Annotated in this window: 53 protein-coding genes and 1 riboswitch (2 of these 54 cut by a window edge); of the genes, 23 read left to right on the top strand and 30 right to left on the bottom strand. The window is 43.6% G+C overall.

The window, feature by feature from the left end:
* A protein-coding gene (locus tag KCX82_RS08000) for a sigma-54 interaction domain-containing protein (protein ID WP_227017935.1) crosses the window boundary here: on the top strand, positions 1 to 828 show its 3' portion. The gene continues 618 nt to the left of window position 1, outside the view; the window shows 828 of its 1446 coding nt (coding positions 619–1446); its start codon lies off the left edge, out of view; the stop codon is at positions 826 to 828.
* Between the two features lie 50 nt (positions 829 to 878).
* Here KCX82_RS08000 and KCX82_RS07995 read toward each other — a convergent pair whose 3' ends face one another.
* The gene (locus KCX82_RS07995) at positions 879 to 2330 is read right to left on the bottom strand and encodes a DEAD/DEAH box helicase (RefSeq protein ID WP_227017934.1); all 1452 of its coding nucleotides are present in this window, start codon (positions 2328 to 2330) and stop codon (positions 879 to 881) included.
* Positions 2331 to 2725: 395 nt separating this feature from the next.
* Between KCX82_RS07995 and KCX82_RS07990 the strand changes: the two genes are divergently transcribed.
* From KCX82_RS07990 to KCX82_RS07955, 8 genes are all read left to right on the top strand, one after another.
* Positions 2726 to 3073, top strand: a complete 348-nt coding sequence (locus KCX82_RS07990) for a TnpV protein (RefSeq protein ID WP_227017933.1) — start codon at positions 2726 to 2728, stop codon at positions 3071 to 3073.
* 308 nt (positions 3074 to 3381) lie between these two features.
* Positions 3382 to 3756, top strand: coding sequence for a BlaI/MecI/CopY family transcriptional regulator (locus tag KCX82_RS07985; protein ID WP_227017932.1), 375 nt, complete (start codon positions 3382 to 3384; stop codon positions 3754 to 3756).
* Between the two features lie 9 nt (positions 3757 to 3765).
* Positions 3766 to 5352, top strand: coding sequence for a M23/M56 family metallopeptidase (locus tag KCX82_RS07980; RefSeq protein ID WP_227017931.1), 1587 nt, complete (start codon positions 3766 to 3768; stop codon positions 5350 to 5352).
* Between the two features lie 129 nt (positions 5353 to 5481).
* On the top strand, positions 5482 to 5667 hold the full coding sequence (locus tag KCX82_RS07975; RefSeq protein WP_227017930.1) for a cysteine-rich KTR domain-containing protein: 186 nt from the start codon (positions 5482 to 5484) through the stop codon (positions 5665 to 5667).
* A gap of 566 nt (positions 5668 to 6233) precedes the next feature.
* Positions 6234 to 6653, top strand: coding sequence for a sigma-70 family RNA polymerase sigma factor (locus KCX82_RS07970; protein ID WP_227017929.1), 420 nt, complete (start codon positions 6234 to 6236; stop codon positions 6651 to 6653).
* 269 nt (positions 6654 to 6922) lie between these two features.
* A complete protein-coding gene (locus KCX82_RS07965) occupies positions 6923 to 7339 on the top strand; it encodes a plasmid mobilization protein (RefSeq protein ID WP_227017928.1) in 417 nt (138 codons plus the stop codon).
* Complete coding sequence (locus KCX82_RS07960; protein WP_227017927.1) at positions 7336 to 7509, top strand: transposon-encoded TnpW family protein; 174 nt, start codon at positions 7336 to 7338, stop codon at positions 7507 to 7509. Before KCX82_RS07965 ends, KCX82_RS07960 begins: the two co-directional genes overlap by 4 nt.
* A gap of 97 nt (positions 7510 to 7606) precedes the next feature.
* Positions 7607 to 9253 (top strand): recombinase family protein, encoded by a 1647-nt coding sequence (locus KCX82_RS07955; protein ID WP_227017926.1) that lies wholly within the window; start codon positions 7607 to 7609, stop codon positions 9251 to 9253.
* A 213-nt stretch (positions 9254 to 9466) separates the two neighbouring features.
* Here KCX82_RS07955 and KCX82_RS07950 read toward each other — a convergent pair whose 3' ends face one another.
* From KCX82_RS07950 to KCX82_RS07915, 8 genes are all read right to left on the bottom strand, one after another.
* A complete protein-coding gene (locus KCX82_RS07950; RefSeq protein ID WP_227017925.1) occupies positions 9467 to 10198 on the bottom strand; it encodes a hypothetical protein in 732 nt (243 codons plus the stop codon).
* The gene (locus KCX82_RS07945) at positions 10188 to 10628 is read right to left on the bottom strand and encodes a lipocalin-like domain-containing protein (RefSeq protein ID WP_227017924.1); all 441 of its coding nucleotides are present in this window, start codon (positions 10626 to 10628) and stop codon (positions 10188 to 10190) included. The genes KCX82_RS07950 and KCX82_RS07945 overlap by 11 nt, the downstream gene beginning before the upstream one ends.
* A 245-nt stretch (positions 10629 to 10873) precedes the next feature.
* The gene (gene xylB, locus KCX82_RS07940; protein WP_227017923.1) at positions 10874 to 12337 is read right to left on the bottom strand and encodes a xylulokinase; all 1464 of its coding nucleotides are present in this window, start codon (positions 12335 to 12337) and stop codon (positions 10874 to 10876) included.
* A 32-nt stretch (positions 12338 to 12369) separates the two neighbouring features.
* Entirely contained in the window at positions 12370 to 13791 is a 1422-nt protein-coding gene (gene xylA / locus KCX82_RS07935; RefSeq protein ID WP_465250633.1) for a xylose isomerase, read from the bottom strand.
* On the bottom strand, positions 13760 to 14929 hold the full coding sequence (mmsB, locus tag KCX82_RS07930) for a multiple monosaccharide ABC transporter permease (protein WP_227017922.1): 1170 nt from the start codon (positions 14927 to 14929) through the stop codon (positions 13760 to 13762). Before mmsB ends, xylA begins: the two co-directional genes overlap by 32 nt.
* Entirely contained in the window at positions 14916 to 16472 is a 1557-nt protein-coding gene (gene mmsA / locus KCX82_RS07925; RefSeq protein ID WP_227017921.1) for a multiple monosaccharide ABC transporter ATP-binding protein, read from the bottom strand. The genes mmsB and mmsA overlap by 14 nt, the downstream gene beginning before the upstream one ends.
* Positions 16473 to 16582: 110 nt before the next feature.
* Positions 16583 to 17677, bottom strand: coding sequence for a multiple monosaccharide ABC transporter substrate-binding protein (gene chvE / locus KCX82_RS07920; RefSeq protein ID WP_227017920.1), 1095 nt, complete (start codon positions 17675 to 17677; stop codon positions 16583 to 16585).
* A gap of 227 nt (positions 17678 to 17904) precedes the next feature.
* The gene (locus KCX82_RS07915; RefSeq protein ID WP_227017919.1) at positions 17905 to 19032 is read right to left on the bottom strand and encodes an ROK family transcriptional regulator; all 1128 of its coding nucleotides are present in this window, start codon (positions 19030 to 19032) and stop codon (positions 17905 to 17907) included.
* 327 nt (positions 19033 to 19359) lie between these two features.
* On the opposite strand from KCX82_RS07915, the gene KCX82_RS07910 reads away from it, so the two are divergent.
* The gene (locus tag KCX82_RS07910; protein WP_227017918.1) at positions 19360 to 20292 is read left to right on the top strand and encodes an AEC family transporter; all 933 of its coding nucleotides are present in this window, start codon (positions 19360 to 19362) and stop codon (positions 20290 to 20292) included.
* Positions 20293 to 20371: 79 nt separating this feature from the next.
* Here the strand turns inward: KCX82_RS07910 and rpsA are convergent, their stop codons facing one another.
* Complete coding sequence (rpsA, locus tag KCX82_RS07905) at positions 20372 to 21538, bottom strand: 30S ribosomal protein S1 (RefSeq protein ID WP_227017917.1); 1167 nt, start codon at positions 21536 to 21538, stop codon at positions 20372 to 20374.
* 162 nt (positions 21539 to 21700) lie between these two features.
* Positions 21701 to 21779, top strand: a riboswitch (cyclic di-GMP riboswitch).
* A gap of 138 nt (positions 21780 to 21917) precedes the next feature.
* On the opposite strand from rpsA, the gene KCX82_RS07900 reads away from it, so the two are divergent.
* Positions 21918 to 22847 (top strand): hypothetical protein, encoded by a 930-nt coding sequence (locus tag KCX82_RS07900; RefSeq protein WP_227017916.1) that lies wholly within the window; start codon positions 21918 to 21920, stop codon positions 22845 to 22847.
* A 155-nt stretch (positions 22848 to 23002) separates the two neighbouring features.
* Here the strand turns inward: KCX82_RS07900 and KCX82_RS07895 are convergent, their stop codons facing one another.
* From KCX82_RS07895 to KCX82_RS07875, 5 genes are all read right to left on the bottom strand, one after another.
* Positions 23003 to 24019 carry a stalk domain-containing protein gene (locus tag KCX82_RS07895; protein WP_227017915.1) on the bottom strand — a complete coding sequence of 339 codons (1017 nt, stop codon included), beginning with the start codon at positions 24017 to 24019 and terminating at the stop codon, positions 23003 to 23005.
* Between the two features lie 241 nt (positions 24020 to 24260).
* A complete protein-coding gene (locus KCX82_RS07890) occupies positions 24261 to 24998 on the bottom strand; it encodes an amino acid ABC transporter ATP-binding protein (RefSeq protein ID WP_227017914.1) in 738 nt (245 codons plus the stop codon).
* A complete protein-coding gene (locus tag KCX82_RS07885; protein ID WP_227017913.1) occupies positions 24995 to 25660 on the bottom strand; it encodes an amino acid ABC transporter permease in 666 nt (221 codons plus the stop codon). The genes KCX82_RS07890 and KCX82_RS07885 overlap by 4 nt, the downstream gene beginning before the upstream one ends.
* Positions 25661 to 25672: 12 nt before the next feature.
* Positions 25673 to 26455, bottom strand: a complete 783-nt coding sequence (locus tag KCX82_RS07880) for a transporter substrate-binding domain-containing protein (protein ID WP_227017912.1) — start codon at positions 26453 to 26455, stop codon at positions 25673 to 25675.
* A 120-nt stretch (positions 26456 to 26575) separates the two neighbouring features.
* A complete protein-coding gene (locus KCX82_RS07875) occupies positions 26576 to 27160 on the bottom strand; it encodes a hypothetical protein (RefSeq protein ID WP_227017911.1) in 585 nt (194 codons plus the stop codon).
* 139 nt (positions 27161 to 27299) lie between these two features.
* Here KCX82_RS07875 and KCX82_RS07870 point away from each other — a divergent pair, with 139 nt between their 5' ends.
* Positions 27300 to 27830, top strand: a complete 531-nt coding sequence (locus KCX82_RS07870) for an N-acetylmuramoyl-L-alanine amidase (protein WP_227017910.1) — start codon at positions 27300 to 27302, stop codon at positions 27828 to 27830.
* A gap of 98 nt (positions 27831 to 27928) precedes the next feature.
* Here KCX82_RS07870 and KCX82_RS07865 read toward each other — a convergent pair whose 3' ends face one another.
* From KCX82_RS07865 to KCX82_RS07835, 7 genes are all read right to left on the bottom strand, one after another.
* Positions 27929 to 29494 (bottom strand): copper amine oxidase N-terminal domain-containing protein, encoded by a 1566-nt coding sequence (locus KCX82_RS07865; protein ID WP_227017909.1) that lies wholly within the window; start codon positions 29492 to 29494, stop codon positions 27929 to 27931.
* A gap of 285 nt (positions 29495 to 29779) precedes the next feature.
* On the bottom strand, positions 29780 to 30442 hold the full coding sequence (locus KCX82_RS07860; RefSeq protein ID WP_227017908.1) for an NAD(P)-dependent oxidoreductase: 663 nt from the start codon (positions 30440 to 30442) through the stop codon (positions 29780 to 29782).
* Complete coding sequence (locus tag KCX82_RS07855) at positions 30442 to 31122, bottom strand: NAD(P)-dependent oxidoreductase (RefSeq protein ID WP_227017907.1); 681 nt, start codon at positions 31120 to 31122, stop codon at positions 30442 to 30444. Before KCX82_RS07855 ends, KCX82_RS07860 begins: the two co-directional genes overlap by 1 nt.
* Before the next feature lie 89 nt (positions 31123 to 31211).
* Entirely contained in the window at positions 31212 to 32507 is a 1296-nt protein-coding gene (locus KCX82_RS07850; protein ID WP_227017906.1) for an MFS transporter, read from the bottom strand.
* A gap of 107 nt (positions 32508 to 32614) precedes the next feature.
* Complete coding sequence (locus KCX82_RS07845; protein WP_227017905.1) at positions 32615 to 34135, bottom strand: FAD-dependent oxidoreductase; 1521 nt, start codon at positions 34133 to 34135, stop codon at positions 32615 to 32617.
* A 70-nt stretch (positions 34136 to 34205) separates the two neighbouring features.
* Positions 34206 to 34868: an NADH-ubiquinone oxidoreductase-F iron-sulfur binding region domain-containing protein gene (locus KCX82_RS07840; protein WP_227017904.1), complete on the bottom strand. Its 663-nt coding sequence runs from the start codon at positions 34866 to 34868 to the stop codon at positions 34206 to 34208.
* The gene (locus KCX82_RS07835; protein WP_227017903.1) at positions 34865 to 36988 is read right to left on the bottom strand and encodes an FAD-dependent oxidoreductase; all 2124 of its coding nucleotides are present in this window, start codon (positions 36986 to 36988) and stop codon (positions 34865 to 34867) included. Before KCX82_RS07835 ends, KCX82_RS07840 begins: the two co-directional genes overlap by 4 nt.
* Before the next feature lie 204 nt (positions 36989 to 37192).
* On the opposite strand from KCX82_RS07835, the gene KCX82_RS07830 reads away from it, so the two are divergent.
* From KCX82_RS07830 to KCX82_RS07805, 6 genes are all read left to right on the top strand, one after another.
* A complete protein-coding gene (locus KCX82_RS07830) occupies positions 37193 to 38125 on the top strand; it encodes a LysR family transcriptional regulator (protein WP_227017902.1) in 933 nt (310 codons plus the stop codon).
* A 272-nt stretch (positions 38126 to 38397) separates the two neighbouring features.
* A complete protein-coding gene (locus KCX82_RS07825) occupies positions 38398 to 39273 on the top strand; it encodes a beta-keto acid cleavage family enzyme (protein ID WP_227017901.1) in 876 nt (291 codons plus the stop codon).
* Entirely contained in the window at positions 39270 to 40496 is a 1227-nt protein-coding gene (locus tag KCX82_RS07820; RefSeq protein WP_227017900.1) for an L-lactate MFS transporter, read from the top strand. The genes KCX82_RS07825 and KCX82_RS07820 overlap by 4 nt, the downstream gene beginning before the upstream one ends.
* A gap of 53 nt (positions 40497 to 40549) precedes the next feature.
* Positions 40550 to 41932, top strand: a complete 1383-nt coding sequence (locus KCX82_RS07815; protein WP_227017899.1) for an MFS transporter — start codon at positions 40550 to 40552, stop codon at positions 41930 to 41932.
* A gap of 129 nt (positions 41933 to 42061) precedes the next feature.
* Complete coding sequence (locus KCX82_RS07810) at positions 42062 to 43396, top strand: hypothetical protein (RefSeq protein ID WP_227017898.1); 1335 nt, start codon at positions 42062 to 42064, stop codon at positions 43394 to 43396.
* 18 nt (positions 43397 to 43414) lie between these two features.
* Positions 43415 to 44329 carry a LysR family transcriptional regulator gene (locus KCX82_RS07805; protein ID WP_227017897.1) on the top strand — a complete coding sequence of 305 codons (915 nt, stop codon included), beginning with the start codon at positions 43415 to 43417 and terminating at the stop codon, positions 44327 to 44329.
* A gap of 93 nt (positions 44330 to 44422) precedes the next feature.
* Here the strand turns inward: KCX82_RS07805 and KCX82_RS07800 are convergent, their stop codons facing one another.
* Genes KCX82_RS07800 through KCX82_RS07790 form a run of 3 tightly spaced genes read right to left on the bottom strand, consistent with a single transcriptional unit; the run spans position 44423 to position 47380 of the window.
* Positions 44423 to 45334 carry a phosphate acyltransferase gene (locus KCX82_RS07800; RefSeq protein ID WP_227017896.1) on the bottom strand — a complete coding sequence of 304 codons (912 nt, stop codon included), beginning with the start codon at positions 45332 to 45334 and terminating at the stop codon, positions 44423 to 44425.
* 14 nt (positions 45335 to 45348) lie between these two features.
* Positions 45349 to 46473: a butyrate kinase gene (gene buk, locus KCX82_RS07795; RefSeq protein WP_227017895.1), complete on the bottom strand. Its 1125-nt coding sequence runs from the start codon at positions 46471 to 46473 to the stop codon at positions 45349 to 45351.
* 19 nt (positions 46474 to 46492) lie between these two features.
* Complete coding sequence (locus KCX82_RS07790; protein WP_227017894.1) at positions 46493 to 47380, bottom strand: enoyl-CoA hydratase/isomerase family protein; 888 nt, start codon at positions 47378 to 47380, stop codon at positions 46493 to 46495.
* A 303-nt stretch (positions 47381 to 47683) separates the two neighbouring features.
* Between KCX82_RS07790 and htpG the strand changes: the two genes are divergently transcribed.
* Together htpG and KCX82_RS07780 are read left to right on the top strand one after the other, a co-directional pair.
* The gene (gene htpG / locus KCX82_RS07785; protein ID WP_227017893.1) at positions 47684 to 49534 is read left to right on the top strand and encodes a molecular chaperone HtpG; all 1851 of its coding nucleotides are present in this window, start codon (positions 47684 to 47686) and stop codon (positions 49532 to 49534) included.
* A 101-nt stretch (positions 49535 to 49635) separates the two neighbouring features.
* Positions 49636 to 50787 (top strand): thiolase family protein, encoded by a 1152-nt coding sequence (locus tag KCX82_RS07780; RefSeq protein WP_227017892.1) that lies wholly within the window; start codon positions 49636 to 49638, stop codon positions 50785 to 50787.
* Between the two features lie 114 nt (positions 50788 to 50901).
* On the opposite strand, the gene KCX82_RS07775 is transcribed toward KCX82_RS07780, so the two are convergent.
* The 5 genes from KCX82_RS07775 to KCX82_RS07755 all read right to left on the bottom strand — a co-directional run bounded on the left by KCX82_RS07775 (position 50902) and on the right by KCX82_RS07755 (position 54709).
* Complete coding sequence (locus KCX82_RS07775) at positions 50902 to 51663, bottom strand: SDR family NAD(P)-dependent oxidoreductase (RefSeq protein ID WP_227017891.1); 762 nt, start codon at positions 51661 to 51663, stop codon at positions 50902 to 50904.
* Between the two features lie 103 nt (positions 51664 to 51766).
* The gene (locus KCX82_RS07770) at positions 51767 to 52654 is read right to left on the bottom strand and encodes an enoyl-CoA hydratase/isomerase family protein (RefSeq protein ID WP_227017890.1); all 888 of its coding nucleotides are present in this window, start codon (positions 52652 to 52654) and stop codon (positions 51767 to 51769) included.
* Between the two features lie 240 nt (positions 52655 to 52894).
* Positions 52895 to 53545 carry a PAQR family membrane homeostasis protein TrhA gene (trhA, locus tag KCX82_RS07765; RefSeq protein WP_227017889.1) on the bottom strand — a complete coding sequence of 217 codons (651 nt, stop codon included), beginning with the start codon at positions 53543 to 53545 and terminating at the stop codon, positions 52895 to 52897.
* Between the two features lie 65 nt (positions 53546 to 53610).
* A complete protein-coding gene (locus tag KCX82_RS07760) occupies positions 53611 to 53823 on the bottom strand; it encodes a cold-shock protein (protein ID WP_227017888.1) in 213 nt (70 codons plus the stop codon).
* A 319-nt stretch (positions 53824 to 54142) separates the two neighbouring features.
* Positions 54143 to 54709: an N-acetylmuramoyl-L-alanine amidase family protein gene (locus tag KCX82_RS07755; RefSeq protein ID WP_227017887.1), complete on the bottom strand. Its 567-nt coding sequence runs from the start codon at positions 54707 to 54709 to the stop codon at positions 54143 to 54145.
* A 146-nt stretch (positions 54710 to 54855) separates the two neighbouring features.
* Between KCX82_RS07755 and KCX82_RS07750 the strand changes: the two genes are divergently transcribed.
* The 3 genes from KCX82_RS07750 to KCX82_RS07740 all read left to right on the top strand — a co-directional run.
* A complete protein-coding gene (locus tag KCX82_RS07750) occupies positions 54856 to 55734 on the top strand; it encodes an AraC family transcriptional regulator (protein WP_227017886.1) in 879 nt (292 codons plus the stop codon).
* Between the two features lie 204 nt (positions 55735 to 55938).
* Positions 55939 to 56976 (top strand): Gfo/Idh/MocA family oxidoreductase, encoded by a 1038-nt coding sequence (locus KCX82_RS07745; RefSeq protein ID WP_227017885.1) that lies wholly within the window; start codon positions 55939 to 55941, stop codon positions 56974 to 56976.
* Between the two features lie 39 nt (positions 56977 to 57015).
* Positions 57016 to 57671, top strand: partial view of a Gfo/Idh/MocA family oxidoreductase gene (locus KCX82_RS07740; RefSeq protein ID WP_227017884.1) — the 5' portion only. Its footprint extends 352 nt past the window's final position; only the first 656 of its 1008 coding nucleotides appear in the window; its start codon is at positions 57016 to 57018; its stop codon lies off the right edge, out of view.

Raw genomic sequence — 57671 nt, 5'->3', positions numbered from 1 at the left:
TATATTTATCAGAAAAGCTCACGTGTCGGCAAACCTTTTATTAAGATTAACTGTGCAGCCATTCCGGAAACTCTTTTAGAATCCGAGCTCTTTGGTTACGAGGCAGGCGCTTTTACCAATGCATGCACCAGTGGTAAAAAAGGCATGTTTGAAATTGCAGACGGAGGCACCGTCCTTCTTGATGAGATTGGGGAACTTCCTCTGCATTTGCAGTCTAAGCTCCTGAGAGTTTTGCAAGAAGGTGAATTTTATCACGTAGGCGGAACCAAACCCATCAGTACTGATGTCCGTATTATTGCATCAACCAACTGTGATCTTGAAAATATGACTGAACAAGGTTCTTTCAGAAAAGATCTTTATTATAGACTATCCGTAATTCAAATCACAGTTCCTTCATTAGATGAAAGAATCGAGGATATTCCTCCCCTAATACGGCATTTCCTGGTAAGGTTTAATGCGAAATATAATCTGCATAAAGATTTCACCTTCGAAGCCATAGAATATCTGAAAAACCTGCCTTACGAAGGGAACATACGCGATCTTCAAAATGTAATTGAACGGGTTGTATTGCTGTCGCAAAACAACACCATTGGCGTTCAGGATGTTGAATTGGCCTTGAATCGTGATTACAGCTATTATGGAGCAGATATCGCTGTCTCTGATAATAATTCAAATATTTCATTAAAAGCTCTGGTCTCACAATATGAAAAAGCTCTGCTTAAAAAATACTGGGATGAATATAAGTCTGCATCAAAAATAGCTGAAATTCTTCAGACAAACCAGCCTACAATATCAAGAAAGCTTCATGCTTATGGCCTTCTAAAATAATTACATCGAGAACATCATCGGAAGGATGTCAAAACAGGACTAAATTTCTATTAGCCTCTCTTTACCCGTAGAAGTTTGCCTTTTACTTTCTTTGTTTTGAAGGCGTTAATCACCGCTCTTTCTTTTCCGTCAAAAATCTCAACATTGGTTACGGTATCTCTGATATCTATTCTTCCGATGTCTTCGTTAGAAATGCCTTCCACGCTTCGAATTGCAGACACAAAATCACTTGCCTTCAGCGTGCTGTTGCTTCTGCCTGCACTGAACTGCACCAAAGCTTTCTGCCCTTTACGGTTTTCTAATTTAAACCGTTCCTTGCCGGCAGGACGTCCGGTTTCTGCCTTTGGTTTTCTGTTCACATGGCCACCCTTGCATGGTATCTTATAGCCAAGGAACTTTTCAAGTTCACGAAATCGGTCCATTTCGCTTGGGATAACCATCGTGATGGCGATTCCGTGTTGATCAACACGACCTGTTCTGCCGATTCGATGCACATACTGCTCCTGTTCAAACGGGACTCCGTAATTGATAACATGAGTGATACCATGCACATGCAAACCTCTTGCGGCCACATCAGTAGCGATCAGTAACTTGCACTCACCGCGCTTAAAGAGGGTCAGCTTCTCTGTACGTATCTGCTGATCCATTCCGCCATGGACTGCACAGATAGAGCCGCTCCATTTCCTAAGGATTTCAAGTAAGTTGTCCACCTGCTCTTGTGTATTGCAGAAGATAATGGCTTTTCTAGGCTGCTCTCTTTCGAGGACTTTCTTCATAAAATCAACTTTTTTGAGACCATCTACTGCATAGTAGATTTGCTCGATTTTATCAATGTTTGATACGCCTGATTCAATTTCAATATTTTCAGGATGAATCATATATTGTTCGCTTAGAGAAATCACATCTTCCGGCATTGTTGCTGAGAACAGAAGCGTTACCCTATCTTTTGGCAGTTTCTCAATAATTGTTTCGATCTGCATCTTAAAGCCCATCATCAGCATTTCGTCCGCTTCGTCGATCACCAGATATTTGATATCCTGAAGTTTAACGTTTTTGTTCAATATGTGGTCCATCATTCTGCCTGGCGTAGCCACGATAACATGGGGTGTATTTTTCTTTAATTCTTTTCTTTGGTCTGCCATAGGCTGCTTTCCATAAAGGGCACAGCATTTTATTTCCTTATACTTGCTAATGTCCGCAAAATCATTTTTAACCTGTTCCGTCAATTCACGTGTCGGTGCCAGAACCAAAACCTGAGGACTTTCAAGTGCCACATCGATTTTTTGACAGATTGGAATGGCGAAGGCTGCTGTCTTGCCGCTGCCTGTCTGTGATTTAACGATTAAATCTTTGCCCTCCAAAATCATCGGAATTGTTTTCGCCTGAACCTCTAAAGGCTGTTTGAAGCCCAGCTCACTCAGTGCTTTTTTGATCTCATTATCAAGGGGATAATCCTTAAACCTTTCAGGTTTATTTATTTGTAACTTTTTTGTTTCGTTCATATTTATATCCATTCCTTTCGCTTGGCTCAAGGCACAAACGTTATGAAAAACGTTGGCTTCGAGCATCTTTAACCTTTTCCTAAAATGCAACTCATAAGATTTTTATATTAATCGATTCTATTTCTTTAATTTTCAGATTAAACTGGGCGTGTCTTATTATAATACATTATTTTATTGTAAAAATACTGTTTTCAATTAAAGATTTTGACAAACCTTCCCCATAACCCCTTCCGTCCGCGGTTCGAACCACCGACTTGAATGCAAATAAAAAAATACCGCACCTTACGGGGCATGTGATAAGGAAGTAATCGCAAATAAACATTGGGGTAGTCGGCAAACGGTATTGTAAATAAGCTGGAAACAGCAACTACAAACGTATTGGAGGCTAACACATAATGAAAGAGATTACTTATTCACAGTCTGGAGACTACCTGTTGCCTGATTTGGCTTTGCCCGAAACGGAACACATCGCAATCGGCAAATATGGTATGCTACGACGCTTCTATCTGAAAACCTACAGGCGCGGATTATATGCAAAGCTATTGTTGTCAGGAGAATTGTACGCCCATCTCGCCAAAGTGGATTTACTGGCAAGGGAAATGGTTCAGGATATTGTAGGCCAAACCAGCCGAAAAATAAGTCTGCCAGATAAGGCAAACCAGCAGATGGAGTGGGTGGGTACGACGAACGAACTAAAGCATGAGGCCGAGGAAATCGCCCTCTGTCAAATCGTTTACAAGTAAAGATAGTTTCGAAAGTACCTGTTGGATACTTAACCGACAGGTACTTTTTCTGTCTTAAGCGAAGCGACCCATCTTCGGGCCAACATGGCCCGAAGTGGCACGTGTTTGGGGCTGGCCCCAACAAGCAGGTTTTTTGTGTTTTGGCCGCAGGGCAAAATGCAAAAAATCTGCAAGTGTATTGACACTTGCCCTGTTTGCCGTTTACCGTTCTATTTGTAAAAAACTTTCAATTTGTCCTTGACATATTAAACTACAAGTCGTAGAATAATAATCACTACATCATGTAGTTTGTCATGGAGGTATGTCTTATGAGTAAAATTCAAAGAATGTCGGAAGCTGAAAAAGAAGTCATGCAGATCATTTGGGCCGTAGGCGGCTCCATTTCGTCCGCTTGGTTGCTGGATGAACTTAAAAATCGGAACAAGGATTGGAAGCCCAATACCGTACTGACCTTCCTTGCCAGATTGATTGAAAAAGGGATTTTGACAGCTAAAAAGCATGGTCGGGCAAACGAGTATATTCCTCTTGTGTCTGCAAACGAGTATAAACGCTTTGAAACCCGATCTTTTCTTGATTCGGTATATGACGGGTCGATCAAGAAATTTATATCCGCGTTATACGAGGGGGATGACCTGACCAAGGACGAGATCGAGGATCTCAAAAAGTGGTTTTCGCAGAGGTAGGTGACGAAATTGCTACAAACAATTTTCAGAATAGTGTTGACCCTGTCCGTTGCGGGTAGCCTTATTACTGTATTGCTTTTCCTGCTGCGGCCGATTACACAAAGAGTTTTTAATCAAACTTGGCGTTACCGCATGTGCATCTTGGCGGTGATGTTCTTCCTTCTTCCTGTGGGCGTGGCCGGAAACAGTCTCTATGATGCCCTGCTGCATCAAAGCGCACAACCGGATAGACCGCAGGCAGCCGTAACCGCTGTGCTGGACACGATTGCCCCTCTTCCGATTACAGGCAACGTCGTGATTGATACGCCCGCACAGACTTCAACATTAACTCCGGGGATGGATAAGGATATTTCCTTAAACATTGTTTTGCCATTCCTTCCGTATATCTGGCTTATCGGTGCGGTGCTTTCCGTTTGTACCAACGGATTCCGGTATATCCGTTTCAGGAGAAGGCTCATAAGAACCGGCCTGCCAGTTGAGGATAAAAAGATATATTCCCTGCTTGAAGCCGGAAAAACTACGCAGGGCGTTTCCGGAAAGATTCGGCTTCTTACGAGCGACACCGTGAAAACCCCGATGCTCACCGGGATTTTTCGTACGCTTCTGGTCTTGCCCGAAGTGGAGGTGAATGAGCGGGAACTTTCCACCATTTTCAAGCATGAACTGATCCATTATCAGCGCCGCGATCTGTGGGTAAAAACCTTAATGCTGCTGATCGGAGCAATACACTGGTTTAACCCTGTTATTTATCTGCTTACGAAGGAAGTTGAAACGAGTTGCGAACTTTCTTGCGATGAACAGGTTGTAAGGGATATGTCCGTGGAGGATCGGCACTTTTATGGAGAAACGATTTTGAATATGTTGGGCAGGGTAGCGGAAAAGCAAGCCGGTGTTTACGCCACACTTGCCGAGACAAAAAAAGGGATTGAAAGGAGACTTACTCTCATGTTGAGATTCAAAAAAATGAGTAAAAAAACGGCGGTCTTTTCTGTTGTGATAGCCATGCTGTGTACTCTTGCCGGGTGCATCGGTGCTGCATCCGTTTCGGATGCAGCGGGAGGCGCTTTCTCTGAAATAGAGGACATTCCTTCTGCTACAAAGACTTCATTACTGACGCAGTCTGATATATCGGATTTGGATGCGGCAGGGACATCACCTACTGTCGGCGCTGATGTCATTAATGAGACAGCTTCGGACACTGAATGGGTATGGCCCGTGGAGGGATGCGACGTCATTTTTGCGACGTTCGGCACGCGCTATCATCCCATTGAGAAAGTTAAAATATTTAACGACAATATACAAATCACCGGAAAAGGAATAGAAGGCGCGGCCGTATATGCGGCCCTTGCCGGAACCGTTTCCGAAGTCAGCTTCGACGACGAACGGGGCAATTACATCATGATCGATCACGGTAACGGCATTGAAACCTTCTATCTGCACCTTGATGAGTCGCTTGTTTCGGCAGGAGATCCTGTTGTTGCCGGCGACACGATAGGAACGGTCGGTTCGACCGGCAAAGCTACCGCCCCTTTCCTTGCGTTCGGTGTCTATTTAAACGGGATTGCGGTAAATCCGCTGGATTATTTGAAATCCTGAACATTTATGTTCAGGATTGGATAAGGAGCGCCCAATGCCGAAAGACAAAAACACATCGAGTTTCCTGAAATTGAAGGCAAATATACCGGCTGTTCTCTGTTTGCTTTTTAAGGGAGAAGTGGATAGTAGATGAAAGTGGAGTGGATATTATGTCCTGTCTGCAAAAACAAAACTCGTATTAGGATACGCGGAGACACAATCCTTGAAAACTTCCCGCTATTCTGTCCGAAGTGCAAACAGGAAACACTAATCAATGTACGACAACTGAATATGTCAGTTATTAGAGAGCCAGACGCTAAGACGCAGAGCCGATAACTTGTGAAATAAAAATGTTCACAGTTATCGGCTCTTTCTTTATGATGACTATATTGTGTGCTACACGATTGCTGACATTATGCAACGAGTACAAAACCGTTGCTTTGACGGCAATGCAGCACACTGTCCGTTCAATGGCGGCTTTGTAATCAAAAATCTAAGCCGCCGTTTTTCTTAAAAAAGAGATTTCCGAGGACGTGATAAGTACGTCCTTTTTTGCCCCATATGTATTAGCGGCGGCTTTGGGATAGGAGGCTTTCATGTATCCAAACCCGCTGTTTTCTGTCCGTGAGGGGCCGCTACCTGACCGTAGCGGCCAAATATAGCAGAAGTTTTCCTCCTACATAATTTCAAAAGATCACAAGAATTAATAGGCGGCTATTGCGCTCATTTTTTATTCGATACCTTTCGGGGATATTCCCGTAAAGGTGTTTTTTTGCGCCCTCTTCTGACCGCTTGTGTTCTTTTTCGAATGGTCATCTCGGACAAGCCGGTAAGAAACTGCCGCTCCCCGCCCCTTCCGTTTCGATTGTCCATACCTAAAAAATCGAAACGGAGGATTAGCCATGAAAACAATCAATCTGCGGGATTATTACCCGGCATATACGTCGGACACCTTTCTGGAAGTACAAGACGAGATTATAGAGGCGCTTACCCAATTCAAGCGCGACGACCACGCGTATTACGAGCGCAGGCGCGTTCATAAGGCGTACTACTCCCTCGACCTGGACGACGGCATTGAAAACGCCGTCCTGTTCCGCGAGCCATCTCCACAGGAAATTTATGAGAAAAAAATTGCCGATCAAGAGTTATACACAGCCATCAGAAGTTTACCGGAAAGGCAGGCAAGACGTATCCATGCCTGCTTCTTTCACGGTATGAGTAAGGCCGCGATTGCCAGAGCGGAGGGCGTCTGCGCAAGCACCGTCTGCAAATCCATCGCCTGTGGCCTGCACCGGATGGAAAAAGCTTTGACCAATTTATAAAGTTTACTTAAAAAGCCCCCAACAAACCGCTCAAAAATCTGCTGATTATAAGTGGAGATATTTGCGCCGAAACTTTACTTCTATCTTTGCAATGGACAACCAGCCGAAAAGAAGATGATTTCGTGCTGTGCTGACCGTCCTTTTTTCGGCTTGTCCGTTGCCGAAGGCAAGGCGTCTTATGTTGCAGCAAGCACTGAATTTGTGTGCCCAAAATTCGCTTGTCAGGGGAAATCCCCTGAAACCCCAATCACAGCGCAAGGAGGATTCATATGCGCAAACACAACAAGACCTTTCACATCCGATTCACGGATAAGGAGTATGAAAAGCTGTGCGCGATGTCGGAGCGGACAGGCCTGCCCAAATCCACCTGCATCCGCTTTCTGATTGCCGGACTGGTTCCCAAAGACCGACCGTCGGCGGATTACTATGCCATGACAAAACAACTTTACCGAATCGGCAATCTCTTAAATCAAATCGCCGCCCGCGCCCATGCCACCGGGCATATCGATTCCAAACGTCTGAAAGAGGCGCTTGCGTTATTTCGGAAAGGTCTGCTGGAACTTCAGGACACAGCCGTTATGCCTGAACCTATGGACACCAAAGAGATTATCCGGCAGGCAACGGCAGTAGAAGAACAGGATTTCACCGTATGGGAAGTCAGCAATAGCAAGGAGGGTAATCCATGAGTAACAACAGCGAAAAAACGCCATTGAGCAGCAAAGCGCCTAATCTGGATTTTGAGCGAAAAATCGGCGGCACGACCTATGAGGTGGTATCACGATTTGAAAAGGACGCCAGGGAGGATATGACCATCAAAGTCAAACGCCTTATCCTCAGGGGAAAGCCTAATGAGTAAATTTAGTTTAACGCTTTAAAGCGTGACTTCGGAAAACGGGTGTGGTATTATCTTCTCATACAATATCCGTTTGTCCGACTGTCCGGAAGGAGGCATTATGCAAAGACAGTCAGACACAATTACCGCCCTGTATTGCCGCCTGTCGCGTGACGACGAGCTTCAGGGCGACAGCAACAGCATTGTAAATCAGAAAAAGATGCTCGGCAAATACGCGAAGGACAACGGCTTCCTTAATCCGGTATTCTTCGTGGACGACGGCATATCGGGAACAACTTTCGACCGCCCGGATTTTCAGCGGATGATTGAACTGGTGGAGGACGGAAAGGTATCCGCGGTCATCATCAAGGATATGTCCCGCTTCGGGCGCGATTACCTGAAGGTTGGCCTTTATACCGAGGTCATGTTCCCCGAAAAGAACGTCCGGTTCATCGCCGTCAACGATGGTGTGGACAGCGCCTACGGGGATAACGAGTTCACCCCGTTCCGCAATATCATCAACGAGTGGTATTGCCGCGACACCAGCAAGAAGATCCGCGCCGTATTCAAGGCAAAGGGACAAGCCGGTGAGCATTTATCTACCCATCCTCCCTACGGATACCGGAAAGACCCCGCAAATCCCAAACAGTGGCTCGTGGACGAAGAAGCCGCTCAAGTGGTACAAAGGATTTTCGACCTGTGCGTCGCGGGCTTAGGTCCCACACAGATCGCCCGTCGGCTGACAAAGGACGGCATCCTTACCCCCACCGCTTATTTGCAGCAGCAGGGGCAGAAAACAACCAATCCTGTTCCCGCCAATCCCTGCCGCTGGGTCACGGAAACCGTCAAGCGAATTCTGGAGCGGATGGAATATCTGGGGCATACGGTGAATTTCAAAACCTGCCGGAAGTCCTACAAGAGCAAAAAGAAGCTGGAAAATCCACCGGAAGACCGCTGCGTGTTTGAAAACACTCATCTCGCCATCATTGAGCAGGTGCAATGGGATAGAGTACAGGAGCTGCGGAAGAACAAGCGCAGACCGACCAAAACAGGTAGGACGAGCATGTTCTCAGGCCTGCTCTACTGCGCGGACTGCGGAGCAAAGCTCTACTACTGCACCGCCAACGGCTTTGAGGAACGGCAGAACCATTTTGTCTGCTCCAACTACAAAAGCAACACAGGCACCTGCTCCGTCCACTTCATCCGTGAGGTTGTGCTGTACACTCTGGTGCTGGAGCATGTGCGGGGCATCATCCGGTATGTGCGGCAGTTTGAAAAGGTGTTTGTCAAACAGGTGAGCCGGAAATCCGCCGAGGAACAGAAAACAGCGCTTGCCGGAAAACGGAAGGCACTGCAAAGGGCGCAGGAACGCACAGAAGAAATCGACCGGCTTTTCAAGCGTATTTACGAGGACAGCGCATCCGGAAGATTATCTGAAGAACGCTATGAAAAGCTGTCGGCGGATTACGAGGCCGAGCAAAAAGATTTACAGAGCAAGATTTCTGATTTACAAGCGGAACTGACCGAGGAGGAACAGCAGGCCGAGGATACGGGACAATTCCTTGCGACGGTCAGGAAATACACGGACATATGGGAGCTTACGCCGACGATTCTCAACGAGTTCACCTCAAAGATCATCATTCATGCGCCCGACAAAAGCAGCGGGAAGCGGAAGCAAAAGGTGGAAATCGTCTACAACGGCGTGGGCATCCTGGACATCCCCGAACTAACCGATGAAATGTTACGCAGAAACAGAGAAACGGCATAGCCTTCCGGCTACACCGTTCCCTGTTAATATACTTCCTTATTGACGCCCGCCTTTCGGTACGGTATTTTTTTATTGGTACTCCATCGCGGGCTCGAACCGCGGACACCCTGACTAAGAGTCAGGTGCTGTTACTTAATTTCTCTTCCGGGCTTTTCGTGTCATCACAACCGCAAATAGACAAACTGAAAGAACAAAGAATGAGGATTAACGCTGCTATTCCTCAATACGTCGTGGAAATATTTTGTCTCCCTTTCGCCATCCCGAATAGAATTTTACCGGTTTTCTGTACCGGTTTAGAAACGTTCCTAATACGAGAATAAATAGAAAGGTTAGGATAAACTTAACCAGTTCTGTCTTCCACGGCTCGTGAACCAGCTCTATCCACATAAAATAATTTGAAGGATGAACCTGGTCTACTCTGAAATGATTTAATTTGTAGTTTTTTAAAACGGTTGTCTCAGATGCATATCCTGCCGTTAGCAAATATCCGCCAAAAATGCCGTCTTCGACATAGGCCCGATAAAAGTCGTCCTCATCAGCGGAATTGGGTATGATATAAGATTGGGATAGCGGGTATTTGGGTTTCATGTTTCCGAAGATATTCTTTTCAAAATGAAAGATACGTACTTCTTGCGTCCCGTTAATTCGATAGGAGCATAAGAACAGGTGATTAAAACTCATACCATGGCTGTCAAGGATTTCAAAACTTCCCTTATCATATCGAATACCAGACTTTTGGGCCTCTTCTTCTAAAATTCTATTGAGACTGGGTCTGCTGCCTGGTTCATAATCATATGCTCCCATATAATCTTGATGTTTGATATAATACTGTGGCATCGGCAGAATAATTGCAAAGATCATCATAGATAAAAAAATTACGATTATCAGAAGGCGGAATAATTCGCAGCCAAAGACTCGAATTACGGTTCTATGATTATTTAGCATGATCTTCTGCACGTTTCCACACCAACACTGCATGATTACCTGCAGTTGAAATCGTGATGGTATTTCCTTCTAATTTTACAAAACGTTCCTGTGCCTGGCCCAGCCACGTAGGGTTCATACTGACTTCCATATGGTGTGTCAAAGTATTCGTTTCTTCATCTACTTCATATTGACCGGAATACGCCATGTAGCCCTTTGCGGCTTTCGCCATTTCTTCTGTCGTACCCGTATGGATATGTCCGTTGGCATAGGATGGGCGGCCGGATGCCATCATCTGAGCCGATACGTATCCGTCCGGCGTGTACATCAGAAACCCTGCAGCATCTTTTCCCAATGGATAAAATTTTTCTCCCTGCTTATTTTTATCTTCTATGCTATATTCAACTAATTTCCATGCTCCGACTAATGCTTCACGTAAGCTTTTTGACATATCAAGAACCTCCATAATTTTTATTTACAGATATTATATCACCAAAATCCAGATATTGTCTTATTCTTGTTAAATATTACTAATCATTATAAAGTAGATTAGGCCATGGAAAGGTTTGAAAAAATAACAATCCTACGGCTTCGAACTGCACCAGAATTAGTTAGAGTCTAGCCTTCTGGGCAGTTCGCTTAGCCGGAGGATCGTTATAGTGAGAAGAGTGTATGAAAAAGATTTTCAAATTTCTATTACAAGATTCCCTTTATGGCGGGATATAAACTGTGAAATACAAGGTATTTTTTTTGATAGGCTTCTGCCAGCTCCGGTTTTGGAGTAATGGTTTCCTTTATCTTGACAATGGATTTTACCGCATCCTCTACCGTAGAGAACTCACCGCAGGCTACGGCTGCAAGGATGGCACCGCCAATGGCCGGGCCCTCTTCCGCCTCCAGAATCTCCACCTCAAGGTTCAGGATGTTAGTCAGAATCTCCCGCCAGGCCGGGCTTTTTGCTCCGCCTCCGCAGAGCTTTGTTTTTCGGATCTCAATGCCAAGTGACCTGGCTATTTCCAAGGAATCCTTCAGTGCAAAAGAGACGCCTTCAAAGACTGCCTCCAGCATCTGCTCCCTGGTGGTATTCATCCCAAGTCCCAGGAAAGCCCCTCTCACATTGGGATCATTGTGAGGCGAACGCTCCCCCATCAAATAGGGAAGAAAATAGACCGGATTATCCCCCATCCCTTTAACGTCCTGCTGCTCTCCTTGATAATCTCCGGTTTTCAGTATATCTTCCAGCCACCATTTCAGACAGGAAGCCGCACTGAGTATACAGCCCATCAGGTGAAAACCACCGTTAGCATGGCCGAAGGAGTGAAGGGCATTATTTTCGTCAACCTGGAAGGCGTCAGATGCAATAAACAGGGTGCCTGAGGTTCCGATGGATATATTACAGCTGCCGTTTTCCACGGTTCCGGTTCCAATGGCTGCCGCTGCATTGTCTCCTGCTCCTGCTGCCACTGTAACACTCCCCGACAAACCCAGGGATTCCATAATCTCTTTTTTTACACAGCCCGAGACTTCATAACTTTCTCGCACTTCCGGAAGCATTTCTTCCCGAATTCCACAAATTTCAAGCATTTCTTCCGACCACTTGCGGTTCTTAACGTCAAGGAGAAGCATCCCGGAGGCATCCGATACATCGGTAGTAAAGGCTCCTGTGAGCCTATAAACAAGATAATCTTTCGGCAGCATGATTTTCTGGACGGCCTCAAAATTTTCCGGCTCATGGTTCTTCAGCCAAAGGATTTTCGGTGCGGTAAAACCGGCAAACGCTATGTTCCCCGTATATTCGGACAGTTGCTTCTTTCCGATGGTTGTGTTCAGAAATTCCGTTTCCTGTTCTGTTCTTCCGTCATTCCAAAGGATAGCCGGTCGAATTACCCGATCCTGCTGATCCAGTACTACCAGCCCATGCATCTGACCGCCGATGCCGATTCCTCGAATCTGACTCTTTTCAGCGTGCTCCGTCTCGAGCAATTCTCCAAGACCCGCCAGGGTCTGGCGGAGCCAATCCGCAGGATCCTGCTCCGACCAGCCGGATTTCGGGTAGCTGACAGGGTACTCTTTTGATACGGAGGAAAGTATCGTCCCGTCATTCTTCATCAGAAGAAGTTTCACAGAGGAGGTACCAAGGTCGATTCCTATATACTGCATATGTGCTCTTCCTTTCTATGCCGCCCAACTGCCTATCCAAACAGAATGGTATTGAGGATGGATTCCAGCATTTCCTGGCGTCCGCTTCCCGGAAGAGCCGGAGCGCCCAGGTTTTCGGCGTAAGCGGACAGGGCCTCCAACTTTACTTTTTTAGCAACGATTTCCGCCCCGATTCCATTCTCATAACTCTTGTATTTTTCTTTGATAAAGTTGTCGATTCTGCCGTCTTCTATAATTTTCGCAGCCTTCAAAAGGCCGAGGGCAAAGGTGTCCATAGCCAGAATAAAGGCTAGGAACATATCTTCTTTGGTGTTGCTCTGACGCCTTTGCTTGGCGTCAAAGTTCAATCCCCCCGTCAGGCCTCCGGCTTTCAGTACTTCATACATACACAGAGTGGTCTCGTAGACGTCGGAGGAAAAATGATCCGTATCCCAGCCAAGGAATAAATCTCCCTGATTGGCGTCGATGGAGCCGAGCATTCCGTTGATTGCGGAAATGCGCAGGTCATGCTGGAAGGTGTGCCCCGCAAGGGTTGCATGATTTGCCTCAATGTTGAGTTTAAAATCTTTATCCAACCCATACTGTCTTAAGAATCCGATCGCCGTAGCCGCATCAAAGTCGTATTGATGCTTCATGGGTTCTTTCGGTTTTGGTTCTATGTAAAAGTCTCCGGTGAAGCCGATTTTTCTTCCGTATTCTACCGCCATTCTCATCAGATTTGCGATGTTTTCCTGCTCGAATTTCACGTCGGTGTTCAGAAGGGTTTCATAACCTTCCCGGCCGCCCCAGAATACATAGCCTTTTCCTCCGAGCTTCACGGTGAGATCCAGTGTTTTTTTCACCTGGGCCGCAGCAAAACAGAACACATCTGCCGAGTTTGAGCTGGCTGCACCGCTCATATATCTTGGATTGTTGGTGAGATTGGCAGTACCCCACATGCACTTGATCCCTGTTTCCTTCATTTTTTCAAGGATATAGTCTGTAATTTCATCCAGCCTTCTGTTAGTTTCCTTGATATCTGCGGCTTCGGGTACGAGATCCGCATCATGGAAGCAGAAGTACTCAATTCCCAGCTTTTCCATCATTTCAAAGCCCACATCCACCTTGGCCCTGGCGTGCTCCATGGTTCCCGGCACTGCCCCGAAGGTTTTATCCGCAGTTCCTGTACCGAATATGTCGGTGCCGCAATTGCATAGATTGTGCCACCATGCCATGGCAAAGGGCAGGTGCTCCTTCATGGTTTTGCCGAGGACGATCTGCTCCGGATTGTAGAATTTAAATGAAAAATCATCTTTGCTGTCAGATCCTTCATATTGGATTTTTTTAATCTCATTAAAATACTCTGTCATGGTTTTCCCTTTCTCATGTTCTTTATATAGAGTCGGCACAGCCTCACGATTCGTTCGCTTGTCGTTCGTATTGCTATGCTTTCGCTTTTTTCTTAGATATAACATCAAAGGCTACTGCAGCTACCAGTACGAATCCTTTTACGGCTTTCTGCCAGTTGGCGTCGATTCCCAAAATGGACATTCCATTGTTCAGCACTCCCATAAAGATAGCTCCTATCACAGTTCCTCCTACGGTACCTGTTCCGCCGTAAGCGGATGCACCGCCGATGAAGCAGGCGCCGATGGCATCCAGTTCATACCCGTCTCCGAGACTGGGCGCGGAGGAATTGAATCTGGCTACGCAAATCAGAGCCGCTACCGCTGCCAGAAACCCCATATTGGTATAGGCAAAGAACATCATCTTTTTGGTATTAACACCGGAAAGTCTAGTTGCTTTTGCATTTCCGCCAAGGGCATAAAGATATCTGCCGGGTACGGTATTATTGGTGAAGTAAGCATACACCAGCACCACTGCGGCAACCAGTATCAGCACCACAGGGTAGCCCTTGTAATTTCCAAGCAGATAGGCAAAGGTAAGGATGACCGCACAAATGGCTGCAAGCTTTGTTAAAAGGACAGGCATACTTTCTACTGTGTATTCTTTTTTGATTTTTTTGGCTCTTCCCGTAAGCTCCGACGCCGCAAAGACGGCACAAACAACCACTGCAATAATCAGCGTTGAGGTAAGCAGAAACCCGGAATCATCCGTGGCAGGAAGAAAACTTGTGAAGTATTTCAGATATGTACCTGGATATGGCGCCAGCGTCATTCCGTTAAGAATAACCTGGGCTATGCCCCGCCACAGCAGCATGCCTCCCAGGGTGGCTATAAATGGCGGTATTTCCACGTAGGCAATACAGTATGCCTGTAAAGCCCCAATGAAGGTCCCTACCAGGAGGCATACTACAATAGCTGCATACACATTCATATGCATCTCTATGATAAGCGTTCCAGCCACGGCTCCAACAAGAGCCACAATAGAGCCTACGGAAAGGTCGATGTTGCCGCCGGTCAGAATGCAAAGAAGCATTCCTGTAGCGAGAATCACGACATAGCTGTTCTGAGCAATAATATTTGATACATTTTGTGGTTTTAACAGAGAACCCTTTCCGGCTGCAATAATCAGAACCTGAAATAGGATTATTACCACGATTAATGCAATCAGCATGGTGTTCTTCTTTAGGAAGCTCTTAATTCTTTGCATTTTCATTCTCCATTTTATTATTTTCGCACATTATACATGACATGATCGCTTCCTGGTCAGCCTCGTCTTTATTGAATTCGGCAATCATGCGGCCTTCATGCATGACAAAGATACGGTCACTCATTCCCAGAATCTCCGAAAGCTCAGAGCTAATGAGTACTACGGATTTTCCTTCTGCAACCAGCCGATTAATAATACAGTAAATTTCATATTTTGCTCCCACATCGATACCTCTTGTGGGCTCGTCAAGAATCATGATGTCCGGGTCCGCAAACATCCACTTGCTGAGAAGCACCTTCTGCTGGTTCCCGCCGGATAGATTTTCCACATTCTGCAACACACTCGGACACTTTGTATTGAGTTTCTCCTTGTATTCATTTGCCACCAGAAGTTCTTTATCTTTGTCGATGATCAAATGACTGCTGACTTTATCCATTTTAGCCAGCGAATTATTGGAGTAAATAGGATTGGAAAGAATTAATCCGTCTCCTTTTCGGTCCTCCGTAACGTAAGCAAGTTTTGTTTGAATGGCCTGCCGGACACTGTTCAGGGTCACTTCCTGTCCGTTGATAAACAGTTTTCCGCTGATTTTGGTTCCGTAGCTTTTTCCGAATATGCTCATGGCAAGTTCGGTTCTGCCTGAACCCATGAGGCCGCTGATTCCGACAACTTCGCCTTTTCGAACGTTAAAATTTACGTTGTCACAAACCTTGCGCTCTGAATAAAGCGGATGATACACCGTCCAGTCTATGGCTTCCATGGTGATCTCCCCGATCCTGGAATCTCTTTTGGGATAACGATCCGAGAGTTCCCGCCCCACCATACCTTTCACGATACGGTTTTCATCGATGTTGTCCTCACCTTTCACCAGAGTTTCTATAGTTGCGCCATCCCGAAGAATGGTGATTTTATCTGCAACGTAAGAAATTTCGTTGAGCTTATGAGAAATCATAATAGAAGTGAGGCCTTTCTTTTTAAATTCGAGCAGCAGGTTCAGCAAATTTTTGCTGTCATTTTCGTTTAATGATGCGGTAGGTTCGTCTAATATTAGAAGTTTTACATTTTTACCGAGAGCCTTGGCAATTTCAACCAGCTGCTGCTTCCCGACTCCAATGTCTTTAATTTTGGTGTGACTGCTCTCCTGCAATCCCACCGTCCGAAGTAGTTCATCGGCCTTTGCATAAGTCCCGTCCCAGTCTATGGCAAATTTTTTACCTCGTTCGTTTCCAAGGAACATGTTTTCTCCTATGGTTAGATAGGGGACCAATGCCAATTCCTGGTGGATGATTACGATGCCCAGCCGTTCACTGTCTCTAATATTTTTAAATTTGCAAACTTCGCCATTGTAAATAATGTCACCATCATAGCTTCCATGAGGATAGATTCCACTCAGTATGTTCATGAGGGTTGACTTTCCTGCTCCGTTTTCTCCAACAAGTGCGTGAATCTCACCCTCTTCTACTGCCAAGTTTACATTGTCCAGTGCTTTGACCCCGGGAAAGGTCTTTGTAATATTCTTCATTTCCAGCAATATGTTCGCCACGAAAAATCCTCCCTTTTATTAGCTCGCCCAATTTGCAAAGCAAATTGCAGGCGGACAAAACTGGCAGGCGGTTTCGGCAGCCGCCCGCCAAAGCCTGATGGTAGTTTCGTTTACTGGATATCTGCTTCTTTATAATAACCGCTGTCGATGAGGATTTCTTTGTAATTGTCAACGGTACAGATAACGGGTGCACAAAGATAGGAAGGAATCACGCCGGTGCCGTTGTCATAGGTTTTGGTGTCATTGATTTCAGGCTCGCTGCCTTTTACAATAGAATCTACCATTCCAACAACTTTATCAGCCAAAGTACGGGTATCCTTGAATACGGACATGCTCTGGAGTCCGGCTACCATGCTCTTTACATTTGGTTTGTCGCAGTCCTGGCCGGTGATGATCGGCATATTGTCTTTTGTGTAGCCTACGGAAGTTAATGCGTTGACTACGCCCATAGCCGTTGAGTCATTGGAGCAGCATACGGCGTCAAGCTTCTTTCCCTTCGGGCTGTAGCTGTTGGAAGTGACAAGGTTTTCCATACGGGACTGAGCATTTTCTGTTTTCCAGTCCTGAGTGGAAACCTGCGCCTGGGTGGTCTGTCCGGAAGGCACTACCACTACGCCGCTGTCAATGTAAGGTTTCAGAATGCTCATTGCTCCGCCGAAGAAGAACGTTGCATTGTTATCTGCCGGGTCTCCGGTAAACAGTTCAACATTGAACGGTCCTTTTGCATTCTTGAGATCCAGTGCTGTTTCTATGTACTGACCCTGCATGACGCCTACCTGGAAGTTGTCAAAGGTTGCATAGTAGGAAACAGCGTCGCTATTCATAATCAGTCTGTCATAAGCGATAACCGGAATGTCCTGCTCTTTTGCCTGCTTCAGGACTTCCGTCAGAGAGGATCCGTCAATGGCTGCGATTACAAGAACCTTGCAGCCTTCCGTAATCATGTTTTCGATCTGGGATACCTGTGTCGGGATATCGTTGTCTCCAGCATACTGAAGGTCAACCTTATAGCCGGCTTCTTCCAGTTTGGCTTTCATGTTGGATCCATCCTGGTTCCAGCGCTGAAGACTTTGTGTCGGCATACTTACACCAATCATAACAGCTTCATCAGAAGAGTCTGATGATGCATTGTCAGAGGAACCGCCGCAAGCTGCCATGGATAGTAGAAGGGCAAAGACCATCAATAAGGCAATCAGTTTTCTCATTTTTTCTCTCCTTTTCATTCTTTTTTGCAGTTTGATAAATAACTTTTGAAAAACAGTTTTCTAAAAGTTGGCTTAATAATATCATTACAAATAATTACTTGTCAACTGTGTTTTTTTAACTTTTTCCTTCACTTTTTTAATCTCTTTCTAATTTCGGCATCCCGTCTCAATCGAACAAAGCCGAGGCTGTTATGCTCCGGCTTTGTTGAATCAATATAGAAATTGCTTTATACAGTCTTTATGAACTGGTCTGTAAAATGCAGCGCGGTCCCGATTGCACTTGCATTGGAAGTGTAATTGCTCAGGTGCAGATAGTCTGCATTCTCCTCGAAAACAGCGATTTTGCTGAGCCGTTGTTTCATGTCTTCAAAATAATCTCCGATGTACCTGGCCAGGGTTCCTCCAAGGATGATATCACAGTCAAATATCGTTCTGATATTATTGATCCCCATGCATAAAAAGGTCAGATATTCTTCCCATATTTCTTTACAGGAAGAATCTCCTTCTTTAAGCTTTTTAAAGAAAGTATCTACCCGTCGGTCTTTCCCATATGCAAGAACAGAGGTAGAGATATAAGCCTCCAAACATCCTGATTTTCCGCAGGCACACTGCTTTCCTCCGTTTACAACTGTCATATGTCCAAACTCGGCGCCTCGGTTATTCCTGCCGGTGTACGATACCCCATTGTAGGTAAAGGCACCTCCGACCCCCTCTGACGCGCTGAGAAATGCCAGAGTTTCCATTTCCTTTCTGCTGTGCAGCTCTGCAAAGGCACTGGCATTTGCATCGTTTTCAATAAATGTTTCATGGGCGATATATTTAGTTAGTGCATCAATGGAAACATGCCTGGCTTTAAGCGTAGGTGCGTTGATCAGATGCTTTTTATCCTCGCTCAGCACTCCGGGAATGGAGATTCCCACACCCAGAATAGTTTCTGGATTCATTGCTTTTGATTGAATGTAATTTTCGATTTCATCGGCAAGGAATCTTCCGTAGTGTTCGCTTGGCTCAAAAGTGAGTTCCAGACGCTCGCTGGGATAAGTATTCCCCTTCAGATCAATAGACAGAATATTGATGTGCCCCATTTTTATTTCCACGCCAATCACCATTCTGGCATCGGGAATGATAGAGATCTTTTTCGGTTTTCTCCCTCCGCTTGACTCAAATTTACCTGCATAGCACAGGAGTCCCAGGTCAAATAATTCCGTTAGATTCTGGCTGACTGTAGGCAGACTGAGACCAAGTGCCAGAACAATGTCCTGCTTTGACACGTTATCATTCTCATAGATATATCGGTACACCTTGTTCCGGTTAATTAACTTTAAATCTGTTGTTGTCGCGGTGGTTCTTTTCATCTCTGTTTGACTCTCTCTCAAAAAATAATTTCAAACTGAGTTTTATAAAATACTTTTATAAAACGTACCCCTATTATAATTTAATATTTTATAAATTACAAGCAATATTTCTCTTTCAGCGTTCAACAGAAATGCAATAGGCTAAATACCCTCTATATGAGGTTTCTATTGACCGAGATGTCAGAGGATGATATAAATGATAAGAATAAATGATAAGGGAACAATTGACAAAAATAAATGGTAAGAATAACTGCTTCAGATAAGTGTATATATGAAATAGACGAATAACGCCTCAATTGATTCAATTGAAAAGAAAGGGTTGTGGAAATGATTGCACTGTTGGAAAAACTGCTCCCCGTGCTTTTGACCATTATGATTGGATGGGCACTCAGAAAAAGAAGAGTAATATCTGTTCAAGCAATGAATGAGCTGAAAAACATCATCGTTAATGTTGCACTGCCTTGTATCTTGTTTCTATCTTTTGGAAAGACAATCTTAGAGGCGAAATACATCATCATAGTTGTCCTGGTGTTTGCGATGTGTACAGCATTCTATTCGGCAGGTTTCTTTTTAAGGCGTAGGGTGGCCGGTGTCTTTGGATCTATCTTTACCCCTTGGTTCATGGGGGGATTTGAGTTTGGAATGATTGGCATTGGACTTTTCGCCGCCCTTTGGGGTTCCGAAAACTTACCGATGATCATGCTCATCGGACTCGGTCATGAATTTTTTGCGTGGTTTGTATGCGTACCTTATATTCAATATAAAAATAGCGGGGCATTCAATTTGGTCGATACAATGAAAAATTTTATGAAAACGCCGGTGATATTGGCGATCTTTGGAGGACTTTTCGTAAACATAACCGGCCTTTATCAGCTGATTCAAACCTTCTTCTGGGGAAGGGCTTTATTCAGTGCAATGACGTCTATTTCCAACATTACGGTACCTCTTATTTTGATGGTTATCGGCTATTCCCTCGTTATAGAAGGATCCTCTGCCATCAAAATGGCTCTGTATATAATGGCCAAAATAGCTGTGGTTCTTTCCGTAGGAACGGTCACATTGGTTCTGATCCAACTGTTGGCAGGACCAATGGATCCTTTTTTCAGGATCGCCTTTTATGCGTTCTTAATCCTTCCGCCATCTTACCTTTTACCGGTACTTGTTAAGGACAATGAAGAAGAACGGCATTTTTTCAGTCAGACAGTTGTATATTATACCATCGTTTCTTTTGCGGGATATATTGTCCTTATGCTGTTGTAAAAAAGCCCGGTTTTGCATCACCAGGCTTTATTGCTCCAAGAGTTACGGTATGTTAATTTTTTTATTTTAGTAATTTATTTTATTTGAAAAAGTCTTTAAATTTATCCCCGAACAGATCCCCCAAGGTCGTTCCCTGCTCTTCCTGAACAAGTTCGAATTCCTCTGAGGCTTGGCCCACTGCATCCTTTATGCTTAAGCTCATTTTTTTATTTGCCTCGTCCACTTTCAGAATGACAGCCTGTATCTGATCACCGACCTTTAAAGCATCCGAAGGCTTTCGAACCCTTTCAGATGAAATTTCCGACAGATGAACCAGCCCCTCTACTCCGGCTTCTATTTCAACAAAAGCTCCGAAATCCATGAGTCTGACAACAGTTCCTTCTACCAGATCGCCTACTGCGTAATAATCGGAAACGCCTTGCCATGGATCTTCATCGACTTTTTTAAGTATCAAGCCAATTTTTCCTGTCTTTTTATCAATATTGGCAACATAAACGGTGACCGAATCCCCTTCGGATACCACTTCCGACGGATGGTTCACCCGGTGCCAGGCGAGATCGTCCAGATGGATAAGCCCTTCTACTCCGCCAAGATCCACAAACGCACCAAATTTCATCAGCTTGGTTACCATGCCCTGACGCATTTCCCCGGTCTGCAGCTGTTCCATGAGTTTTACCTTTTTATCCTGCCTCTCCACAACCTCAATGGCCTTTCTGGAAAGCACCACACGTTTCTTTTCTCTGTCAAAATCCTCAACAATTACGTCCAAATTCTTACCCAAATAGGAAGACAGATCCTCTACGTAACGGTAGGATAAAAGAGAAGCAGGAATAAAGCAGCTGACATTTCGGTAAACTGCAGCAACTCCGCCTTTGACAACTTCCGTCACCTTAACAGGAGTTACCTTTTTTTCTTCAAAAGCATCCTCCAAATCATCCCAGCCCACAATAGCTTCTGCTTTTTTATGCGAAAGCACCACATTACCTTCTTGATCATGGGGATCAAGTACATAGGCGGAAATCTCGTCTCCCTCCTTGTATTCCCATCCTTCCACCAGCTCTTCCTTTCCAATGATCCCATCGGAGATATAGCCAATGTTAACGATGATTTCTTCGTCATTGACAGATATGATGGTGCCGGTCAAGATGTCATCCTTACCGATCCTTTTCATAGATTTTTCAATTTCGTCCATGTATTCCAGCATCGTATTTTGCTCTTCCATTTTATTGATTACCTTTCTAAACATTTTGATAAGATTTAGGTTTGTTCATTTTTCTGAAATTATTATAACAAATCCGGCGTTACTTTGTAATTTTATTTAGGAATTCCAATGCTTTATAAATATTTTTTATGACAATTTTTTCTCTTGACTCTCCATTTTTATTATGCTAATATCACATTACTAAATTGATGAAAAAGGCAAGCTATTGATATAGCGCGCAAAGCTAAGAGTTAATTCATTAATAATTAACAGTCGGGCTGCCATCAAAAAATAGAGTGAGGTCTATTTTCTGTTGGCGGCTTTTTTATTGCTCAGGGAAAACACCTCGGAATAAAAAGGTGGAATCACAGCCCCTTTTTATAAAAAAATACTGTGAAATTTATTAATCGAAGGGAGAATTTACATGAAAAAGAAAGTATTTAGTTTAGTAATGGTTCTGATTCTAGCATTAGCTATATCCGTAATAAATGTATCAGCAGCAGATACCGCAAGTTTTGACCCTGCCACTCATCAATGCAGTCTTATCAGCCAGTCAAGCATTAATTATGAATTTATACTGCAGGGAAACACGACAGAATTAAAAAAGGAGCCTGGTTATGAAGGATTCTTGTCGTCAGATAAGACTTATCCGTATGTTCTAAATCAGGCTGCTAAATTGCCGCTTTACTCATTCAATGATTATGTTACCGTCACCCAACAGACAAAATACGAAGCAGTGGTTCACTACATTGCCCCGTATACGGTTGAGGGTATTGACCAGGAATTGAAAACTATCTACATAAAAGCAGGAAACGGCGTTTATCTTGTTACCTTTAAGGAGCCTCTGAAAGCAGGGGAATGTGCGGCATTTGCGATACAGAATTTTACCAATAATTATCCGGCGTTAAGTCATTTTATGACTTGCAACGCAAACTTCGTTCCTCCTGCAGAACCGCCCGTATATTATACGGATGAAACCGCCTGGGCTCAGGGTACCGGCAGTCTGAACACTATGATGGGCACAAATAAATGGGGCTGGTATATTCCTGTAGAGGGCGCGACGGCTGACGGAAGCGAGTATAACGTCTACGCCGGTGCGGGACAGAACGATATCAGCAAAGGCACTTTAATCGGTTCTGTAAAATTAACCATCGTTGACGGGAAATATACTGCCACATTTACACCTTCGGGACTGCATACGGTAACCCATATGCACTTTGGCGTATATGACAGTGAAGAAACCTTTAAGGCTACGAACGGGGCTCCAGGTGAATTTACCAATTCCGTTTCGGCAGATAAAGCACAATACATCGTCATTCACTTTGATGCACAGGTTGCACATTTATTGGATTAAACGATTAAACAAACAGAAGACCGCCCTTAACGTTATCTAAACTGTCACAAAGGCAAGCCTATAAATTTTAGGCTTGCCTCTTTGCTTACCTATATATTGTGTAAAATTACCACCCTATTTCTTTGGAGTGAAACTTTATCGCACATTATGGTTTTTTATTCAGTATAATTGTTTGACGTATCAATTCCAATCGTACTTGTAGCTCCATCCCAAGTTACTCCAATGTCAAACAATTTTGCAATATCACGTAACTTGAAATAATTATTGTTATTAATTGTGTATGCAGTTAATGCCGTTTCCTTACCGTCCACATATATCTTTGATGTAGAAAGAACTGCATTTTCTTTCTTTGAGCTTGCACTTATTTGCATCTCGCCACCAACCGTTGTATATTTTTTATTCGGCATAAGATTAATTGCATTTTTCAATCCATCCCAAGAAACTTCAAACTGTTTATTTGTTCCATCTACTACCGTTGCCAAATCGCGAAGTTTAAAATAATTGTTCCCATTTATTGTGTATGCATCAAAGGTTTTCTCTTCATTGTTCACAAGCACTTTTGAACTTGTAGGGATGGCTGTAATTAGAGGTTTCTCTTTTATAGTTAAAATCACTTTGTAATCTTCAAATGACTGTCCACCACCAATGCCAGCACTTGGATCATAGTTAGAAACAATATATACACCTTCGCCTAAAGTTACGTAATTGCCCTCAGCTCCTGCATTCCTAGGGCTATCATTAGAGACTTCATCTACTGTATTTCCAACAATTATATTACCCTTTTCATCGGTAGTAAAAAAAGAATACTTTTTTAAGTCAAAATTAATTTGTTTTGAATAATCAGATTCAAACGAACCATCTTCCATTTTTTTTGCATAATTAATATATTGTTTACCAAAACCGTACGTAACCTTGCAAGGTGCTGTTGCTTCTATATATAAATCTTTGACAATTTCCAATTTACGTGTTTCCCCACTATCTAATTTGATATCCATAGTGGTGATGTAGTCATTGCCATTATCTTTCACAACATTTGAAACTTTGATATACGTACCATAATACGGAAGTTCATACCTCTTTTCGCTTGATGTATCCGTACCGAATACAGTTGCCGAGAAAATACCCAATACTAAAGTTAGGGTTAAAATAAAGGTTAAAAGAAAATTTTTCAAATCATTACCTCCTTTTACTTTTTATACATTTATGAAAAGATTACCATATAAATAAAATTTTTTCAATCATCACCCCAAATTTACTACGTTATGTCAGACAAACAAGAAAAGCCAGCCTCAACGGTCACAACCCGTATCAGCTGGCTCAGCTTCTTCTTGGTGAATTTTCTGTTGGATACTGTATAGAAAACGGAAGTTATGTTTTCAATCAACCTACAGAAATTAAAAACAGAAATAAATTCTAAACAGAAAGTACCTTTTTCAGGAACTCTATCGTTCTCGGATTTTTCGGATTTGCAAACATTTCTGCCGGAGGCGCCTCCTCCATGATAATCCCTTCATCCATAAAGATCACCCTGTCGGCGACATCTCTCGCAAATCCCATCTCGTGAGTCACCACCACCATGGTCATTCCCATAGCAGCCAGTTCCTTCATGACCGCCAACACTTCACCCACCATTTCAGGATCCAATGCGGAAGTCGGTTCATCGAAAAGCATGATGTCGGGCTCCATGGCAAGGGCTCTGGCAATGGCTACACGCTGCTGCTGTCCGCCGGAAAGCTGTCTTGGTCTTGCATCAGCCTTTTCAGCAAGGCCGACTCTCTCTAATAGTTCGAGCGCCTTTTGCTCAGCTTCCTTTTTGGTCTTCAGCTTCAGTTCAAGAGGTGCCATCATGATGTTCTCTTTTACGCTGAGATGCGGAAATAGGTTGAACTGCTGAAATACCATTCCGATATGTCTTCTCACTTTATTGATGTCCACTTTGGGATCGGTAATCATGATATCATCTACAGTAATGTCTCCGTGGGTAGGTTCCTCCAGTCGGTTGATGCATCTTAATAAGGTTGATTTTCCCGAACCGCTTGGTCCTATAACACAGACAACCTGTCCTTTTTCAATCTCCAGATTGATTCCTTTCAGCACTTCCAGCGCGCCAAAGTGCTTATGAAGATTATTGATTACGATCTGCGATGTCATATATTCACTCTCCTCTCAACAATCTTTGCGAGGTAACTAAGTATGGCAATCAAAATGAAATAATATAAAGCGACCAAAGTATAGGTTGCAAAAGCCTCCATGGAGCGCCCTACATATATTTTTGCCTGATACATGATATCCGCAAAAGCTATGACTGAAATGAGAGATGAATCCTTTAATGTGATGATAAACTGATTGACCAGAGACGGCAGACAGATACGCAATGCCTGAGGCAGGATAACCTTTTTCATAGCCTGTCCGTTGGAAAGGCCAAGGCTTCTAGCCGCCTCCATCTGCCCCGTATTTACCGCATTGATAGCTCCCCGGAAAATTTCCGACATATACGCTCCGGCATTCAGTGTCAACGTAATCAGTCCGGCAATAAAAGGCGTAAACCGTACTTCAAATCCTATAAACTGAAGCAGCTGCGGTATTGCAAAATAAATATAGAACACCTGTACCAGCAGCGGAGTTCCTCGTATAAGCCCAACATATATTTTCGATATCCAGCGAAGCGGCGCTTTTTTCGAAAGAGCAAAAAAGCAGGAGCACAGTCCCAAAACAAACGCCAATAGCAGTGACAAAACTGTCACCGCTATGGTCATCTTTAAGCCTTCTAATAAAAGCGGATTTACTTCGCCGAAAACTTTAACTAAGTTCATTATTGTTCCTCATTATTCAGCAGCAATATATTTGTCTAAAATCTCCTGATACTTTCCGTTATCTCTGATATTTTTCAGTCCCGCGTCAAACATTTCCAGAAGCTCTGTATTTTTACCCTTCAAAACAGCAAAGCCATAGGAAGAGCCCTTTTCCATGTCCGTTACCATCTTCAGGCCATTTCCCTGAGTGATTCCGTAACCCATGACAGGATAATCCTCGAAGCATGCTACGGAGTTTCCCGTTTTTACATCTTCATACATGAATGGGGATTCATCGAAATAAACGACCTGGAATCCGTATTGATCTTTGATGGACTCTGCAAAAGTCGCACCTTCTGTACCTGTCTTAACGGCAACTTTCTTACCTTTCAGATCATCATAGGACGTGATGGTGTCATTGGTAGCGCTGATTGCCATTACAACGCCGGAATCATAATAAGCCTCGGAGAAATCATATTTCTTCTGGCGCTCTTCGGTAATGCTCATCCCCGCAATTACCGCATCCGTCTGATTCGATTCCAGAGCTGCTACTGCTGCACTGAATCCCAATGGATTGAGCTTATACTCAAAACCCTGATCCTCTGCGATGGCTGCAAGAATCTCAATGTCGATTCCAACATATTCGCCGGCATCATTCTGGAATTCAAATGGAGCAAAAGTGGTATCTGTTGCAATATTATATACTTTTGCTTTAGGTGTACCCTCATCTGTATCCTCTTTGGCGCCTCCGCCGCAGCCTGCCAGCATACTGACCAACAGCAACAGAACTAGTCCTAAACTTACATACTTTTTCATTGGATATTCCTCCCTAGATTATTTAATAAATACATAATCTATATTATACAATAATATCTGCAAAACGAAAAGCCTACAGTTTTAAAAACCGCAGGCGTACATTATCCGGTTATCCCGCTATTACGTTTCCTGTCTTCGTGTGGCCGTCAAATATTCTATAAATCCATCTGCAAGATAGTCTCCCATTGCCAAAGCATTTAACATGAGCCGGTCAAAAATTTCCAAGCTTCTTACATAATCACCGCTCATTACCGCAATCGCTTCATCGATCACAGTCCTGTCATAAGTATAAAATAAATTCCTCCACTGCGCTTCTTCCCAGAATGGATTAATTCTAGAAAAATATGCAGCCAATAGATCTGCATTGGAATATAATCGCTGTACAGCGGCATCCACACTGGCCTGATCTCCGATTTTCAGTCCGTTAACCAAGGTCTGCAAGGAAATAATGTGAGTTGATAACAGATTTACAAGCTCTTCCCCTAATGGGGTCCCAAATATTAATTCTGCTTTTGCTAGAAACTTCATAGGCAAGTTATAAAGCCTTTGCGCCAAAGCCTCAGAGTCACCAAAATCCGACGCCACCGAAACGATATAGAACCTTGTTAAATAAGCCAATTCGGTTAACAGCAGCCTGAAATCCTTTATTAAATTCAAATGTCCATATGAAATGAACGGTACTTCTTGTTGAGCCTTTGATATCATCCGGAATAACTCCTTATAACACAGTGCAATATTTTATAGTATGAAATAATGCGTTTTATGTGACAGGAAATCAGCCCTGAATCACAATCCCTATCAGGTCAACATACTATATAGCATCCTAAAAAAGGAGGCATACGCATTGTTAGTTTATCTTAACCCTTCCACAAACGAAAAGAACGAATTCTACGGAGGGGGCAACGAAGAAAGGTATATGAATGAAATTGCAGATGCTATGGTTGCATACCTTGGCATCGCCGGAATCCGTTTTGAAAGAAACGATCCAAAGGATACATTAGATACGATCATTCGAAAAGTAAATGAAAAAAATTTTGATTTGATCATTTCCTTATATGCAACAGACGGCGGAAATGATGTACAGAGAGGTCCTGATATTTCTTACTATGCCTTTAGTGAACAGGGAAGTAATTTGACCTATAATATCTCCACCGAATTATATGTTATACACCCGCTCCCCATGTCTATCAGCATTTTACCATCGGTAGAAAGACCCATTTTAACCAGAACCAGAGCCGTATCTGTCATTGTAGATCTGGGGAACAGTAAAAGTATAGAGGATGCCGAATGGATTCGAAACAACATATACAGCATTGGAAGGAGATTGGTATTTGCCATAGAGCACTACTTCGGTCTTCCTGAGAAATTAATATAGTAAAATAAATCTGATTTGGCGCCTTCGGCAAAAAAACCTGTAACTGCTCGTTACAGGTTTTCGTATTAATCAGGTTTTCGTATTTAATATCAAAGTATTTACAGCCCTTTAATGGATTTGACGATATCCAGGAACTCGCTTTCAGACTCCTTATACTTGGATTTTAAAGTCCAGCAATAGATCTGTCCATAGTAATTTTGTCCGTTAATAAACGTAACCAGGTGGGTATAGTTGACGCCTTCAGATGTGCCTGTCAGAACATATTGTACTGCTGGATTTCCGTTTACTTTTATTTTTGAAGGCTCACTCTTTTCCACTACAACATTATCAAAGTTGGCATCAATCATCTCCATGGCATTATTTTTCCAGATCTCAAAGTCATAGGCGAAATCCTCCTTCGCCTGAGCCAGTGCTATCATGTACTGATACTTTTTTGAACAGGAGGCTTGTAAATCTGCCACATCATTTAAATCATACTCGTCTGTCCATGAGCCGGGCACGGAAATAGAAAACTTGCCATCCAGCGATGTTATCGTATAGGATGCAGGAACCTCCGTCACATTTTTGGGTATTGTCAAAGAAAAATTTCCGTTCAGATCATAATATCGGAACTTAAATTCATTTTCCGAATATAAGTCAAGCGCCTTCGACAGGTCGGTTTTATCTATGGTTTGAATCTCTTTCACATAGCCGGTCTTGCCATCGATTACAATTGACAGGAAATCATCAGATACGATGCTGCTCCCGCTGTCCGCAGAATCCTCAGAGAACTTATGAAGCGGATACACATTTCCTTTCAAATAGATTAAGTTATTTTTTTCATCCTTTTCCATTGTCAAGGCCGCATAAACCGCTTCCCGTGGATTTATGATGTTCCGCGGATTGTTATATTCTACAAAATAGGCGTAGTCTTCTTTTTCAAGAATCTCCTTTTCCCATACGGGATCGTCATCGTATCTTGTGTAATCAATAAGATTGTTATAGTAGGATTCATATTTCAATTGATAGTCACCGTAATCCGACAGGCAGGAATAGTATTGTATATCTTTCTCTTTATCATATTGTTCAAAGCTTTTCTCCGTACAGATCCACGGATCTTCTTCATCTTCTCCTGAATATGTGATTTTGGCATCATAGTCCAATTTATAGCGTTTTACGCTGTCCATTGAAGCTAATGCTTTATCAAGGGTAGTCTTCACTTCATCGTATTGTGCCTGATCCCGAATATAAACACAGGAGGTAACCTTATCCCAGACAACCACCTTGTCAAAAGCCTGTGCTACGGAACGTGCCGGAATATAGACTCTGCCATGATAGTTCACCGGAGCCGCATCAATTTTCGTTAATTTTCCATTAATGGTTGCATCTAGATTTCCAACCTTTAGAACGATCGTTACCGAATCTTTTATCGCCGTTACAGAACGATCCTTTCCGTTCCATATAATATGCTGATCGTCATTTGAAACGCCAAGATTGGTGAATAACTCTCTTAAAGGCAGCAGCGTCCTTCCATTGACTATAATCGGGGTGTCGGAATAAGCGCCAACCTTACCGTCAATCATGATCTGAATGTCCGGTCGCTCCGTCACTGCCTGTGCTGCCATGGAAACGGCAAAAAATCCGGATACAAGAAAAATGGTTAATACCAGCAAAAACTTCTTCATTGGGTCCTCCTTAAAATATCATTCGGGCCTTCCTCAGCTTATTATTTAAGCTGATTTGATATCTCATATATCGAGTCCTATGATACCATCTTTGGCAACTCTTGTATAGAAAAATTTTCCTTCAATTTTAAATCCAATACTTTTGATAATTTTATTTTCAATATATAACTCTAACCACTCCGGGATGATTTTATAAGCGTTTTCGATTGAAAGAATAGAATTGTCATAAAGACGAAAGGAGTCCATTCGAAAGACAGCAAGAATCCTTCACCCCTGTACAAGGGGTTAATACCCTACGCAGCAGCGTCTTTGATGGATTCTGTCGTTTTCCAATTCGTCAACACAGGCATAAGCAAAATCGGTCAGCGATATTTTACTGATATCAAAATACGCTTCACTGTTCTTATCGATGCCAGGTTCATCCATAATCACCAGGTAGTCGTCCCCCATTCTGTATTTCTTCAATATGGGTTCCGGTAATTCCATAAAAGCTGCCGGTGTAATGCAGCCCCAGTTCAGTTCCTTTTCATGCTCGTATACTTCTTCCGATTTGCAGATATTTTCGTAGAAGATTCGATTAGCCTCTTCAAAATAATCGGACTCTATGAGCTTGGTTCCGTTGGGGCACAAAGCAGAAGAGGATCCTATAATGGAAAGGAGTTTGGGTACCCTGGCAGCCTTGCACTCGTCGATGATGAATTGAATACTTTTCCCATATCTTTCAGGGTGCTCCATATTGGCGGCAATGGCATTCAGAACGGCATCTGCGCCTGCCATGAGTCCGACCATCTTATCAAATTCTTCAATGGCGCACTGATGGATCTCTACGCCCTCTATCTCGCCCTTAGCAAAAGCATCGATACCGATAACCTGATGGCCTCTGCTGACTGCTTCTTTTGCCGCCCGAGAGCCAATTCGTCCGCTCACACCTACAATTACAAATTTCATTATTTTTCTCCTCCTTCCTCTATGGGATTGCAAATCGCAACCCGTTGCCTGATATGTCTTGGATTTTCAATCTCATTGACAAAAAAGTTCGCAAAGTCTTCCATGGATATTTGGGATGAGGCCAAGCCCAGTTCAGGTTTCGGGAGGAAAAATTCATCATCGATTGATTCGCAATATTTACCCGTAATGTTTCCGTAAGGAAGCATTTTTGCGGCAGGTGTTACGATCGTCCAATCAAGATCATATTCATTCTTGCGGATGTTATTGAACGCTTCAATATGCATCGGAATGAATTTAGCAAAAGCAATGGGTTGGGCATATAAAAATTCCAAAGGCTTTCCTTCGTAGGTTAAAGTACAATGATTACCGACAAATAAAACCCTTTTAATGCCGTTCTCGTGACAGGCCTTTAACACGTTGGCACGTCCCGGTACCAGCCATTCGGGATTGGTTCTCACATGAATGGTCGAATCCACCACTACGTCCGCATCCTTTACGAACTCCGCAAGTGCTTCGTAATCTATGTAGTTTCCGCTCACTGCAGTTTCAATGCCGGGATTCATCATTTTTGAACGATCTCCGCGCCTGTTGAAGGTTCTGACCTCATGACCCCGCTCCAGGGCATATCTGACTATTCTTTTGCCTACGCGGCCGGAACCGCCGATTATTGCTATTTTCATAAGTGCTCCTTTCATTCTATAAAGTTTGAAACGATCAGAAAAGTAATTTCCCTGATCGTTTCTGAATGTTTCATTGATGACTGTTTCTATTAAGCGGTATGCTCTTTCTTGCCGTATTCTCTATCCGCAGCGTTGGCATCAGGAATATTTCTCATGGTCAATACCGTGATAAAGGCAATTACCAGCAGCACCATTAAAATATAATAGGCGTTGGTCAACTGACCCATCTGGTTGAAGGCTCCCATAAAGGCGATAGCAAATGCCATAGGAATCGCCTGGATCGTCATGATCCACTTGTTTGCTGCCATATATTGCTTACGTCCGTACACATAGGAGGTTACGCATGGATGCATGGTGGGCATACCTCCGGTCATACAAGCTACGCCGAATGCCCATATTGCCATAAGCGGAACACTTCCGCCTACCGGCATAACGGCAAGAGGGACCACTGCAAAGAAGTACAATACGATGAGAACGAGGGAAGCCTTGATGGAACCCAGTTTATCATCAATATATCCGAGAACATAGCTCATTGGAATACCGGCGGCCGCCCCGATGGAAAGCCAGAACAATGCTTTGGATACAAACAGATTTGGAACATCTTCCGGTGTGCTTAAGGTGATATATCGAACTGCCATATATGCCATCATCGCAACGATAACGAACTGCAGGATGCCGTATGAAATGATCAGCTTCCATGCCCGACTGTCTGTCAATATGCTTTTTAATGTAACAGGCTCAGCATCCTGATCGGCTTCGGAGTAAGGCGCCTGATCTGCACCATCCGGGAATAGTCCGGCATCTTCAGGTGTATCTTTAATACAAAGTGCAACCAAAGCGCCTATCAGAATCAAGGAAGCGGCAATGGCCATGTAAGCTGCCTTTAATCCAATGCTGTTAGCTACTGCTGTCAATGCACTGATTCCAACGATAGAGAACAAAGGACTTCCAATGGTTACAATACCAAGAACTCGTCCTCGATATTTGATGAACCAGTTGGCGGCGAGCATGAATCCGCCCATCTGAAGAGGAACTACCATAATACGAACAATAAACAGACTGACAAAGTACAGGCTGTAATTTTCTCCTGCTAACGCGATGCCAAAGCAACCCAGAGCCAGAAGAACGATACTGGGCAATAAAATCTTTTTTACGCCGTATTTTACAAAAGCAGCACCGATAATGAGATAGAGTATGATTACCACAAGTGCGCCGTATGTAACGGGGTTCGTTATTTTCAGGTCATCCCAGCCATAGGTTTGTGCAAGGTACGGAGTCAGAATGTTGATATGGTCGTTCTGAAGTCCGGAATAAAAAAACATGAAGCAGACTCCAAGAAGCATAAGCATGATCGAATAGCGTGCAAATTTTGCATTTTTGAACATTTCGATTTCCTCCTTAATAAGAAATAATTAGAGATAAGTTCTTGCAATATCTAACGGCCTTGATCCTCAACAGATCAGGTCCGATTCGATCTGTTTTTGGATGATGCTTACATAAACTCGTCGGAATCCATATACTCAACTGCATTGTACCCTGCCATTCTTCCGCTGTTTACCGCAAAGCCCATGGTGTTTCCCGGAAGCAGGAAGCAATAGCTGTCACCGAATATATTGCAGGCATCTGTTCCGCATGCATAGAGGCCGTGGATTTTAAATCCGTCGGGAGTCTGTACTTCCATTTTGTCGCTGACCTTAACTCCGCCCAAACTTCCATATCCTGCAGGGAAATGCCTTGCCGCATAGTATTTCTTCCCATTCAGAGGTTTCATATATTTATGTTTCTTGAAGAAAAAGCTGTCTGAGGATGTGCATCCTTCGTTATATTCTTCAATAGTTTTCTTCAGATTCTCCAGATTGATTCCGGTTTTTTCAGCTAGTTCCTCCAAAGAATCCGCTTCAAATAAATTTACTTGCGATTTTTGATCCGCATTGTGAAGCAGACTTAATCCGGAAGCTTCCGCACCTTCACCGCTGACATAGGTTTTTAATTCTTTATCCCACTTATCAACATTTTTTATATTATGATGGAAGGTAATATAATCTAATCCCGTTTTTTTATAGGTTTCCAGAATGCTGTCATCAATGATGGTGAAAGCCATTCTTTCTCTTTGCCTTGCAATAGCATTTCCGGTGAATACGGTATTGTTCATAATTTCTTCATTGATAAATCGCAAGCCATCCAGATTTACCATTAGATTTGGCTGGCGCATGGTTTCACTAAGGGTTTTAAAGACATCCGTTACCCCTGGGGTTGTGTAGGTTAGTTCCATAACCGGTTCCGTTTTTCCGGCTCCGGCTTCCCACATCATTTTTAGTCCTTCCCCCTCCACACCGGGGATACGGAAGGAATGTAGATCCCTGCCCCATTCAAAGCCCATGTATTCGCTGATCATTTTGGGATTATCTCCGAAGCCTCCGGTTGCAACAATGACTGCATTGCATTCCGCTTCTTCTTTTTCGCCGTCCGCGTTGATCAGTTCAACCCCGGCCACATGGCCATCCTCTATAAGAATTTTTGTAGCTTTGGTCTGATAGCAGATTTGAACTCCCAACTCTTCCGCTCTTTCGGTTAGTGCACGATAGAGATTAGAGGCAGCCCTCTCAGCAGGCGTATTACTGCCCTGGGTTTTGACAACATGCCAGGTTTGTTCTGATTTCTCAAAATACTTATAGGCGCCCAGAAATTCCACGCCCATGCCTTCAGCCCATTCAATGGTGTCAGAAGACTGCTCTATGTACTTTCGTACCAACCGTGCATCCACACGCCAGTGCGTATAGTTCATGAACAGGTTAAAGGCATCTTCCTTTGAAAAATTAACCATTTGGGCTTTTTGATACTTAGATTCCACAGCAAAAAATCCCATTCCCATATTTGCGGCTCCCCCTGTGGTGCTGCCCTTTTCCAGAACGATAACGCTGGAGTCTTTTTCCGCAGCCGCAACAGCGGCCGTTATGCCTGATGCGCCTCCGCCAATGACAATGACATCTGCTTCCATTTTCTTAGTGCTCATGCTAACCTCCTTAATATTTTAACAGCATTAGCAAACTTTTATCTAAATTAAGATTGCTGTTCCTAACGACTTACTCTCCCCGACGCCGGCGTCTCATAGAAGTGCCTGCTTCATTGCTTCCTGCGGAGCCTCCGAAGCTTCCCACCAGAATGGGTTCCGCCGGTACTTTCGGTTTTACTGCACCGGCTTTTTTAATCGCCTCTTTCGGGCAGCACCCGATACATTGCATGCATTTTGTACAGATCTCCGGATGAATCACATGAATCATGCCCTTGCCCCCCGAGATCGCACCCTCAGGACAGACTTCCTGACATTTTCCGCATCCATCGCAGGTATCCGGTGCTATATATAAAGTAAAGGCCTGTTTGCAGATTAAATTTGTGCATCGTTTCCTGCGGATATGCAGATCCCACTCTTCTTGATAAGAATTTAACAATTCGAGGCACCGAGAGGCCGCGGTTGCGGACATCTCACAGCCTGCATTTTGGCTGATCATTTCCAGCAACTCTTTTAAAAGTTCGTAATCTTCGCTTCCTCCCCGGCCTTCGGTTATATCTGCAATAATTTTATATACCTGCCAGGAACCTTCTCTGCAAAGAACACATTTGCCGCAGGATTCCTTCCGGACAAAATCCATAAGTTCCTTTGAAAAATCTACAACGCAGCAGGTTCCTCCGGAAAGGGCACCTTCATTTGTCGCCGGAAGGATTGAACTATTGGTTTCACAAATCATTCGCTCACCACCTTATTTACTTGCTTATAGTGCGGATCTCCCCAGAATTTCACTTTGTCAATATCCAATCTCAGATCGCATTGCAAGCATCGGCATGCTTCCGCTTTTGCGTCACATTCCCCTTGTAACGGCTCAACTCTTTGCATCTTGGCAAAGCCCTCAATCACTCCTATTTCCGGGTCCACAGGCTCTCTGTCATAAAGAAGCTCATCAATCATGCCGTCTCCGCCTAAATACTTGTCAATACTGCTGGCAGCCTGGCGGCCGGAAGCGATAGCATCAACAACAGACCTGGTCCCCGTTACTGCATCTCCCGCAGCATAGATTCCTTCAAGATTTGTCTGGAGGTCTTCCTTTGTTTTCACAAAGCTTCCGCGAAAGAGTTCTATACCAAAGGAATCATCCAGATCAGGCTGCTGACCCGTTGCAAAGATCAAAGAGTCTGTCTTGATCAATTCTTCAGAGCCTTGTTCTGTCTGCAATTCAAGTCCCTTTTCACCAAATCGGAAGGAGGTTACATGAATCAGTCTGACTGCACTTACATGATCATCCTTTTCTTCAAGGTCCAGCATAGATTTGCTGTTTAGTATTTCAATGCCTTCTTCCAGAGCACAAAGGATTTCTTCCTGATCTGCCATCATTTTTTCCCTGGGTTCCAGACAGACTACTTTTACATTGGAGACCCCGCTTTTTTTAGCTGTTCTGGCACAGTCAAAAGCGACATTTCCACCGCCGTAAACCACAAGAGTTTCTCCCATCTCCGGCAGCTGTCCCAGATTGGAAAGTCTGCAGAAGGTAACCGCATCGTATGTATTCTTCCAGGAACGGTCGCAAACCGGAGGCCGCTTGCCCTTTTGTGCGCCTACCGAAATTAATACTGCGTCGAAGCCGGCACCATTTATCTCTTCCAATGATGTAATATCTGTATTGGTTTTCAAGTCGATTCCCGTTTCTTTCAAGGTTGCCACTTCCCCATTCACAATTTCCTGCGGAAGCCGATATTTGGGAATTCCATATGAAAGCATCCCCCCCGCCAAAGGCTGTCTCTCGAAAACCGTCACTTTGTGGCCCTTTTTTGAGAGGTAAAATGCTGCTGTCATGCCAGCAGGCCCTCCTCCGATGACCGCAACTTTTTTTCCGGTAGCAGGGTTTTGAAAGGTTCGGCTTTTCCAGAGTTCCTGCTTATCGTTCTCCACAGCATACCGCTTAAGGCCCCGAATGGAGAGAGCTTCATTCAGGTGTCCTCTTTTGCATCCTGTTTCACAAAGATGATTGCAAATATATCCCAGTGAAAGCGGAAAGGTAAGCTTTTCACGGATTACGGATACTGCGGCACTATACTTTGCCTCTTCTACAAGGCGAATATAGGTTGGAATATCCGTGTGAGCAGGACATTTCTCCTTACAGGGGATCAGTGCCAGATTTCTAGGTGCATCCTTTGCAAAGACTCCCTTGATATCTTGAATGGCTCCTGTAGGACAGACCTCCACGCAAGTGCTGCAAAAGCGGCAGTCTGTTTCGGAAAGGGGTTTATCCTCTTTTGTCCCTACGTAGGTTTCTCCGTTTTTCTTGTTGTATTGCAGGACACCGACACCACGAAGCTCCGAACAGGCACGAACACAACGTCCGCATTGGATGCACCGCTGCATTTCCTTCTGAATGAGATGATCGGAATATCCGATTCTGGTGTTCTCTTTTTCAATGCGGCGTAAACGGGAGTGGGCTACCCCCATGTTCTGCATGATTGCCTGCAGCTCGCAATTTAAATAAGCGGCACAGGAGGTACAATCTGCAGGATGACTAGCCAGCAGAAGCTCCAATGCAACCCGGCGAAGATGTTCCGCCTTGGGTGATTTGGTTTTTACAACCATGCCCTCCTGTACCGTTGTTTCACAGGATTGTACCAGCTTGTCTTTTCCCTCCAGCTCTACCGAGCAAAGCTTGCAGCCCCCTTGCGGTTTCAGGTTTGGGTGGTAGCATAGATGAGGAATGTAGATTCCTGCATCCAGTGCCGCCTGCAAAAGGTTCTGCCCCTTAATGGCCTCAATTGTATTTCCGTCAATATTAAGAAGTATTTTCTTCATTTTATTTTCCTTATCTCTTCCAAACTTACCCGACATAATGTCTTTTTTTAAGTTGTTAACTGCTTAACATTTGCTTTCATTATATCTACTTAAAACAATGAAATCTAACGCAAAAAAGGCATTACAGGATGCCGTTTTAGCATAACAAAAAAGAGCACGTCCTTGAATTTGACGAATAATTGGAAAAATGTTAACATAAAATATTGGTTAGACTTCTCCATGAAAGAAAGAGGGATGTGTATGGATATTAAGAATTTAGAAGCCTTTTTAACGCTGGCGGGAAGTCTTAATTTTACGAAATCAGCGGAGCAGATGTTTTTATCCCAATCCGCCTTCAGCAGGCAGATCACACGGCTGGAAAAAGAACTTGGCTGTCAGTTGTTTCATAGAGACAGGCGGAATGTGAAGCTAACGGGTTTTGGGCAGGATTTCCTGGAGTATGCAGAAAAAATAGTCTCTGAATATAATCGCTGTGTATTTAAATTCAAGCAGGTAAAAGAAAGTGACATTTCCCGTCTAAGACTAGGTATTCAAAACGATTTGATCGATGAATTATTCCCGGACATTATTCAAGCATTCAGGGAAGAGCATCCGGATGTTGCGATTTACTATAGCGATAAGAGCATGTCTAATTTAATCAACGCATTATTGCAGGATGAAATAGATTGCGCTTACACTTTGTGTCATGACAGCGGAAACATACTGGACATATCCTCTTTCGCCGTGGCACACTGCCCGGTTTATGCCGCCCTATCTGAGAAACATCCCTATGCCAATAGAGAATCGTTGAAAATGGAAGACCTTGTACAAGATGAGTTTATCTTTATTCTTCCGGACACGTACAATTTAGGAGTCATTCATGTTAATTATTTATGCCGGGTAGCCGGCTTTACTCCTAAAATTGCTGCCGTTGTTACCAGTATTAACAGCCTGCTTATGCTGGTGAACAGCAATATCGGCGTTGCGGTGATTGCCGACACGGCAAAAATGATTGCCCCGCCCGGAGTAAAATTCATACGAATTGAAACGGAGGAAAGACCGCCCATTGTAGCGGAGAAGGCGATCTTATGGAAAACTGAGAATACCAATCCGGTAATTGAAAGGTTTCTATTATCTGCGAAAAAAATATTGGATCAAAAAATAAATCTTAGCAATGAATTTATAAATTTATAATCATTTTGGTATTTTGATATTTATAATTTTACAAAACACCTACAGGATATTGACTGTAGGTGTTTTTGCATTTTATCAGGTAAAGGAATGTGCTCTTTATGCAGAATACGGGTTACGTCATGATTATTTTGCGTTGGATTTCAAGATACATTATTGTTAATATAAAATATAAAAAGAAATTTCCTATTGTTATGTGATAAACAAAGATGTGAGATACGATATCGCAGAAACATTACGATTTCAACTATTATTATAAAAGGAGTGTATGAAATATGGCAAAAACTATCATTACAGCGGCTCTGACAGGGGCGGTTACACCTGCCGGTTATAATATCCCGGAGACTCCGGAGCAGATTGCCCAAGACGCATATGAAGCTTGGAAACTGGGTGCGGCAGTTGTTCATTTACATATGAGGGACGATCAAGGTATGGGAGTTATGGATAAAGAGAAGTTTCGAGAGACAATCCGTCTGATTCGTGAGCATAAGGACTGTGACGTTATCATCAACTGTACTTCTTCCGGAGATCATCGCGTATCCGGAGGAGATCCCGCCGGCAATGCAAAACGCATGGAGCACCATAAAGAGCTGGAAGGAATCGAAATGGGGTCTTACGATGCGGGGTCCTTTAATTGGATGCCGGGCGGAGTTTTTATGAACACCCCTCAGTTTCTTCAGGAGCTCGGAGATTTGTATATGGAGCGTGGAATCAAGCCTGAAATTGAAATATTCGACGCCGGCATGCTGGGCGTTGCAGAGTATTTTGTGAAAAAAGGACATCTCCCGGCCAAGAACCATTATCAGTTTTGTTTGGGCGTACTTGGGGCAATGCCTGCTACCGTTGAAAACCTCATGTATTTGAAGGATCACCTTCCTGAAGGATCAACCTGGTCAGCCTTTGGTGTCGGCGCCGGCCATCTTCCGATTATGTTTGCATCCCTCGCTTTAGGAGGACATCTCCGAGTTGGTTTGGAAGACAATGTGATTTTCGGCAAGGATGAAAACGGCAACAAGATTATGGCGACAAACCGGATGCTGGTGGAACGAGCTGTTGCTGCAGTAAAAGCATACGGAAATCAACCGGCAACTCCTGCTGAAGCCCGTGAAATATTAGGCATTCCAGCCTTTGATGGAGGAAGTATTAAATGAGTTTTGAACAAAAAAGATGGCAGCATATGATTGCTGCAATGGTGCTGGCGCTGTGCGCCGGTATCGGATATACCTGGAGTGTATTTCAAAAACCACTCATGGAACATTTCGAATGGGGAATCCAAACAATTTCGCTGACGTTCACCATTCAGGTACTGGTCTCAACCATGGCGCCGGTATTTCTCGGAAAATATCAGAAAACTCTGGGTGTCAAAAAATATTTAAGGATTGGAATTGCCATCTACGTAATCGGCCTTACGGCTACCATGTTCACGAGTTCCATCGGCTATTTGTATCTTATTTATGGAGTTGTTGTGGGAACCGGAATCAGTATGCTGTATCCTTGTCTTATGGCGTACAGCGGCAGACTGTTTCCTGACAAAACAGGCATGGCGGCAGGACTGCTGGCCTGCGCCTATGGAGGCGGATCTATTATCTGGGCTCCTCTGGCCGCAAACTTTATCGGCAAGCAAGGCGTCCTTCCGGTGTTTGGGCTGTTTGCCGCAATTTTTGTCATCGTTATGATTCCGTTCTCTTTTCTGATCAAAGATGTCCCGGAAGATTTCAGGCCGGAGCCGAAGAAAAAGGTGAAGGAAGGAAAGACTATAACAGCCTCGAAGGATTACACCTGGAGAGAAATGCTGAAAACTTCCCGGTATTACGTGATTGTTATCGCCTTGACCTTAGGAGCTACCGCCGGCTTGATGATCATGGGCCATGCATCAACAATTCTGCAGGAGGTTCAGAATTTTACTCCGGAAAGAGCAGCTTTTCTGATCGGAATCATATCCATTTTTAACGCTTTCGGACGGCTGACCTTTGGATTCGTTTCAGACCGCCTAGGAAGATATACCGTCATGATGCTTTTGTTTGCTATGATCGTAGCATCCATGATCCTGCTTACAATTTCCGGCGGAATCGTATTCGTAGTGGCTCTCTTCGCCATCAGTGCCTGCTACGGGGGCTTCACTTCGATGTTCTCTCCCATTTGTGCGGATAATTTCGGCATTAAAAACTTGGCAGTCAACTACAGCTTCCTCTATGTGGCCTACGGATTCGCCGGTGTCATCGGACCCCAGCTGGCGGCCAGAACCAAAGCGCTGGGCAACGGCTATAATATAGCATTTATGACGGTTGCCGTGCTGAGCCTTGTTGGATTCGGACTCACGCTGTACCTCAAAATAAGCTCGGATAGAGGAAAAGAAATCAGAACAGTACGGTAAAGGGGTATGATTGACGAAAAGATGTGAAAGCAAATCCGGCCTTGATACGTTTCATGCAAATTAAGCATTGTACAATCCCTCCCAAAATTGGTATTTTATTGGTAATCAATATATTCATCGTTTCGCGAAACACCATTAAAAAAGATATGGAGTTTAAGATGAAATCAACTAAAGTAAAGTACAATTTCGGCAACCAAGGCACATTCATGATTGTTTATTCGGCCGTACTTGTTTACTTCATGACCGGCTTAACAGTGGATGGTTTGAACATTATCGTTCCCGGTTTTGCGGCGTTAAAAGGCTGGGACGCGAATCAGTTGCTTTCTATTGCAACCCCGGCATCTGTTGCCGCTCTGATTTTGACCTCCTTTTGGAGTATTGTAATCCGGAAGTGGGGATTGAAGCTTTCAACAACGATTGCACTGTTTGCCGCCGCTGTTTCAATCATTCTTTTTGCACAAAGTGTAAACATCCTGATGTACGGTATTACGGAAACATTAATGATTACTTTCATTAACTGTTTTTCTGTCATCGGCGGCTATGCGATGATTGCAAACTGGTTCCCAAAGAAAAAGGGGATCGTACTTGGTTTTACAACCATGGGTATGAACGTTGCTTCTGCAACGATTCCTGCACTCCTGACAGCTTTCAGTAAAATCTTTGATCCAAACGGCAATATCACTCACGCTTTATACATATTCGCCAGTATACTATTCCTCGTGGGGATCTTCAATCAGCTGTTAATCAAGGCGAGCCCGGAAGATGCGGGGTGTTTTCCGGATAATGAGCGTGAAGAGCTCGGTCATGTTGATTTGCCGGAAGGTACACCTGGCAGTAAAGAGAGAATGAATTATCTGCAGGCTCTGTTAAATCCCCGTATCTGGCTCCTGGGACTGGCTTACGGACTTACCGGAATGGGCACTGTGGGAATCATGTCCCAAATGATTCCGTATCTTTCCAGTAACCGTGGATTTACAATTCAAGCGGCACTCATGACCATGTCCGTCGCGGCACTCATAGGTGTACTGGGTTCTTATCTATGGGGAATCGTCGATCAGAAGTGGGGAACAAAATTTGCAACCCAGATATACGGTATCTGGTATGCTGCTGCCATTGCCATGCTCATCGCTCCCGGCGGTCAAATGACCCTTTACCTGGGAATTGTAATGATTGGCCTTGGCATCGGCGGTAATGCGAACTTCGCTCCATCGATGACAACACTGTGTTATGGACGCAGCGACTTCGCAACTGCTTTTAGCCTTGTTAACATGATCCATGGAGTAATCCGATCGGCAGCCTTCCTCGTATTGGGACTGGTTCGCGGCGCAACCGGAAGTACTGAGACAGCGTATCTGATTTTCATAGTCATGTCTGTTCTAGGTACAGTGGTTATTTCCTTTGTGAATGTCAAGCATGTTAAGAATGTTGAAGCGTAATACAATATAGTATATTGGTAAGAATAAAACAAACAGAGAGCCTTCTTTATGTTCATCATAGAAGAAGGTTCTTTTTAGATGCTAAAATTTTTGATAAAATAATAAATACGATGAATACGGAGGTTGAGCATGGATTATCGTGAACGAACTGAAGCCAAGGTGGGTGTGGCATTTCAAATAGCCGATCAGTATCTTTCGGATAAGATACCATTGGAGGAGGCCAAAAATCAGCTCGCTGGAGAAATGGCCAACATTAGGCCCGCCCAGTTTGAGTCTATCAAGATGAAGCTTGGTGAAAAGCTCAGGGTAGCCGACAGTCAGGTGATAACCGAAAAATTATTGAACCTTTTTCAGAATTATTTACCTTTTCCTTATTCCAGATTGGAACTCGGCCACCCGATAAGAAATTATTACGAAGAAAACCGTATCGTGAGATCTTTTTTGGTGAGAGTCGATGAAATGGAGGGCGAGGAAGCAACCGTAGATACCTGGAAAGAAATCTATGAACGATTGAGTCAATTTCAAATTCATATTAAAAGGCAGGAAAAAAACTTCTATCCCCTCCTGCTTCCTGCCGGCATGCGTCTTCAGATAGAAAAAGTCAAGGAATTAGGCGATGCTATTATTCATGAGATCTCGAATAATCAGGAGATTCTGAAATCCGGAGATCTTTTCCGCTTTATCTTCCATCAAAGAAGCCTGACCCAGATTTTCATGAATTATCTTGATTTGGAAGAAAGGGTGATTTTGCCCAAAGCGCTTAGGAGCCTGACCGAAGAGACTTTTACGGAGCTGAAAAGATCCGATGATATGGATGGATATGTTTATATCGACAAACCTGCAGACTTCATACCAAAAGATACTCTCAAAATCGGGGTGGATCATGGAATGCTCCTTCCGGCTGTATTAGCAAGCAGGGAGATGGGTCTTGTTTATTATACACTCACAGGGGAGATCGTTTCAGTTCTGGGGGAACAGATCACCAAAGAGGACCTGCCTATTACAGAAGGGACCAGGCAAGCGATATTAAATGATAGTGAAAAAAAATTAAAATATTGGTATAATAAAGGTAATAAAAGATTTCTGATCACTTACAGTTTGGTTATGGATCATCAGAAGAATCATCTGGGAATCTTGAAGACAAAGGAAGATATCAGTGAAATTCTAGCATTGTCCCGAGAACGCTTGGAAGGGAACCAGTCTGATCAGACAGTAAAAACAGATCAGGATATCATAAGAGCGGCTAAAATTATAGACACCAATCAAAAAATATCCGAGCTGTTTGCCAGGTATCCCAAATTTCAGATTGACTTCTATCATTTGGATGAAGAACTGATGGGTTTGAAAGGACTTATGGGAGCGGAAATCCTAAAGGAAGCTACAGTTGGCATGGTGGCCAAAAGCCTGCGAGTAGATCCCGCTGTTCTCGCAGCGAAAATCAACAAATTGCTGGATACCTACTAATGAGAAAGGATTCTGTGTATGGATATCGAAACTCTGCTTCATTTTCAGTATATTGCAAAGTATAAGAACATAACGAAGGCAGCCAAACATTTTTACATCAATCAATCTACTCTAAGCCGCCAATTAATAGCCCTTGAGCAAGAATTGGGGGTCCAGCTATTTATCCGGGATAACAAAAGACTGGAGTTGACGGAAGCCGGAGTTGTCTTTAGCAGGGGATGTGACTTGTTCATCAAGCATATGGAAGTCATTATTCGTGATACCAAATCCGCAGGAAAAGGGGAATCAGGCGTTCTAAGAGTCGTGACGCCCGGTAATTTCGGAAACATCCTGCATCAGTCACTTGACTCATTTAAAAAGAATTTCCCGGATACCCAGCTTTTAATCGAATTATATAATTTCAGTGAAATTACCAGTGCCATACTATATGATATCTATGATGTGGGATTTACTTATGATTTTGCTACTTCGGACAACGATGAAATCGAGCAGATCCCTGTGGCCGAGGATGATTTTTCCATTATCGTATCTTCAAAGATAGCCAAAGAGCCGTCAGAAGAGCATATCGCCGAGATTGTAAAATCATTGCCTTTAATTCTCCCTACTTATGTGGAGCCCCCTTTTATTAAATTAGTGATGTATGAGCTTCGAACCTTAGGCGGAATGAAAAATATAGATACGATATATTTAAATACCAGTGATTCTGTTATGCTGCAGATATCATTAGGCTTAGGTTATGGCATTGTTCCAACATCGTTAACCCACACCAAGATGAGTGACGATATGTTGACATTCTTCCCTATCAGCGGCTTTTCTACGAAATCTAAAATTATGATGCTTTATAAAAAATCAAATCCTTCGAAACTGGTCACCAGTTTTGTAGATATCGTAAAAAATATCAGTAAATTTGATACAGGCAGTTTTCCGTATTAGAGAAGGACAATGTAAAAAAGGCATCCTATCAGATAGAAAGAAATGCTACCGAAAAAAAGATGGCAGAGGAGTTCTCCCTCTGCCATAAAGCGATTATTTCGTTTCGCTTAATAAGCTGCACAATAAGATGGAGTATAATTTTTCATTCATACTTGCACTTCTGGAAGTTAATGCGATAGGAACATTGGCACCTACCAAACACCCGGCCAGGATATTGTCTTCATCTGCATTCCAAATCTTGCTCATAACATTACCTGTTACCATTTGCGGGACAAGCAGCATGTCCACATTACCGGCATAAGGAGATTGATATCCTTTTATGGCAGCCGCCTCCCTCCTCGTAGCCAAGTCGTAAGAGATGGGACCAACCACAGCACCATTCCCAAACTCACCATTTTCAGACATGTTTTGAAGTGCTTCCGCATCTGCAGTTTCCGGCATCTTTGGGTTTACAGTCTCAACAGCACATAGCGCCCCCACCACAGGTTTCTCGTAACCAAGCTTTCGCAGCATATCCATACAAATTTTAACGATCTTTACCTTATCCTCTAGAGTAGGATAGGGAATCACGGCACTGTCGCTCATCGCCAATAGCTTATGGTATCCCTTGATCTGCATTAGGCCGAAATGGGTGATGAAACCATTGTCATTTAATCCGGTTTTCTTATCCAAGACAGGTTTCAAAAGATCCTTTGTTTCCAGCTTCCCTTTTAAAATAAAATCTCCCCTGCCTTCATGTACCAACTGCACCGCGAGGGAAGACGGATTCGTGTCCGGTTCACAATGAACGATTTCATAAACCTCATTCTCAAAGCCGAATTTATTTATCAGCTCTAGGATGCTATCTTTGCTGCCTACCAGCACCGGAGTAACATAACCTTTCTTTTGTGCTTCGAAAGCTGCTTCTAAAGCATGCTCGTCTACAGCACCGGCTACAATGATTCTTTTTTTAGGTGCATTTGGATCAAGGCGTGCTTCTTTCAGAGCTTCATAATTCTTATACATCTTACCACCTTCCGTTACGCCAGGAAATTAGGATTATTGATGATTTCCTCAATAGAATGATATCCTTTTGGATATACATTGTAAGGATGAATCTCTTCCTCTCCCTTTAGAACCCGCAGCCCGCCGGCTGCTAAGGCTTCCATTTCCTTCTCACCGGGGATGACACTGACCGGCGCAATAAATTCAACCAGTTCTTTGATCCAACCTGTAATTCTTTTGGAATATGCAATACCGCCTGTCAGGACGATTTGATCTACCTTTCCTTTTCGAATCACAGAAAGCTCTCCAATGCTCTTAGCCACTCCGTAAGCCATGGCATGAAGAACCAATTCGGCTTTTTCATCCCCTTCATCGATGAGCTTTTCGATGTCTCTGACATCCTGAGTGCCGAAATAGGCAACCAGACCTGCCTGTCCGCACAGATACATTCTCATTTCCTGCAGCGTCATTTTGCTGTTGTAGCATAAATTAGCCAAGTATCTCGTTGGAATGCGGCCTGCTCTTTGGGGAGACATAGGACCTTCGTCATCATAGACCCAATCAGCAATACGTCCGTGATCGTGGAAACCGAGCGTGATACCTCCACCCAATTGAACAATGATTAAGTTTAAATCTTTATATTTCTTTCCTATCGATTCGGCATAGGTGATTCCAGCCATCTTCGTGTTTAATAAATGGGCGATGGGCATGTTGGTGATTTCCGGGATTCCCGTAATCTTCGCAATGGGATCTGCTGAGTCAACGCAGGTAGGATCGTAAATGATGACAGGAACATCCAGACCTTTCACCAATTCGTTGGCAATCAAACAGGAAAGAGTTGACGCGTGCTGGGCCTCCGGTGCATAAGTCACGGAAGCAAGCATCAATTCATTTACTTCAAAGGCGCCGTCATAGGGAACAGCTGGAATCGTTCCGGCTCGTGCCACGATAATGTCAAAATCTTTTGGGTCTAATTGGTTGTCTTTCAAGAAGGTCTTTACCTGATTCGCACGGAGTTCAAGCTGTTGAAGTGTTTTTGGCATTTGTTTCAGCTGCTCCGCCGTAACATCTAACGATACTTTATTAACCATCTTATCGTCTTCAAAATACGCGACTTTCGTGGAAGTGGAACCACAGTTTATTGTAAATATTTTTTTCATAAATCCCTCCGGATACTAATTATCTTACCTTTCCTGCAAAGGGTGGATCGACCTTTCCATTCATTCCCAGATACTCTATCATGGATCTCAAGTCAGAGTGCAATTCGTCAGCACAGAACATGCCGAACATTTCCGTACCAAACGCGCAGTCAAGGTCATCTACGATTCTCTGTTTCCAAGGACGGCGAATCACTTGTGTTGTAAGACGTCTTGCGATACGGTTCTGCGCCATCAGTATATCCGCAATCTCATAAGCACGATCCATTAATTTTTCTCTTGGTACAATTTCTGACACCATTCCAAACTGGAGCAGCTGCTCTGCTGTCATCTTGTCACCTGTCATCAGATACCAAACGGCCTGTCTTGTAGGCATTAATTCCATAAAGCAGCTCTGAATACCATCTCCAGGCACGTTGTTTATGCCCGGCAGCATATGAGGGTCAAGAACTGTAATATCATCAGCAGCAATACATAAGTCGCACATGCATGCCAGCTCGATATGACCGCCTGAGCCGCTTAACACGCCAAGCGTAGGAACTTCGGTATCCTGAATCATGGTGATAATCATGCGACGTCCGTCGACAAACATATGGCTGTATCTTGTTTCACCGGCGTTGTCCCCCTCCGGAGCCCAGCTGGCTGCTTCAAAGTCTGTTACCCAGATGTTCCCTGTTCCTGTGAAAATAATCATTTCTGTTTCACGGTCTGTGCCAAGCAGCCTCCACATTTTCCCGATGGCATCATGTAATTCCATGGACCAGATCAGCGGGCCGCCATTGCAGTGCATGCGTACGGTTACGACGCCATCCTCACGTCTGTCCATGATAAAATGCTCCTTGAACATCTCTTTAATCTCTTCGAAAGTGGGCCATTTTACGTAACTGGCGTTTGTTATTCTGTCAGCCATTTGTTTTCCTCCTAATAAAAAAATAAATAACCATTCCCTCGCTCATAACAGTTTCTTCCAACGTCTTTTTTACTTTTTATACGCCTATCATATCTGAATTTTTTCGCATCGTAAAATTCATATTATGCATAAAGAATGGCTGTATTCCTTGTTTCATTAGCGATGAATGCTTGTTATAATTAGGGTGTACTGAACAATTCGAAAAAAGCTGATTGATAAACTTTCACCGCCTTTTCCGAATTGGTTGAGCGCTAAGATTGTGTAGAAATACTGAAATCCATATAGAGAAAGGCGGATGGAATATTGAATAAGCAAAGTGGTTATCTTTCCATAGAAAGTAAGAATATTTTTTCTATCTTAAAAAAATGGTTGTATACAGAGCAGGATATCGTTTTTCGAGAATTGATTTCAAATGCATCAGATGCCATTGAAAAACTTGTTACATTACAGGAAAAAGGTGAAGCTGTAAAGGAATCTTCAGCAGCCAGGATCGTCGTTACTTTGGATACGGAAGCAAACTGTATCATCATATCGGATAACGGTATCGGCATGACGGAGGCGGAGGTAGATCAGTATATCAATCAAATCGCATTCTCCGGTGCCGCCGATTTTATCAATCAACATAGCCAGGAGCAAACAGATTCTATCATTGGTCATTTCGGTGTGGGTTTTTATTCAGCCTTTATGCTGGCAGATCATGTTGCAATAGAAACAAAGTCGTATCAAGAGAACGCCTCCGCTGTGCGATGGGACTGCAAATCGGATATGTCTTATGAGATGAAACCGGGTACCCGAACCCAACATGGAACAGACGTGATCCTTTATATGAACGACCCTAATCCTTATATGTCAAAACCTGAAACAGTTTACAATATTATTAAAAAATACTTCATGTTTTTACAAACAGAGGTTTATTTTGAGGCTCCCGAATTTGACAAAGTATTCGTAAACGATACCAACCCTATTTGGAAGCAGCCGGATTCTGCCATCGTTCCCGAGGAGATGAACAATTTTTATAAGGAATTTTACAATGATATCGCAGATCCGCTTTTTTGGATCAAATTTGAAAGTATTGATATCGGTATCAGCGGAATTATTTTCTTCAGGAATACCAAGAACGGAACCGAGGAATTAGACGGTTCTTTTAAGATTTATAACAGAGGGGTCTATGTAGGAGAAAATATCAAAGAATTAGTACCAAAATTTGTGAATCTTCAAAGCGGAATCATTGATTGCAAGAATCTTCCGCTGGTAGTATCACGTTCCACCATCCGGGAAGACGAACAAAAGGATGATATGGCAAGTCTGATATACGAGTGCCTCTCACAGGAAGTAACGATAGCCCTGAACAGCTTTTTTGAAAAAAACAGAAAACAGTATGAAACCTTCTGGCCGCACCTGAATGCGTTCGTTAAATATGGAATCATGCAGGATAAGATCTTCGCCTCTGTCATGACTCGAAAGGTTATTTTTGAAGATATCTATGGCAGATACAGGACAATTCAGGAATATATCGATGATGAGACGAATGCGGATAAGGGAATCGTTTACTATGCTTCTGAGGCGATAGAGCAGTCCCATTATATAGAGATATTCAAGAGATGCAAACTGAACGCTTTATTGTTTGATCATGTGATCGACCAGCCCTTCCTGCGCAGACAAGAAGTTGTTCATTCGAATATACAATTCGTTCGTATCGATTCCAACATTGAATCCCTGTTTCAGGGTTCCCTCAATGGGGATGATGCGGCAAAGGTTGAATTACTCACTCAGAAAATCCATCATGGGTTAGGGGAACGATTAGGCAAGATGGAACTGAAAATTACAAACCTGGCAGAAGACAGTATCACTACTTTGATCGTCAATGATGAAAAATCCCGCCGTATGGCAGATATGATGGAGATGTACGGATTAATCAAGGGAACAGACCATTCCATAAAGGAAATGCAATCCAAAAGAACGTTATTGGTTAATTTAAATAATGATATTGTTCGATTTATTTTAAAATCCGAGGATAAAAGCCAAGCAGACCTGATCATCAACCAGTTATTTGATCTTGCATTGATGAGTCAAGGAACATTGAATTTGAATGATGTGGAATCCTTTATCCTAAGAAGTGAAACCATGATCCATAAGTTAATCCGAAGCTGTTAATCGAGGTAAATGGAGTTCATAACTGGAGTGTTTCAGAAATCCATGCTTTTGCTTTGCAACACACAGTTAAAAGATATTTGTTTGCTTAAGGAGGTTATATTTTGAAAAAATGTTATATTGTGGCTTATGGCCGATCTGCCATTGCAAAAGCAGGAAAGGGTTCGTTAGCAGCAGTAAACCCTGTAGATTTTGGAGCGGAAGTTCTAAAGGGGGTTGTCAAGAAAGTCCCGCAATTAGACCCAAAAGAAATTGACGATGTAATCGTGGGGTGTGCCATACCGGAAGGAATGATGGGATTGAATCCTGCAAGAAATATCGTTATAAGGGCTGGCCTGCCGGATGAAGTTCCTGCCCAGACCGTTAACCGGTTCTGCTCTTCAGGACTTCAATCCATTGCAATTGGTGCTTCTATGATCATGAGCGGAATGCAGGAAGTAGTGGTCGCCGGAGGAGTAGAATCAATGACTTGTCCGGTTTTATCCGACAGCCCGGAATATCTGGACAAATGGCTGCTGGACCATACAGAAGCCTACATACCCATGGGGCTTACAGCCGAAAATGTGGCCGAACGCTATCATGTCAGCCGTGAACGCATGGAGCAGCTGGCAGTTGAAAGTAACGCCAAGGCTGCGCAGGCAGTTGAAAGCGGAGCATTTGATGAGGAGATTATTCCTGTTACGGGGATTGGCAAAAACGGAGAAAAAGCTGAATTCAAGCGGGATGAATGCTATCGCAAAGGAACAAATGCGGAAGCACTGGCTGCCCTAAAGCCTTGCTTTAAAGCGGATGGTCTGGTAACGGCTGCCACCTCGTCGCAAAGAAGTGACGGAGCGAGTTTTGTTGTATTGATGTCGGAAGCAAAGCTGAAAGAATTGGGAATTGAACCGATAGCAAGCTTTCTATCCTTTGCCGTATCCGGATTAGACCCCGCCTATATGGGGCTGGGACCTATTTACGCTGTAAAGAAAGTAATGGCGAATACCGGCTTGACAATTGATCAAATGGATGTAATAGAAATTAATGAGGCATTCGCGTCACAAGCTCTGGTTTCCATCGATGAATTAGGATTTGATATGAAGAAGGTAAATCCAAGAGGCGGTGCTCTCGCTCTGGGGCACCCTCTCGGTGCGACAGGAGCAATTCTCTCTTGTAAAGCAATGAACTATCTGAAATCAACCGGTGGTCGATATGGGCTGATCACAATGTGCATCGGCGGCGGAATGGGAGCTGCAGGGATTATTGAAATGTGCTGAATGATTCAGTAAGCCATAAACATAGTTAAAAACGTGTTGCAGAGAATACCGGGCTTATGTATTCCTGCAGCACGTTTTTAATTGTTCGTATGATTCTGAGTCAGTCCTGAACGCCTAGTATAAAGAGGTTCCATGATCCACATAAAGAATCTGTCCTGTTACAGCTTTGGATACATCGCTTGCAAAGAAAAGAATTGCTTCTGCCTGATCTTCCACCTGCGCCTCAGGTACGCCCAGGTCAAGATGCCGGGCAGTTGCTGCAGCGAATTCCATGTCAAAGCCCTTCATTGCCTCCGGAGTATTTAAAGCCGTTGGCGTAGGTCCTGGGGCAACTGCATTACAGCGGATTGCAGTTGTCGAAAACTGAATAGCAATATTTTTCGTCATAGCATTCACCGCCGCTTTCGCCGCACTGTATGAGATGCCTGCAACACCTTGGCTTCCAATGGAAGAAACGTTTATGATGGAACCTTGACCCGCTTTCTCCATATGCTCTAACGCATATTTGCTCATGTAGTAAACTGCATACTGGTCGATCTTGCAAACAGTATCGTACCACTCCTCAGTACAGCGGGTAATGGGCATATGTTTATCGGCTATTCCGGCATTGTTGACCAATACATCGATTCTGCCGTATTTTTTGATCGTTTCGTCTACAACCTTCCTGCAGTCCTCCATCTTTGATAAGTCTGCCTGAACCGCCATGATTTCACCGCCTCGGGCAGTGATTTCATCGACGATCTTTTTATTTTCATCTTCTCGTCTTGAGGCAATCACAACCTTAGCGCCCTCTTTGCAGAAAAGTTCCGCAGTTGCACTGCCAATACCTGAATTCCCTCCGGTCACGATTGCGATTTTATGCTCCAGTCTTCCCATAAAAATCACTCCTTTCACCCATATAAAAAAGATAAAATATGCGGAGAAACCGATCATCCCTCCGCATCTTTAAACTGCTTATGTATTCAAAGTGTCAGAAAAATTATCTGATCTTCCCTGCTAACGGTGGATTAATTTTTCCTTCCAATCCAAGGTACTCGATCATGGATAATAATTCAGAGTGTAATTCTTCTGCACAGAACATACCGAACATTTCTGTACCAAAAGCACAGTCAAGATCGTCTACGATTCTCTTTTTCCATGGACGGCGAACCACTTGGGTAGCAAGACGTCTTGCAATACGGTTCTGAGCCATTAAAATATCGGCGATCTCATAAGCACGATCCATTAATTTTTCTCGAGGAACGATCTCTGATACCATTCCAAACTGGAGCAGCTGCTCAGCTGTCATTTTGTCTCCTGTCATCAGATACCAAACGGCCTGTCTTGTTGGCATTAATTCCATAAAGCAGCTCTGAATACCATCTCCTGGTACGTTGTTTGTTCCTGGCAGCATATGCGGGTCAAGAACAGTAATGTCATCAGCAGCGATACAGAAGTCGCACATACAGGCAAGCTCGATGTGTCCGCCTGAACCGCTTAACACGCCAAGAGTAGGAACTTCCGTATCCTGGATCATGGTGATGATCATACGACGTCCATCTACAAACATATGGTTGTATCTTGTTTCGCCGGCGTTGTCTCCCTCTGGAGCCCAGCTTGCTGCTTCAAAGTCTGTTACCCAGATGTTTCCTGTTCCCGTGAAGATGATCATTTCTGTTTCACGGTCTGTTCCAAGCAGTCTCCACATTTTGCCGATGGCATCATGTAATTCCATGGACCAGATCAGCGGACCGCCTTTGCAGTGCATGCGTACGGTTACAACACCGTCCTCACGTCTGTCCATAATAAAATGCTCTTTGAACATCTCTTTGATTTCTTCGAAAGTGGGCCATTTTACATAGCTTGCGTTTGTTACTCTGTCTGCCATTTGTTTTCCTCCTAATTGAACTCAATAATGAGCGTCTAACGTTGCATTATTACATCTGGTTAACAAGTCAATCTTGATTTTCAGATGTATTTCTGCTTTTTATTTTTATAATATCTGATATTATAAGCATCGTAAAATTCGTTTTGTGCATTGATCCTCAGCACAAAAATATTTACTTCAACGTCGGAAGCTAACAGAGTAACGGTAAATTAGCCGGGATAAAAGGATTGTATTGAAATTTTATAAGATGATATAGAACAAAACAAAGAAGTAATGTAAGACACTTCCGCATAAAACCAGCAAATGCCATATAGAGTGCATGAAATGTGGTCTTGTTGCGTTGTAAAACAGGACCCCGATGGAATAGCTCAATCCCCCTCCCAAAAGAAGTCCGAATCCGGAAAGAGGTACAAGATTCAGCAATGGCCGAATGGCAATGATAACAGACCACCCCATAAGCAGATATAAAAGCAGGGATAAGTTATGCCATTTCTTGACACTAATTGCATTGGCGGTAATGCCTAATACAGTGAAAAATGCGTTGATGCCGAAAAGAGTCCACCCAATACTTCCTCCCAGCAAAGAAAGGCATATTGGAACATAACTTCCCAGAATCAAGATGAAAACAGAACAGTGATCAAAAACCTGGAAAACGCGCTTAACCGCGATATTGGTGAACGAGTGATACAAGGTTGACATCAAGTATAGGAATACCAGACTGAATCCGTAAAGGGAGGCGCTGACAAGACCTAAGGTATCGCTGTACAGCCATGCGCAAAAAATCAAAATCACCGTACCGGCAATTGCCAGGACGGCACCAATTCCATGGGAAACCGCATTTGCAATCTCTTCACCCAAGCTTTGGTCGTTAAAGTTTTCAACATTTGTCATGAAATAATCACCTCACAAATCGAAAAAGCGCCCCCTCAAATATGAGGAGGCGTAGATTCTTTCAGCTATACAATTCGGACGTTGACTGCCCGTGTTTTTCTACTGTCCCTGGAATCTTTTTCGGTATCAAATGTAACTCTTTGTCCTTCTACAAGAGATTTGTATCCTTCAGAAACAATCCCGGAGAAGTGGACGAATACATCATCACCACCATTATCATTGGAAATAAATCCAAATCCTTTATCCGCATTAAACCATTTTACAGTACCACTATTCATGAAGGTACCTCCTAATTCATTATTATATTCCTTAATAAACTAAAAATCACATATTTCTGTAATCCATCAAACTGTCAAATGAATTACAAAAATATGTGATTTCAATTGTTAAATCTAGAATACCGAATTAGCATATCATACTTATTTTGTTTTGTCAACAGGTAATTTAATACACAGGTAATTTAATCCGCTATTTTGCAAGAAATCAAACTGTTATTATCTATTATCCGAAATAAAAGAAATCTCAAAAACATTAACAATTGAGATTTCTTTTTATTTATCATGTACAAATGTAAGCCTGTCTTCTGAACCTGCTTTCTTAAAGCAACCCGTAATACATGAGAATTCCGTTATAAATACCTCGGGCAAAACTTTCCGGATCAGTGGACATTAAATTCGCGTCCGTCCAATTGGTGAGATATCCCATTTCTACCAATACTGCCGGCATAGAAGTCGCTCTCAATACATAAAGCCTTGGATTCGTTAATACACCGCGGTTTGGAAGCCCTGTCATATAATTTAATCCTTCTAAAATTCTGGTTGCCATATAATAGGCGGGGGTGTCCACACGATAAACATATGCCTCACTGCCGCTTGCCGTAGGTATCGTGCTTGCGTTGGCATGAATACTGATAAAAAAGTCGGCAGGCCAATTATTTGCACCCATGACTCTTGTCTGAAGACTTGTCGTTGTGCTGGTTCCCAGCTGCTCCGTCGGAGAATTTCTGGACAACCTGGCCTCAAAGTTGGGGTTGCTGTTAAGTAATGCCGCCAGCCTTACCCCTACCTCATAGGTGATATCCTGCTCTCTTAGTCCAAAAGCCTCCGCGCCGGCATTAGGGTTGACCGGATTATGTCCCTGGTCGATAAATATTCTGATAGCCATATTGATACTCCATTCTATATTCAAAAAATTCTTAGCGTTAACCGATAAGATCAGTTATTTCTTTCGATTATTATATGAATGATGGAAGAAAAAGGTTTCCGATATATGTTATACTAATAAAAACACTAGATGAGGGAGGAAACGCTATGCTCCAATGCTTTGTCAAAAAGAATCATATCGCCCCTTTCCCCGGAAGTACCGTCCCGAAGCTTTTGTATGTGAGCCGCATTGAATCGGAGGAAAGCATTTATCCCAGGGCCTTACACGCACACGACAGCTGTGCGGAAATCATACTGATCCGCAACGGTCAGGGACATTATTCCATAGACGGGAAGCGCTGCCGCATCCAAGGCGGTGACCTTGTACTTCTAAACAGTGGTGTGGTGCATGATGAAATTTCCGATATCAATACGAGAGTAGGGAGTTATTGCTGTGCCATTGGAGATCTTGCCTTAAACGGACTTCCTAGAAATGCGGTTATCGGCAGTGAGGAATCACCTATTGTGCCTTGCGGTGAACATTTTGATAACATTCTTGAACTCTTCCAGCTTATGTTCCGCCTCCTGCTTGCCGCCCAACCCGGTGCCGATGACAGCTGTCACTATCTGATGATGTCACTGCTGACTCAGGTTTTAAACCTGCTCGGCCAAGGATCCCAGCCTGCATCGCCAGAACCCGGAGAAGAAGGGCTGAGCGTGCTAGGCTCACGGATTAAAGAATTTATAGATTTGCATTACCATGAAGATATCAGCCTTCAATCCATATCTGAAGATCTGAATATCAGTCCCTACTATCTTTCTCATGTCTTTAAAGAAGCAAGCGGCTATTCGCCGGTAAAATATCTTTTGCGGCGCCGCATCGGAGAGGCACAGACGCTTCTGATCAATACGGATTATACGGTTACTCAGGTGGCCTCAATGGTGGGATATGATAATCCCAGTCACTTTAATCTTATCTTTACAAAACATGTGGGCATGACCCCTTTGAAATACCGAAAAAAATATACCATTAAATCAGGAATCTGATTTATCACTACCGCAGGGATAAAGCTTGCGGTACTTTTTTTTATCAAAAGCAAGAAATCGCAAGTTAATCTTTGATGTAAAAATTCAGAGTGCAAAAACCAACCGTATACCAGTCTTATAAATGTTTAACAAAAGCAAGAAATCCATAGAAATTCAACTGCTAAGTTTTTATACTTTATGAAAGAAAACAAGGAGGGTTTTTCTATGGAAAAAATTAAAATTGGTTCCGTCGGAATCGGCCGTTTGGGCTACGAACATGCCTGCAATATAGCGACAAAAGTACCTGGGGCCCAACTTGCCGCACTTTGTGCAACGAAGGAAGAAAAACTGAAAAGAGTTGCAGCTGAATTAGGCGTGCCTGATACGTACACGGATTTTGAAGAAATGTGCAGGAATCCGGACCTTGATGCGATCTGCATCGTATCTCCTTCTGCTTTGCACACAAAACACATTGCATTAGCCCTGCAGCATGGCAAACATGTATTTTGCGACAAACCTCTGGGCACTACAGTAGAGCAGTGTAAAGAGGCAGAGAAGGCCGTAGAGGCTCATCCGGATAAAATCTTCATGCTGGGCTTTATGCGCCGTTATGACATCTCCTACCGAAAGGCCAAGGAAAAAATAGATCGCGGAGATATCGGCCGAATCATTCTGGTTCGTTCCTACACCCAGGAGCCCATTGCTACCATTGAAAGTGCATTGGAATTTGCCCCGCACAGCGGCGGCCAATTTCTGGATATGTGTGTTCATGATATAGACACCTGCAGATGGTTCATTAACAGTGAGCCCCAAAATATGTGGGGTATTGGCGGCTGCTTCGAATTTGAACAGTATCGCCAGTGGAACGATGGGGATAATGTGTGCTGCATGCTGCAGTTTGAGGATGAAACCATGGCCTTTTTCTTTGCAGGGAGGGCGGCTGCTCATGGCTGCAATGTGGAAACGGAGATCATCGGTACACGAGGTACGCTTCGCATTGGGTCTGTCGGAACCGATAGCCTGCTTGAGGTGCTGAACGAACACGGAGTTTGCCGGGAATGTTATCCCGATTTCATGTCCCGTTGGCATGACGCTTATATTGCTGAAATGATTGAGTTTGTACAATGCATTCGAGAAAATCGAAAACCAGAGGTTTCAGTATACGATGGCACTGCCGTCTCGGAAATTGCCTATCGGTGCAAAGAATCCTTTGAAACGGGTAAGATGCTTGCTGCAAAATCAGAGCAAAATTCCCTGAGATAAAAGGATTACAAATAAACAGAGAATCAGGAGAAATAAACTATGATGGAATTAAGAATCGGAGTAATCGGTACGGGGGGAATCGGCCGCGATCATATTCGCCGCTTGACGGATGTCATCACCGGTGCGAAGGTTACCGCCGTTACCGATATCAACAAGGAGATTGCCGATAAAGCAGCAAAACAGTACCATGCGCTCTCCTTTCCTACAGGAGAAGATCTCATTGAATCACCTGAAGTAGACGCAGTTCTGATTGCTTCTTGGGATCCGACCCATGCAGGATATGTATTATCCTGTATCCAAGCAGGAAAATATGTCTTATGTGAAAAACCGCTTGCAACAACTGCACGTGATTGTTTAAAAATTATGGATGCGGAGATGTCCTATGGAAAACGCCTGGTTCAGGTAGGCTTCATGCGCCGTTACGACAAGGACTATCGGGCCATGAAAGAAGTGATTCAAAGCGGTAGAATCGGCGAACCGCTGCTTGTTCACGCTTGCCACAGAAACCGTACTCATATCACAAGCCATTCAAATGATATGACCGTCACCAATTCCGGAATCCATGAAATTGATATATTACGGTGGCTGCTGGAAGAAGAATATGCTTCGGCGCAGGTGCTGACCGGCAAGCAGAACAAAAATGCGGCGGAAGGTCTGCAGGATCCTCAGATTCTTCTTCTAAAAACGAAAAACGG

Origin of the sequence: Sinanaerobacter chloroacetimidivorans, assembly GCF_018128545.1 — a bacterium.
GTDB lineage: Bacteria > Bacillota > Clostridia > Peptostreptococcales > Anaerovoracaceae > Sinanaerobacter > Sinanaerobacter chloroacetimidivorans.
The sequence above is the reverse complement of the archived record's forward strand: the minus strand, read 5'-3'. Positions and strand labels throughout refer to the sequence as shown.

Coding starts and splice junctions, on each gene's coding strand:
- KCX82_RS07995 (WP_227017934.1), bottom strand. CDS start 2,330: ATGAACGAAACAAAAAAGTTACAAATAAATAAACCTGAAAGGTTTAAG.
- KCX82_RS07990 (WP_227017933.1), top strand. CDS start 2,726: ATGAAAGAGATTACTTATTCACAGTCTGGAGACTACCTGTTGCCTGAT.
- KCX82_RS07985 (WP_227017932.1), top strand. CDS start 3,382: ATGAGTAAAATTCAAAGAATGTCGGAAGCTGAAAAAGAAGTCATGCAG.
- KCX82_RS07975 (WP_227017930.1), top strand. CDS start 5,482: ATGAAAGTGGAGTGGATATTATGTCCTGTCTGCAAAAACAAAACTCGT.
- KCX82_RS07970 (WP_227017929.1), top strand. CDS start 6,234: ATGAAAACAATCAATCTGCGGGATTATTACCCGGCATATACGTCGGAC.
- KCX82_RS07965 (WP_227017928.1), top strand. CDS start 6,923: ATGCGCAAACACAACAAGACCTTTCACATCCGATTCACGGATAAGGAG.
- KCX82_RS07960 (WP_227017927.1), top strand. CDS start 7,336: ATGAGTAACAACAGCGAAAAAACGCCATTGAGCAGCAAAGCGCCTAAT.
- KCX82_RS07955 (WP_227017926.1), top strand. CDS start 7,607: ATGCAAAGACAGTCAGACACAATTACCGCCCTGTATTGCCGCCTGTCG.
- KCX82_RS07950 (WP_227017925.1), bottom strand. CDS start 10,198: ATGCTAAATAATCATAGAACCGTAATTCGAGTCTTTGGCTGCGAATTA.
- KCX82_RS07945 (WP_227017924.1), bottom strand. CDS start 10,628: ATGTCAAAAAGCTTACGTGAAGCATTAGTCGGAGCATGGAAATTAGTT.
- xylB (WP_227017923.1), bottom strand. CDS start 12,337: ATGCAGTATATAGGAATCGACCTTGGTACCTCCTCTGTGAAACTTCTT.
- xylA (WP_465250633.1), bottom strand. CDS start 13,791: ATGTTATATCTAAGAAAAAAGCGAAAGCATAGCAATACGAACGACAAG.
- mmsB (WP_227017922.1), bottom strand. CDS start 14,929: ATGCAAAGAATTAAGAGCTTCCTAAAGAAGAACACCATGCTGATTGCA.
- chvE (WP_227017920.1), bottom strand. CDS start 17,677: ATGAGAAAACTGATTGCCTTATTGATGGTCTTTGCCCTTCTACTATCC.
- KCX82_RS07915 (WP_227017919.1), bottom strand. CDS start 19,032: ATGAAAAGAACCACCGCGACAACAACAGATTTAAAGTTAATTAACCGG.
- KCX82_RS07910 (WP_227017918.1), top strand. CDS start 19,360: ATGATTGCACTGTTGGAAAAACTGCTCCCCGTGCTTTTGACCATTATG.
- rpsA (WP_227017917.1), bottom strand. CDS start 21,538: ATGTTTAGAAAGGTAATCAATAAAATGGAAGAGCAAAATACGATGCTG.
- KCX82_RS07900 (WP_227017916.1), top strand. CDS start 21,918: ATGAAAAAGAAAGTATTTAGTTTAGTAATGGTTCTGATTCTAGCATTA.
- KCX82_RS07890 (WP_227017914.1), bottom strand. CDS start 24,998: ATGACATCGCAGATCGTAATCAATAATCTTCATAAGCACTTTGGCGCG.
- KCX82_RS07885 (WP_227017913.1), bottom strand. CDS start 25,660: ATGAACTTAGTTAAAGTTTTCGGCGAAGTAAATCCGCTTTTATTAGAA.
- KCX82_RS07880 (WP_227017912.1), bottom strand. CDS start 26,455: ATGAAAAAGTATGTAAGTTTAGGACTAGTTCTGTTGCTGTTGGTCAGT.
- KCX82_RS07875 (WP_227017911.1), bottom strand. CDS start 27,160: ATGATATCAAAGGCTCAACAAGAAGTACCGTTCATTTCATATGGACAT.
- KCX82_RS07865 (WP_227017909.1), bottom strand. CDS start 29,494: ATGAAGAAGTTTTTGCTGGTATTAACCATTTTTCTTGTATCCGGATTT.
- KCX82_RS07860 (WP_227017908.1), bottom strand. CDS start 30,442: ATGAAATTTGTAATTGTAGGTGTGAGCGGACGAATTGGCTCTCGGGCG.
- KCX82_RS07855 (WP_227017907.1), bottom strand. CDS start 31,122: ATGAAAATAGCAATAATCGGCGGTTCCGGCCGCGTAGGCAAAAGAATA.
- KCX82_RS07850 (WP_227017906.1), bottom strand. CDS start 32,507: ATGTTCAAAAATGCAAAATTTGCACGCTATTCGATCATGCTTATGCTT.
- KCX82_RS07845 (WP_227017905.1), bottom strand. CDS start 34,135: ATGAGCACTAAGAAAATGGAAGCAGATGTCATTGTCATTGGCGGAGGC.
- KCX82_RS07840 (WP_227017904.1), bottom strand. CDS start 34,868: ATGATTTGTGAAACCAATAGTTCAATCCTTCCGGCGACAAATGAAGGT.
- KCX82_RS07835 (WP_227017903.1), bottom strand. CDS start 36,988: ATGTCGGGTAAGTTTGGAAGAGATAAGGAAAATAAAATGAAGAAAATA.
- KCX82_RS07830 (WP_227017902.1), top strand. CDS start 37,193: ATGGATATTAAGAATTTAGAAGCCTTTTTAACGCTGGCGGGAAGTCTT.
- KCX82_RS07825 (WP_227017901.1), top strand. CDS start 38,398: ATGGCAAAAACTATCATTACAGCGGCTCTGACAGGGGCGGTTACACCT.
- KCX82_RS07820 (WP_227017900.1), top strand. CDS start 39,270: ATGAGTTTTGAACAAAAAAGATGGCAGCATATGATTGCTGCAATGGTG.
- KCX82_RS07815 (WP_227017899.1), top strand. CDS start 40,550: ATGCAAATTAAGCATTGTACAATCCCTCCCAAAATTGGTATTTTATTG.
- KCX82_RS07810 (WP_227017898.1), top strand. CDS start 42,062: ATGGATTATCGTGAACGAACTGAAGCCAAGGTGGGTGTGGCATTTCAA.
- KCX82_RS07805 (WP_227017897.1), top strand. CDS start 43,415: ATGGATATCGAAACTCTGCTTCATTTTCAGTATATTGCAAAGTATAAG.
- KCX82_RS07800 (WP_227017896.1), bottom strand. CDS start 45,334: ATGTATAAGAATTATGAAGCTCTGAAAGAAGCACGCCTTGATCCAAAT.
- buk (WP_227017895.1), bottom strand. CDS start 46,473: ATGAAAAAAATATTTACAATAAACTGTGGTTCCACTTCCACGAAAGTC.
- KCX82_RS07790 (WP_227017894.1), bottom strand. CDS start 47,380: ATGGCTGACAGAATAACAAACGCCAGTTACGTAAAATGGCCCACTTTC.
- KCX82_RS07775 (WP_227017891.1), bottom strand. CDS start 51,663: ATGGGAAGACTGGAGCATAAAATCGCAATCGTGACCGGAGGGAATTCA.
- KCX82_RS07770 (WP_227017890.1), bottom strand. CDS start 52,654: ATGGCAGACAGAGTAACAAACGCAAGCTATGTAAAATGGCCCACTTTC.
- trhA (WP_227017889.1), bottom strand. CDS start 53,545: ATGACAAATGTTGAAAACTTTAACGACCAAAGCTTGGGTGAAGAGATT.
- KCX82_RS07760 (WP_227017888.1), bottom strand. CDS start 53,823: ATGAATAGTGGTACTGTAAAATGGTTTAATGCGGATAAAGGATTTGGA.
- KCX82_RS07755 (WP_227017887.1), bottom strand. CDS start 54,709: ATGGCTATCAGAATATTTATCGACCAGGGACATAATCCGGTCAACCCT.
- KCX82_RS07750 (WP_227017886.1), top strand. CDS start 54,856: ATGCTCCAATGCTTTGTCAAAAAGAATCATATCGCCCCTTTCCCCGGA.
- KCX82_RS07745 (WP_227017885.1), top strand. CDS start 55,939: ATGGAAAAAATTAAAATTGGTTCCGTCGGAATCGGCCGTTTGGGCTAC.